This is a genomic window from Bacillus sp. AFS002410, from assembly GCF_002556365.1.
Classification (GTDB): domain Bacteria; phylum Bacillota; class Bacilli; order Bacillales; family Bacillaceae_G; genus Gottfriedia.
This window is the reverse complement of the sequence record NZ_NUEU01000016.1, coordinates 1-57,671: the sequence shown is the minus strand read 5'-3', so window position 1 is coordinate 57,671 and position 57,671 is coordinate 1. Positions and strand designations below refer to the sequence as shown.

Annotated in this window: 46 protein-coding genes (1 of these 46 running past the window's edge); 30 read left to right on the top strand and 16 right to left on the bottom strand. The window is 33.7% G+C overall.

What is annotated here, in order from left to right:
- Together CN692_RS11600 and CN692_RS11595 are read right to left on the bottom strand one after the other, a co-directional pair.
- Nucleotides 1-36, bottom strand: partial view of a DUF2935 domain-containing protein gene (locus CN692_RS11600; protein ID WP_098119321.1) — the 5' portion only. 729 nt of this gene lie to the left of the window's left edge; 36 of the gene's 765 nt are visible here — the first part of the coding sequence; the start codon lies at nt 34-36; its stop codon lies beyond the left edge, outside the window.
- A gap of 112 nt (nt 37-148) precedes the next feature.
- Nucleotides 149-1,342, bottom strand: coding sequence for a M20 metallopeptidase family protein (locus tag CN692_RS11595; RefSeq protein ID WP_257144019.1), 1,194 nt, complete (start codon nt 1,340-1,342; stop codon nt 149-151).
- A 340-nt stretch (nt 1,343-1,682) separates the two neighbouring features.
- Between CN692_RS11595 and anmK the strand changes: the two genes are divergently transcribed.
- The 10 genes from anmK (at nt 1,683) to CN692_RS11545 (ending at nt 10,855) form a co-directional block, all read left to right on the top strand.
- Nucleotides 1,683-2,831, top strand: a complete 1,149-nt coding sequence (gene anmK / locus CN692_RS11590) for an anhydro-N-acetylmuramic acid kinase AnmK (protein WP_098119320.1) — start codon at nt 1,683-1,685, stop codon at nt 2,829-2,831.
- 11 nt (nt 2,832-2,842) lie between these two features.
- The gene (locus CN692_RS11585) at nt 2,843-3,937 is read left to right on the top strand and encodes a DUF871 domain-containing protein (protein ID WP_098119319.1); all 1,095 of its coding nucleotides are present in this window, start codon (nt 2,843-2,845) and stop codon (nt 3,935-3,937) included.
- Nucleotides 3,938-4,115: 178 nt separating this feature from the next.
- Nucleotides 4,116-4,421 carry a PTS sugar transporter subunit IIB gene (locus tag CN692_RS11580; RefSeq protein WP_098119318.1) on the top strand — a complete coding sequence of 102 codons (306 nt, stop codon included), beginning with the start codon at nt 4,116-4,118 and terminating at the stop codon, nt 4,419-4,421.
- A gap of 33 nt (nt 4,422-4,454) precedes the next feature.
- Nucleotides 4,455-5,756 carry a PTS sugar transporter subunit IIC gene (locus CN692_RS11575; RefSeq protein WP_098119317.1) on the top strand — a complete coding sequence of 434 codons (1,302 nt, stop codon included), beginning with the start codon at nt 4,455-4,457 and terminating at the stop codon, nt 5,754-5,756.
- Nucleotides 5,757-5,836: 80 nt separating this feature from the next.
- Nucleotides 5,837-6,124 (top strand): hypothetical protein, encoded by a 288-nt coding sequence (locus tag CN692_RS11570; RefSeq protein ID WP_098119316.1) that lies wholly within the window; start codon nt 5,837-5,839, stop codon nt 6,122-6,124.
- Nucleotides 6,125-6,154: 30 nt separating this feature from the next.
- Complete coding sequence (locus tag CN692_RS11565; protein ID WP_098119315.1) at nt 6,155-7,495, top strand: 6-phospho-beta-glucosidase; 1,341 nt, start codon at nt 6,155-6,157, stop codon at nt 7,493-7,495.
- Nucleotides 7,496-7,532: 37 nt separating this feature from the next.
- Nucleotides 7,533-7,850 carry a PTS lactose/cellobiose transporter subunit IIA gene (locus tag CN692_RS11560; RefSeq protein ID WP_373604962.1) on the top strand — a complete coding sequence of 106 codons (318 nt, stop codon included), beginning with the start codon at nt 7,533-7,535 and terminating at the stop codon, nt 7,848-7,850.
- Nucleotides 7,851-7,897: 47 nt separating this feature from the next.
- Entirely contained in the window at nt 7,898-8,800 is a 903-nt protein-coding gene (locus CN692_RS11555) for an N-acetylglucosamine kinase (protein WP_098119313.1), read from the top strand.
- 109 nt (nt 8,801-8,909) lie between these two features.
- A complete protein-coding gene (gene murQ, locus CN692_RS11550; protein WP_098119312.1) occupies nt 8,910-9,800 on the top strand; it encodes an N-acetylmuramic acid 6-phosphate etherase in 891 nt (296 codons plus the stop codon).
- Nucleotides 9,801-10,000: 200 nt separating this feature from the next.
- Complete coding sequence (locus CN692_RS11545; protein ID WP_179865492.1) at nt 10,001-10,855, top strand: MurR/RpiR family transcriptional regulator; 855 nt, start codon at nt 10,001-10,003, stop codon at nt 10,853-10,855.
- Between the two features lie 335 nt (nt 10,856-11,190).
- Here the strand turns inward: CN692_RS11545 and CN692_RS11540 are convergent, their stop codons facing one another.
- Nucleotides 11,191-11,391, bottom strand: coding sequence for a cold-shock protein (locus tag CN692_RS11540; RefSeq protein ID WP_056476843.1), 201 nt, complete (start codon nt 11,389-11,391; stop codon nt 11,191-11,193).
- Nucleotides 11,392-11,748: 357 nt separating this feature from the next.
- Here CN692_RS11540 and CN692_RS11535 point away from each other — a divergent pair, with 357 nt between their 5' ends.
- Nucleotides 11,749-11,874, top strand: coding sequence for a GapA-binding peptide SR1P (locus tag CN692_RS11535; protein WP_098119311.1), 126 nt, complete (start codon nt 11,749-11,751; stop codon nt 11,872-11,874).
- A gap of 442 nt (nt 11,875-12,316) precedes the next feature.
- On the opposite strand, the gene CN692_RS11530 is transcribed toward CN692_RS11535, so the two are convergent.
- From CN692_RS11530 to CN692_RS11520, 3 genes are all read right to left on the bottom strand, one after another.
- Nucleotides 12,317-13,651: a (Fe-S)-binding protein gene (locus CN692_RS11530; RefSeq protein ID WP_098119310.1), complete on the bottom strand. Its 1,335-nt coding sequence runs from the start codon at nt 13,649-13,651 to the stop codon at nt 12,317-12,319.
- Entirely contained in the window at nt 13,648-15,060 is a 1,413-nt protein-coding gene (gene glcD, locus CN692_RS11525; RefSeq protein WP_098119309.1) for a glycolate oxidase subunit GlcD, read from the bottom strand. The genes CN692_RS11530 and glcD overlap by 4 nt, the downstream gene beginning before the upstream one ends.
- Before the next feature lie 86 nt (nt 15,061-15,146).
- Complete coding sequence (locus CN692_RS11520) at nt 15,147-16,259, bottom strand: PucR family transcriptional regulator (RefSeq protein ID WP_098119308.1); 1,113 nt, start codon at nt 16,257-16,259, stop codon at nt 15,147-15,149.
- 226 nt (nt 16,260-16,485) lie between these two features.
- Between CN692_RS11520 and truA the strand changes: the two genes are divergently transcribed.
- A complete protein-coding gene (gene truA, locus CN692_RS11515; RefSeq protein ID WP_098119307.1) occupies nt 16,486-17,229 on the top strand; it encodes a tRNA pseudouridine(38-40) synthase TruA in 744 nt (247 codons plus the stop codon).
- A 291-nt stretch (nt 17,230-17,520) separates the two neighbouring features.
- On the opposite strand, the gene CN692_RS11510 is transcribed toward truA, so the two are convergent.
- The 4 genes from CN692_RS11510 to CN692_RS11495 form a co-directional block, all read right to left on the bottom strand.
- Nucleotides 17,521-18,732 carry an MFS transporter gene (locus tag CN692_RS11510; RefSeq protein WP_098119306.1) on the bottom strand — a complete coding sequence of 404 codons (1,212 nt, stop codon included), beginning with the start codon at nt 18,730-18,732 and terminating at the stop codon, nt 17,521-17,523.
- Between the two features lie 171 nt (nt 18,733-18,903).
- Nucleotides 18,904-20,094, bottom strand: coding sequence for a MalY/PatB family protein (locus CN692_RS11505; protein WP_098119305.1), 1,191 nt, complete (start codon nt 20,092-20,094; stop codon nt 18,904-18,906).
- Nucleotides 20,095-20,115: 21 nt separating this feature from the next.
- On the bottom strand, nt 20,116-21,678 hold the full coding sequence (gene malX, locus CN692_RS11500) for a maltose/glucose-specific PTS transporter subunit IIBC (protein ID WP_098119304.1): 1,563 nt from the start codon (nt 21,676-21,678) through the stop codon (nt 20,116-20,118).
- Between the two features lie 201 nt (nt 21,679-21,879).
- A complete protein-coding gene (locus tag CN692_RS11495; RefSeq protein ID WP_098119303.1) occupies nt 21,880-22,641 on the bottom strand; it encodes a MurR/RpiR family transcriptional regulator in 762 nt (253 codons plus the stop codon).
- 214 nt (nt 22,642-22,855) lie between these two features.
- Between CN692_RS11495 and CN692_RS11490 the strand changes: the two genes are divergently transcribed.
- Nucleotides 22,856-23,182: a hypothetical protein gene (locus CN692_RS11490; protein ID WP_098119302.1), complete on the top strand. Its 327-nt coding sequence runs from the start codon at nt 22,856-22,858 to the stop codon at nt 23,180-23,182.
- A gap of 24 nt (nt 23,183-23,206) precedes the next feature.
- Nucleotides 23,207-24,355 carry a glycosyl hydrolase 108 family protein gene (locus CN692_RS11485; protein ID WP_179865493.1) on the top strand — a complete coding sequence of 383 codons (1,149 nt, stop codon included), beginning with the start codon at nt 23,207-23,209 and terminating at the stop codon, nt 24,353-24,355.
- Between the two features lie 114 nt (nt 24,356-24,469).
- On the opposite strand, the gene CN692_RS11480 is transcribed toward CN692_RS11485, so the two are convergent.
- A complete protein-coding gene (locus tag CN692_RS11480) occupies nt 24,470-24,892 on the bottom strand; it encodes a VOC family protein (protein WP_098119300.1) in 423 nt (140 codons plus the stop codon).
- A gap of 870 nt (nt 24,893-25,762) precedes the next feature.
- Between CN692_RS11480 and CN692_RS11475 the strand changes: the two genes are divergently transcribed.
- From CN692_RS11475 to CN692_RS11440, 8 genes are all read left to right on the top strand, one after another.
- A complete protein-coding gene (locus CN692_RS11475; RefSeq protein WP_098119299.1) occupies nt 25,763-29,287 on the top strand; it encodes a S8 family serine peptidase in 3,525 nt (1,174 codons plus the stop codon).
- A 185-nt stretch (nt 29,288-29,472) separates the two neighbouring features.
- Entirely contained in the window at nt 29,473-30,327 is an 855-nt protein-coding gene (locus CN692_RS11470) for a MurR/RpiR family transcriptional regulator (RefSeq protein WP_098119298.1), read from the top strand.
- Nucleotides 30,328-30,735: 408 nt separating this feature from the next.
- Nucleotides 30,736-33,117: an immune inhibitor A domain-containing protein gene (locus tag CN692_RS11465; protein WP_098119297.1), complete on the top strand. Its 2,382-nt coding sequence runs from the start codon at nt 30,736-30,738 to the stop codon at nt 33,115-33,117.
- 192 nt (nt 33,118-33,309) lie between these two features.
- The gene (locus CN692_RS11460) at nt 33,310-34,374 is read left to right on the top strand and encodes a DUF871 domain-containing protein (RefSeq protein WP_098119296.1); all 1,065 of its coding nucleotides are present in this window, start codon (nt 33,310-33,312) and stop codon (nt 34,372-34,374) included.
- A gap of 129 nt (nt 34,375-34,503) precedes the next feature.
- Nucleotides 34,504-35,112 carry a methyltransferase gene (locus CN692_RS11455; protein WP_098119295.1) on the top strand — a complete coding sequence of 203 codons (609 nt, stop codon included), beginning with the start codon at nt 34,504-34,506 and terminating at the stop codon, nt 35,110-35,112.
- Between the two features lie 90 nt (nt 35,113-35,202).
- A complete protein-coding gene (locus tag CN692_RS11450) occupies nt 35,203-36,294 on the top strand; it encodes a threonine aldolase family protein (RefSeq protein WP_098119294.1) in 1,092 nt (363 codons plus the stop codon).
- 40 nt (nt 36,295-36,334) lie between these two features.
- Complete coding sequence (locus CN692_RS11445; protein WP_098119293.1) at nt 36,335-36,733, top strand: VOC family protein; 399 nt, start codon at nt 36,335-36,337, stop codon at nt 36,731-36,733.
- A 330-nt stretch (nt 36,734-37,063) separates the two neighbouring features.
- Entirely contained in the window at nt 37,064-39,286 is a 2,223-nt protein-coding gene (locus CN692_RS11440; RefSeq protein ID WP_098119292.1) for a glycosyl hydrolase family 65 protein, read from the top strand.
- Nucleotides 39,287-39,335: 49 nt separating this feature from the next.
- Here CN692_RS11440 and gloA2 read toward each other — a convergent pair whose 3' ends face one another.
- A complete protein-coding gene (gene gloA2 / locus CN692_RS11435) occupies nt 39,336-39,722 on the bottom strand; it encodes an SMU1112c/YaeR family gloxylase I-like metalloprotein (protein ID WP_098119291.1) in 387 nt (128 codons plus the stop codon).
- A 173-nt stretch (nt 39,723-39,895) separates the two neighbouring features.
- Nucleotides 39,896-40,114 carry a hypothetical protein gene (locus CN692_RS11430; protein WP_098119290.1) on the bottom strand — a complete coding sequence of 73 codons (219 nt, stop codon included), beginning with the start codon at nt 40,112-40,114 and terminating at the stop codon, nt 39,896-39,898.
- A 213-nt stretch (nt 40,115-40,327) separates the two neighbouring features.
- On the opposite strand from CN692_RS11430, the gene CN692_RS11425 reads away from it, so the two are divergent.
- The 3 genes from CN692_RS11425 to CN692_RS11415 all read left to right on the top strand — a co-directional run bounded on the left by CN692_RS11425 (nt 40,328) and on the right by CN692_RS11415 (nt 43,674).
- On the top strand, nt 40,328-41,362 hold the full coding sequence (locus CN692_RS11425; protein WP_098119289.1) for a DUF3048 domain-containing protein: 1,035 nt from the start codon (nt 40,328-40,330) through the stop codon (nt 41,360-41,362).
- 611 nt (nt 41,363-41,973) lie between these two features.
- Nucleotides 41,974-42,453: a DUF2975 domain-containing protein gene (locus CN692_RS11420; protein ID WP_098119288.1), complete on the top strand. Its 480-nt coding sequence runs from the start codon at nt 41,974-41,976 to the stop codon at nt 42,451-42,453.
- Nucleotides 42,454-42,798: 345 nt separating this feature from the next.
- Complete coding sequence (locus CN692_RS11415) at nt 42,799-43,674, top strand: pentapeptide repeat-containing protein (RefSeq protein WP_098119398.1); 876 nt, start codon at nt 42,799-42,801, stop codon at nt 43,672-43,674.
- Between the two features lie 18 nt (nt 43,675-43,692).
- On the opposite strand, the gene CN692_RS11410 is transcribed toward CN692_RS11415, so the two are convergent.
- Together CN692_RS11410 and pdxR are read right to left on the bottom strand one after the other, a co-directional pair.
- Nucleotides 43,693-44,547, bottom strand: a complete 855-nt coding sequence (locus CN692_RS11410) for an FtsW/RodA/SpoVE family cell cycle protein (RefSeq protein WP_098119287.1) — start codon at nt 44,545-44,547, stop codon at nt 43,693-43,695.
- A gap of 31 nt (nt 44,548-44,578) precedes the next feature.
- Nucleotides 44,579-46,012, bottom strand: a complete 1,434-nt coding sequence (gene pdxR, locus CN692_RS11405) for a MocR-like pyridoxine biosynthesis transcription factor PdxR (RefSeq protein WP_098119286.1) — start codon at nt 46,010-46,012, stop codon at nt 44,579-44,581.
- Nucleotides 46,013-46,151: 139 nt separating this feature from the next.
- Between pdxR and CN692_RS11400 the strand changes: the two genes are divergently transcribed.
- Nucleotides 46,152-47,081, top strand: a complete 930-nt coding sequence (locus CN692_RS11400) for a DMT family transporter (protein WP_098119285.1) — start codon at nt 46,152-46,154, stop codon at nt 47,079-47,081.
- A 287-nt stretch (nt 47,082-47,368) separates the two neighbouring features.
- Here the strand turns inward: CN692_RS11400 and CN692_RS11395 are convergent, their stop codons facing one another.
- On the bottom strand, nt 47,369-47,734 hold the full coding sequence (locus CN692_RS11395) for a VOC family protein (protein ID WP_098119284.1): 366 nt from the start codon (nt 47,732-47,734) through the stop codon (nt 47,369-47,371).
- A gap of 406 nt (nt 47,735-48,140) precedes the next feature.
- Here CN692_RS11395 and CN692_RS11390 point away from each other — a divergent pair, with 406 nt between their 5' ends.
- The 4 genes from CN692_RS11390 to CN692_RS11375 form a co-directional block, all read left to right on the top strand.
- Entirely contained in the window at nt 48,141-49,574 is a 1,434-nt protein-coding gene (locus tag CN692_RS11390) for an N-acetylmuramoyl-L-alanine amidase (RefSeq protein ID WP_098119283.1), read from the top strand.
- A gap of 203 nt (nt 49,575-49,777) precedes the next feature.
- Entirely contained in the window at nt 49,778-51,058 is a 1,281-nt protein-coding gene (locus CN692_RS11385) for a helix-turn-helix domain-containing protein (protein ID WP_098119282.1), read from the top strand.
- Between the two features lie 164 nt (nt 51,059-51,222).
- Nucleotides 51,223-55,494 (top strand): S8 family serine peptidase, encoded by a 4,272-nt coding sequence (locus CN692_RS11380; RefSeq protein WP_098119281.1) that lies wholly within the window; start codon nt 51,223-51,225, stop codon nt 55,492-55,494.
- 918 nt (nt 55,495-56,412) lie between these two features.
- Nucleotides 56,413-57,671, top strand: a 1,259-nt coding sequence (locus tag CN692_RS11375) for a DEAD/DEAH box helicase (RefSeq protein ID WP_142317523.1), incomplete at its 3' end; no start/stop codon positions are given.

The window sequence follows — 57,671 nt, the reverse complement described above, 5'->3', positions numbered from 1 at the left end:
GTGTTCGTAGGTAGCAGTTTGTACAAAATCTGGCATCTAATCCCCCCTGTTAGTTATACAAGTTAATTATATTAATGATTAAACGAATATAGTATAAAACAAAAAAAGTGAAAACTTTGACCAAACAAAGGTTTTCACTTATTTGTTATTAGTTAGAAATCGTTGAATCCGCTAATAGCTCAAATGCAGCATGGGTCATTAGTTTTACACCAACTTTTATTGCTTCTTCATCAACCATAAATTTTGGGTGATGCCATCCGTAAGTTATACCTTTTTCTTGATTCCCTGAGCCTAGCCATAAAAAGCAGCCGGGTACTTCTTGTTGATAAAATGAAAAATCTTCTCCACCCATTGTTGATTCTGCCGTCACAACATTGTCAGTTCCGACTGTTGTAATTGCTGCTTCACGTACTACTTTTGTTACTTTTGAATGGTTGAAGACGGTAGGGAGTAAGATGTCATAATCCATTTCTACTTCTCCTCCAAGTGAATGAACAAGGTTTTGAACTAATGTTTGAAAGCTTGTTTGAATTTGCTTTCGAACTGATTCATTTGAAGTTCGAACGGTACCTTTTAAAATTGCAAATTCGGGAATTACATTATTCGTATTTCCAGCCTGGAATGCCCCAACTGTAATGACAGCTGATTCTTTTGGTGAAATTGTTCGGCTAACTAGTGTTTGTAGAAGGTTGACAACCGCGCTACCAATTACGATTGGATCAATTGCTTTTTCTGGAAGTGCTGCATGCCCACCTTTACCTTTAATCTTAATTGAAAAATCATCTACACTTGCCATTAGGAAGCCTTCTTTTATACCGATTGTACCAACTGGAAGATCAGGCATATTGTGAAGTCCAACAATTGCTTTTACATCATTAATCAATCCTTCAGCAATCATTTTCTCTGCGCCACCTTCTGCCTCTTCGGCAGGTTGGAAAATTAATCGAACGGTACCTGGAAGCAGATGTTTTAATTCCTGTAAAATGAATCCAACTCCTAGTGCAATTGTAGTGTGAACATCATGGCCACACATATGAGCGACTCCATCAATAATGGAACGAAATGGTAAATTAGATTCCTCTTGAATTGGCAATGCGTCAATATCTGCTCGGAGTGCAACAATCGGTCCTTCAAGACCAGCTATTTCAGCGCATGCTCCAGTTTTACTATTTAAAGATAATTTTTTGATGTTAGCTTTGTCTAACTCTTGACTGATAAATTTCGTTGTTTGGAACTCTTGATTACTTAATTCAGGATACATATGCAAATGTCTACGAATTTCTAATAGTCTTGAAAAATATTTGTCTACTAATGCGTCTATTTGTGCTTCTAATTGATTCATCTTAAGATTCTCCTTTTGAACTGAACTCATAATTTTTTGTTTGTTTATGTAATGAATTGTATAATTATTCTATCGTTCATACAATACCTTTTTACTATTTTGTAATGAGATAAGGTGTTTTTTACTATTTCGATATTGTACTCATTGGGTATTTAGAAGTTATCATCTATAAAAAATTTAAGTATATTTATTATTTGTTAATAAGGTGAAATGAGTAAAAATTCATTTTGCAGAACAATTTTCTCGACGTTCCTGGAAAATAAACTTTCATCCTTTTCTTTTACAAAATTGAAATTCTGTTTTAAGGTATTAGGTATAAAAAAGTAAAGGAGTGAGAGAATTGGTATATGCAGTTGGATTAATGTCAGGTACATCTTTAGATGGAATCGACTCCGCCTTAGTAGAGATCACTAGATATGGATCTGATACAGAGGTTAAATTGATTGATTTTATGACGATTCCACTAGAGGAAGCTTTATTAAAAGAGATTGAAGATGCGATTACACTTGTTTCTTCAAATGCCCAACATCTGTGTAGTTTGAATTTTAAACTTGGCTATGCTTTTGCAGATGCAGTGAAACAAATTTGTAGTAAAAATCAATTTCCACTAAATAAGCTAGATTTTATTGGATCACATGGTCAAACGATTTATCATCAGCCTGAAGTAGAAGCAAATTTTGTACAGTCTACATTGCAGTTAGGTGAATCAGCAGTAATTGCCTATGAAACGAATACAAAGGTTGTTTCTAATTTTCGAGTGATGGATATGGCAGCTGGTGGATATGGAGCACCTTTAGTACCACATTCAGAGTTATTACTTTATAGGAGTAAAACGAAGACACGCTTATTACAAAATATTGGTGGAATCGGTAATGTAACGATCGTCCCAAAGAATGCTACGATTGATGATTTAGTAGCTTTTGATACAGGCCCAGGTAATATGATTATTGATGAAATTTGTAAGCGTTATTTTAACGTGCCATTTGATGCAAGTGGTGAATTGGCTGCTAAAGGTAACGTAAATGAGAGATTACTAGAAAGATGTATGAGTATCCCTTATATATTAGCACCAATACCTAAAACCACAGGCAGAGAGCTATTTGGTACACAGTTTGTTGATGAAATTTTAGTAGAGTTTAGTGATGTTTCACCGATTGATTTCATTACTACAATGACGATGTTTACAGCAAAATCAATTGCTGAAAACTACAAAAAGTTTATTTTGCCGAATCATCCAATTGATGAAGTCATTGTTGGTGGCGGTGGTAGTCATAATAAAACGCTATTACACATGCTTCAAGAATTATTAGGTGAACATTCAAAAGTATTAGTCCAAGAGGATATTGGCTTTTCTTCAGATGCAAAAGAAGCAATTGCCTTTGCTATTTTAGCAAATGAAACATTAAATGGTTTACCAAGTAATGTTCCTGGAGCAACAAAGGCAAATCGATTAGTTATTTTAGGAAATATTACACCTAAACCATATTAGGAGGATGAATCGTGAAAAAATTAGGAATCTCAATCTATCCAGAACACTCAACTGTTGAAAAAGATAAGGCTTATATTAAATTAGCTCATCAATATGGTTTTAAACGAATTTTTACTTGTTTATTATCAGTAAACGGTGACAAGGAACAAATTATAAAAGAGTTCAAAGAAATAATTGATTATGCAAATAGTTTAGAGATGGAAGTGCTTGTTGACATTGCACCTCGAGTATTTGGTACTTTAAATATTTCATACAATGATTTATCATTCTTTGCGGATTTAGGAGCTTATGGTATTAGACTTGATATGGGATTTACTGGGAATGAAGAGTCCATTATGACTTATAATCCTTACGGGTTAAAAATCGAAATTAATATGAGCAATGCTACAAAATATTTAGAGAATATATTAGCTTATAAGCCTAACCAGTCAAATTTAATCGGATCTCACAATTTTTATCCACATCGTTACGCAGGTTTAAGTTATTCACATTTTGTAAAATGTAGTGAAGAATTTAAAAAGCACGGAATTCGCACAGCTGCATTTATTAATTCACAAGCTGCAACATACGGTCCATGGCCAGTATCTGAAGGTCTTTGTTCTTTAGAAATGCATCGTAATTTATCGGTTGTAACCCAAGCAAAGCATTTATTTTACTCAGACTTAATTGATGATGTCATTATTGCAAATGCATATGCGTCTGAAGAAGAATTCAAACAGCTTGCCGAGCTGAACAATTATGGCAAAGATTTATTTACTTTAACGATTGATTTACATGATTCAATTACAGATTTAGAGAAAAAGATTGTTTTAGATGAGTTTCATTTTTATCGAGGGGACGTATCAGATTACCTAATTCGTTCAACTCAATCTCGCGTAAAATACAGAGACGAAGAATTTAAACCAACTTATACACCACATATTCGTAGAGGAGATATTTTAATCGAAAATGAATTATATGGTCAGTATAAAGGTGAATTACAAATAGCACTTCAAGATATGGAAAACTCAGGGAAAACTAATGTGGTTGGACGCATTGTAGAGGAAGAAATTTTCTTACTAGATTTCTTGCATCCATGGAGTAAATTTCAGTTTAAAGAAAACTAAATAATCAGTATTTCAAAAAGATGTGAAATTTTTTTTTACATCTTTTTGAAATTTTATTTCACTTTTTTTCGGAAAATATTGAAATTTATTTTTGGTAGGAATATAATAGCCTCATAGAAAACGATTTCAGTTTTTTGAATCTTTTATTTTATCAAAATTAAATTAGGAGGATATAACTATGAAAGTATTATTTGTATGTGCAGGCGGAATGTCTAGTGCGATTGTTGTAAACGCTTTAAAAAAAGAGGGAGAAAAGAACGGATTAAGCCTGGATGTTTTAGCTGTAGGAACGCAAGAGTTTGCTGAAGAAGTTAAGAATGGTTGGGATGTAGCGATGGTTGCACCACAAGTTAGACATCGATTTGATGGCTTTAAAGCTTCATCTGATGAGGCGAATGTACCTTGTGCTGTCATTCCACCTCAAGCGTATAGTCCACTTGGAGGGGCAACATTATTAAAACTAGTTCAAGAGTTAGTTAAATAGTTTAATAATTTAATAAAAAGAGGAGAAGAACAAATGGATAAGTTTATTGCATTTTTGGAAAACAATCTATCAACACCAATGGCAAAACTATCTGAACAGAAACATTTACGAGCGATTCGTGATGGTGTAGTCTCAGCGTTGCCATTTATCATTTTTGGAAGTTTATTCTTAATTATTGCTTTTCCACCAGTTCCTGCAGATTCTGCAGTTGGGGTATGGGCAGCCAAACATGCGGCGGACATTTTAATTCCGTACCGACTTACAATGTACATGATGACCGTTTATATCACCTTTGGAATCGGGTATAGCTTATCTCAAAGTTATAAACTAGATCCACTTTCTGGTGCATTATTAGCAGGCTCCGCGTTTTTATTTACAACTGGAGTTCAAATGATTGATAAAGTTGGGTTTGTATTACCAATGGCTAACATGGGTGGTCATGGACTTTTCGTTGGTATGATTACATCGATCTTTGCAGTTGAAGTATTACGTTTTTGTAAAACCAAAAATATTACAATTAAAATGCCTGATTCAGTGCCAAGTTCTGTAGCGCGTTCTTTTGAAGCACTTATCCCTGTAACAGTTGTTTTAACAGTAATGACTTTAATTACAGTTGTATTTAAAGTTGATACACATTCTCTTGTAGACAAAGCTGTTGCTCCGCTAATTAGCGCTGGTGATTCACTACCAGGTGTATTAGTACCCGTATTCTTGATTACATTTTTCTGGGCATTTGGTATCCATGGGGTATCAGTAGTAGGTGCAGTTGCACGTCCGGTTTGGGAAGTTTATTTGGCTAATAACTCTGCAGCCGTTGCAGCTGGGAAAGTTGGAAGTCAACTACCACATATTGCTCCAGAGACTTTTTTCCAGTGGTTTATTTGGATTGGAGGTTCAGGTGCAACGTTAGGCTTAGTAATTGCTATGTTAATTGCAGGGAAATCTAGTTACTCAAAAGCTCTTGGAAGAACTACTATTATCCCAAGTCTTTTTAACATTAATGAGCCAGTCATTTTCGGTATGCCAATTGTATTAAATCCTGTACTAATTATTCCATTTATGATCGTTCCAATAATTGGTGCTACGGTTGCTTATCTGGCAACAGCAGCTGGATTAGTTAATCCAACTTACGTAATGGTTCCGTGGACCTTACCTGCTCCAATAGGTGCATATTTATCTACAGGTGGAGATTGGAGAGCAATTATTCTAGTAGTAATTAATTTGACTATAGCTGTAGTAATCTATTTACCATTCTTTAAACTGTACGATAAAAAATTGTTGGCACAAGAGTCAACTACGATCGAAATCGATAAAGATGTAAAAATGTCTGTATAAATTCATAGTAAAGGGAGTTTGGGATCATAGATTCCAGCTTCCTTTATTTATTACTAAATAAGCAAGAAAGGAAGCTTAACATGAACACTACAAAGAATCTTCATTTTTTTAGTTATAAAGGTGCTTTTGTATTTTTTATATTTATTCTTGCGTTTAATCTTATCTTTAATCCAGTTCTACTATTTATTGGAATGAGCAAAGATCTTGCAGTATGTATTACGAATAGCATAGGTCTTAGTGTAGGACTTACAGGCGTGATTGTATTTATTGAAGGTAAGTTTAAGAATAAGAAACAAGCTTCAATCTTATTTTTTACATTATTAATTTTCTGCACAGTGACTTGCTATATTGTTGTTTTCAATTCATAAGAAAAAATATGAAATGAAGGTGTATTCAAAATGAATAACAAAAGCGGAATTAAAATCGTAACAATAGGTGGAGGCTCAAGTTATACTCCTGAATTAGTTGAAGGTTTTATAAAAAGATATAATGAACTACCTGTTAGTGAGCTTTGGTTAGTTGATATAGAAGCAGGTAAAGAAAAGCTAGAAATTGTCGGTAATTTGGCTAAACGAATGGTAAAAGAAGCAGGAGTTCCAATGGAAATTCATTTGACGTTAGATCGAAAGTTAGCTTTAAAAGAAGCTGACTTCGTGACGACTCAAATGCGTGTAGGATTATTAGAAGCAAGGATTAAAGATGAACGTATTCCTCTGCAACTCGGTATGATTGGCCAAGAAACGAATGGTGCAGGTGGGTTATTTAAAGGTTTAAGAACGATTCCTATATTACTTGAGATTGCAGAAGAAATGCAGGAACTATGCCCAGAAGCTTGGTTGATCAACTTTACAAATCCAGCTGGAATGGTAACAGAGGCTTTGCTTCGATATAGCAATCATAAAAAAGTAATCGGTGTTTGTAATGTACCGATTAATATGACGATGACAATTTCTAATTTATTAGAAGTGGACATAAGTCGTGTACATATCGATTTTGCTGGATTAAATCATATGGTTTATGGACTACATGTTTATGTTGATGGAAAAGAAGTGACAAAGCGTGTTTTAGAGCTATTGGCAGATCCAGCTATACAAATGACGATGAAAAATATCGCACCACTTCCATGGCAAAAGGATTTTCTTATGTCATTAGGAGTTCTTCCTTGTCCATACCATCGTTACTATTACAAATCTAAGCATATATTGGATGAAGAATTAGAATCATTCAAAACTGGTACTACTAGAGCAGAAGTTGTTAAGAAATTGGAAGATGACTTATTTGAATTATATAAAGATGAAAACTTAGCAATTAAACCGCCACAGCTTGAAAAACGAGGTGGAGCATATTACAGTGATGCTGCTTGTAGCTTAATTACTTCTATATATAATGACAAAAAGGATATCCAAGTATTAAACGTTCAAAACAATGGTTCAATACAAGGGATTCCAAATGAGTCAGCTGTAGAAGTAAATTGTATTGTTACAAAGCAAGGTCCAATTCCAATTTCAGTCGGTGAATTACCACCTCAAATAAATGGTTTAGTTCAGCAGATTAAATCATTCGAACGAGTTGGGGCAAAAGCAGCCGTTACTGGATCTTATGAGTTGGCTTTACTAGCTTTAACAATTAATCCTTTAGTACCAAGTGATGAAGCTGCAAAGGAAGTTTTAGATGCATTATTAGATGCTCATAAAGAGTACTTACCATTATTCTTTAAAGATGAATTGGTAGTTCAATAACGATTAAAATAAATAAACAACTAAGGGGATCATGAAGATGAATATGAATAACGAACTAGAAATTTTTGAAATTATTTCACATGGTGGAAATGCAAGATCACTAGCTTATGAAGCATTAGAAGCTGCAGAAAAAAATGATTTTGAAACGGCTGATCGTTTAATTGAAGAGTCCCACGAAGAAATCGGTCATGCACATAAAACACAAACGACTTTAATACAAGCTGAATTAAACGGTCAACCATGCGAAAAATCTTTACTGATGATCCATGCACAGGATCATTTAATGACAGCAATGAGCGAGCAAAAGCTAATCGAGCATATCATTCGCTTGCATAAAAAATTAGCTGAAAAATAATCGTTACATATAGTAAGAGTATAGATAGAGATTTGGGGGTTAGCCCGGTGAAATATATCATTAGTCTTGACGGTGGAGGAACTAAGTCAGAGGCAGTTGCTTATGATTTAGAAGGCAATGTCATTAGCCAAGGTTACTCTGGTTTTAGTAATCTACTAATTAATGAAAAAGATGGAATTAATCACATTATAGAAGCGATTGAAAAATGTTTAAGCACTTTATCAAAGGAAAATTGTCTATTTCTATTTATAGGTATTGCTGGAATTGGTGGAGTTAAAGATCGAAGTCCTTTAGAAAAAGCATTAAATGATGCCTTTCAGATTCCTTTTAAAATTGTAAATGACGCGCAAATTGCCCATGCGGCAATGCTTAATGGGCAAAGCGGTGTATTGACAATTGCCGGTACTGGGTCAATTTGTATTGGAATGCATAAAGAACATACAGTTACAGCGGGTGGATGGGGACATCTACTTGGAGATGAAGGAAGCGGTTATTGGATTTGTATGGAAGTTTTTAAAAAAATTACGCAAGAATTTGATGAAGGCATTCCGTTAAGTTATTTATCTTTAAAAATGCTAGAAAGATTACAGCTAAAAGAAGCTGATGGACTCAAAAAATATATTTATCATAATATAAAAGCTGAGATTGCAGCTCATGTTCCATTCATTGTTGAAATGGCGAATTTGGGTGATCTAATGGCCTTAACAGTTCTAGAAAGAGCTGGTCAACATCTTGGAAAAACGACAAGCCAAGCGATAAAAAAATTAAACCTTCGAGAAGAGCCTCGAGTTGCTATTAAAGGAAGTATTCTTCAAAGAATACCAGTTGTTCAGAAAACGTTTATTCAAACAATTCATGAGCAATATCCAACAGTACTATTCTATACAGAAGATGTTTCCTCGACGTTTGGAGGATATCTTCTAGCGATGAAAGAATTAAATAATTATTAAAAGCAGGAATAGATTAAGTGCAGGGAGAACTGGAAATGCATTTAATAGAATATCCTTTCCTTAATCCTTAACCCCTGCCTTTTTATTCCTGAACTTAAGGGGTGGTATTGTGTTAGAGGATTTAACAACTGAAATTAGAAATGAGCGTACAAGTAAACTAGATCAGTTAAGTGTTGATGAATTTTTACAGATAATGAATGAAGAAGATCAAAAAGTAGCATTGGCAGTTAAAGAAGAGATCCCGATGATTTCAAAAGTAGTTCAGCTAGTCGTTGAAGCATTTCGAAATGGAGGCCGTTTAATCTATACAGGTGCTGGTACAAGTGGAAGAATTGGGCTTTTAGATGCAGTCGAATGCCCGCCTACATTTGGAACTGATCCTAGTGAAGTAGTTGGCTTAATTGCAGGGGGAGAAAGAGCATTTATTAAAGCAGTTGAAGGTGCTGAAGATAGCGAAGAGCTTGGCAAAGAGGACCTTCAAAGTATATCACTTACTAAAAATGATATCGTGATCGGTATTGCTGCATCTGGTAGAACGCCTTATGTAATAGGTGCTTTAAAATATGCTAACGAGATTGGAGCAAAAACCGTCGCTGTAGCATGTAATAAAGAATCGAAAATTGGAGAGGTTGCGATACATAAAATTGAAGTAGATAATGGTCCAGAAGTATTAACTGGCTCTACTCGATTAAAAGCGGGAACATCTCAAAAATTAATTTGTAATATGATTTCAACTGCTTCAATGATCGGTATCGGAAAAGTATATAAAAACCTAATGGTAGACTTGCAATTGACGAATATTAAACTAGTTGATCGAGCGAAAAGAATAATTGTAGAAGCAACTGGATGTGATTATGAAACAGCAAGTCATTATTTAGTGAAAGCACATAATCAAACGAAGATAGCAATCGTCATGATTTTAACAGGAATGAATTATGAAGACGCGATTAAGAGTTTGAAAAACGCTAGTGGTTTCATTAGCAAAGTAGTGAAAAATTAAGTAGGGCGGCAACTAGTAAATCGCTTACTAGCTTGTCGCTTTTCTTTTCGCGTTAAAATTGTATTCAATTTTTATACTATATAATTTATAATTTGTTTAGATTGTATTCATGCGAAAAAGAGAGGAATACAATATTTTTTGGTTTAAAATTTTCATAATTCTAAATTTTATATAAATACAAAGAGAGTTGAGTAGATTAAATGAATGCATTAAACGGCGGTTTAATCATGTTAAAAGAAATGCTATATAAACTTCCACCATCTGAAAGAAGAGCAGCCAAATATATTATCGAAAATCCAGAAAAATCAATTCAATATACAGTTTTTGAGCTTGCAGAAAAAAGTCAAACAAGTAATTCAGCCATTATTAGATTATGTCGTTCACTAGGCCTAAAAGGGTTTCAGGAGCTAAAGCTACGCATTGCAGGTGATATCATCACGACAAGTGAGACAGGCTCAAGAGATATTAATTTAGGAGAATCAACTGCATCCATCGTTAAAAAAATGATGAATAATAATATTCAAGCTATTAAAGATACTAGCGATATTATTAATGTTAGTGATTTAGAAGAAGCTGTACAAGCTCTAACAAAAGCTAGAAATATTTACTTCTTTGGTGTCGGAGGATCAATGGTAGTTGCATTAGACGCCCAGCAGAAGTTCTTGCGTATTAAGAAATATACATCTGCATTTACTGATTTACATTCGTTAGCTGTACAAATAGCAAACCACGAAGAAAATGACGTATTAGTTGGAATATCGTTTTCCGGCGAAACATGGGAAGTTCAAAAAGCTCTCCAAATAGCGAAGGAAAATGGTGTAAATACAATTAGTATTACTGGTTTTGGTTCTAATTCAGTTTCGAACCTATCAGATATAAAGTTATTCAATTCTCCACACCGAGAAGCGACATTTCGAAGTGGAGCAACGTCTTCAAGGATGGCTCAACTACATGTAATTGATATTTTATTTATTGCTGTTGCGACACAAGAATACGATCAAACAATTCAGTATATTGACCAAACAAGAACGGCTATTTCATCATTAAAAAAATAATGAGATAAAAGTAATGATAGTTCGATAATGTTGAATGAAATTTTAAAATATTTGTATCCTCAATTTATTTGAGATATAATACGTTAAACCATTTCTTTACCAGGATCCACGTTAGATAGCCCTTATTCTATTTTGGAATAAGGGTTTTTTGCTTTTGCACATTAAGAAAATATAAATTGGAAGGCGGTGAAGATCAGTCGACGTAGATGCCAATTTTAGGTATAAGTATAAGTGCAACTACCCCTCTGTCTTCTCCTAAGGCTCGCCAATCGGCGAGTTTTCTTTATAAACATAAAAAAGTCAGATTCTACTATGTAGAATCTGACTTTTATTAATTATGCTTTTTTAACGTTAGTTGCTTGTGGACCGCGTTGACCTTGTTCTACTTCAAAAGTAACTGCTTGTCCTTCATCTAATGATTTGAAACCATCAGTTTGAATTGCTGAGAAGTGTACGAATACATCATCACCATTTTCACGCTCGATGAATCCAAAACCTTTTTCTGCGTTAAACCATTTTACTTTACCATTTTCCATTGATGTAACCTCCTTGTGCTGCTTACGCACATTGTAATAGTTAAATTTTAACAATTTTATTAAAGATATGCAAATTTCTCTGAAAAATAATTCATTAATTAATTTAAGTGACTTGCTAAAAGTCCATTTTAAAAGAGAAAAATGAGTGAGTTAGATAAAATTTTGAACACGATATCAAACGGTTCTATTTTTCATTTTTTTGATGTCTAAAAAAATTTTTTTTTTGGACATTTATGCTAGGAAACCCTGTCATATCAACGAATTTTAATGGTGGACAAATTTTGTCCATAGGGTGGATAAAGTCCCTGGAGAAATGCTGATTCGAACGTGTTATAGTGTGCTTAGGAGGTGTTTCTAATGCAAATTTTAATCTGTAAAGAATGCGAAGAAACCATTGAGTACACGGAGTATAAAAAAGTTGTCAAAATCTATTCTACTTGCGAAACTTGCAAAAACGAAGCTACTAATTCAACTGCAGAATAATATATATATATTAATTAATGGAAACCCAGCAAACTTAAGTTCATTCTTTCGGTTTTCTATAATTTTATCCTAAATATTAAACGGAAAGAGGCACCTCCAAGCTAGGATGGTGCCTCTTATGCTGTTTTGAATCGGATTATCTTATTAATTTGGGCCACTTTGAGCATTTAGCATGTGAAATTCATAACGTCTGCACGTCTTACCAGCGCTGGACGCCGCTTTACTAACGAAGAACACCGTTTTATCAACGAAGAATATCTTTTTATCAACAAAAACATCGCTTTATCAACGAAGAACACCGTTTTATCAACGAAGTTCACAACTTTANNTTTATCAATAAAGTTCACAAAGTGTTCGTATGCTTTGAGAGATAGATTGCGTTATATTTCAACACACGAAAAAACACAAGGAAAAACAAATTCCTTGTGCGTTCTCATCATGTTTATTTTACTTCGTATTCAGCTGCTTTTAAAAGTATATCAACGATATGAACGACTTCCACACGATCTGATTGTTTTTCTCGGTCGACACCTAGTTTCATTTGAAGTAAGCATCCAGGATTTGCAGTTACTATTGTCGTAGCTTGCGTTTTTGTTGCTTGCTTCATCTTGTAATCTAGTATTTGCATCGACATTTCTGATTCGACAATATTATAAATACCGGCAGAACCGCAGCAACGGTCTGCGTCATTCATTTCGTGATAGTAAACATTTTGAATGGACTTCAATAATGTTCTAGGAGCGGAAGCAGTTCTCATGACATTTCTTAAGTGACATGAATCCTGATACGTAATAATTTGTTCTGGTAAACTTAATTTCACTTTTTTATGGAATTCAACTTCTACTAGAATTTCCGATATATCTTTTAGTTTATTTTTAAATGAAATCGCTCGATCTTTCCAAATCGGATCATCTTTAAGAAGGTGATCGTAGTCAATTAGGAAACCTCCACAGCCACCTGCATTTGTAATGATATAATCTACTCCAAGATTCTCGAAAGCTTCGATATTTTTCCTAGCCATATCTTTTGCAATCGATTTTTCACCGCTATGTCCATGTAATGCGCCACAGCACGCTTGGTCCTTAGGAATGACAATTTCACAGCCAGCTAATTGTAAAAGCTTCATTGTCGCATTGTTTGTGTCTAGGAACATCGTATCCATTAAACATCCAGAGAAAAATGCTACCTTTTTAACTTTTTCTTTTAGTGGAGGTAGATAATCAGGGCGTGATTTCATTTGTTTCATAGTTGGAACTTTTGGTAAAACTTTTTCCATAGCAGATAAGTTGTTTGGTATTAACTTCATGATTCCAGCTTTTCTTGCAACGACTTGTAGGCCTGTTCGTTGATATAATCCTAATAAGCCTACAGCTAGTCTCATACGCTTTTGGTGTGGAAAAAGTTCTTTAAATACGACTTTACGTACTGCGCGTGCAGGAAGTGAATGCTTTTTGTGTTGCGCAATAATATCTCTTGCTTCTTCTAGTAAATGGCCGTATTTTACACCAGAAGGACAAACAGGCTCACATGCACGACAACCAAGGCAAAGCTCAAGTGTACGTTCCACATCTTCATCTGGTTCAATTAAACCATCCGTTACTGCTTTCATTAAAGCAATACGGCCACGTGGTGAGTGCGATTCTTTTTGTCCAGATTCAATATATGTTGGACAGCTTGGTAAACAAAAACCGCATCGCATGCAGTTTAAAAGCTCATCTTCGTTCATACGTTCTTTAAATTGTTGACCGATTGCTTGTTGTTCTTGAAGTGTTGTCATTTTGACACCACCATTCTTTTGCGACTATCTTTTGCAAAGACTTTACCAGGGTTCATAATATGATTTGGATCTAAAGCTGATTTGACAGCAAGCATTGCGTTAATGCCTTCTTTGCCAAGCTTTAATTCAAGGTAAGGAGCTTTTACGATTCCAACTCCGTGTTCACCTGTAATTGTGCCACCTAGTTCAATTGCTTTTTCAAATATCTCTGCAAATGCTTCTTCTACTCGTTCCATTTCTTCATGATTACGAGCATCAGTTGGACAAGTAGGGTGTAGATTACCATCGCCCGCATGGCCGAACGTACAAATTTTTACATTATATTTTTCAGCAATCTCATTAATTGCATTAACCATTTCAGCAATTTTTGAACGAGGTACAGTCGCATCCTCTAAAATTGTTGTCGGTCTTAATTGTGCAAGAGCTGAAAGAGCAGAGCGTCTAGCCGTACGTAATGCTACTGCTTCTTCTTCGGATTTAGCTACACTCACTGAAACGCATTTTTCTTGCTGACAGATTGATTTAATTAATTCGATGTCTCTGTTTACAACTTCTTCCGGACCATCTTGTTCAATTAGTAATACAGCTTTTACATCGGTCGGTAAGCCAATTTGCGCAAAGTTTTCAACTACTTTTAGAGTAGGTTGATCCATAAATTCAAGTGAAGTAGGAATAATTTTATTAGCGATAATTTTAGAAACAGTTTTGGCTGCATCTTCTAAGCTATCATATAATGCAAGCATTGTTTTTTTCGTTTCTGGCATTGGGATCAGCTTCAATGTAGCTTCAGTAATAATTCCTAATGTTCCTTCAGAGCCAACAAATAAACGAGTGAAATCATATCCTGCAACATCTTTTGCTAGTTTCCCACCAGTTCGAATGATGTCTCCGTTTGCTAATACGATTTCAAGAGCGATTACATAATCACGTGTTACGCCATATTTTAACCCACGCAGGCCACCTGAATTTTCATTAATATTTCCACCTATTGTAGAAATTTTCATTGAGCTTGGATCTGGCGGATAAAATAAACCTCTTTCTTCGATTTTATTGATCATATCAAGTGTCACTACACCTGGTTGAACTGTAATCGTTAAGTTTTCTTCATCAATCTCAAGGATATTGTTTAAGTGTTTAAATAAAACAACGATTCCGCCCTCAGTTGGACAAGTACCACCGCATAAATTCGTTCCCGAACCTCTAGGTACAATTGGAATGATGTGTTCGTTACAAATTTTCACAATTTCGGATACTTCTTTAGTAGAGCGAGGACTAATGACTGCATCCGGAAGTGATTGCAAATTTGGTGTAGCATCGTAAGAATAGACGAGTCTCTCAACTTTTGAATCATCATAATTTTCATTTCCAACGATTGCTATTAAACGTTGAGCAATGTCTTTTGTAATCATAAATAAATTCCCCCCATTATCTTAATTCAAGTATAAAGAGTTAGTAGACGAATTTACTATAGAGAAAAATACAGAAAAAACACCAATTATCGGTGTTTTTTTGTAGAATCATCTAAAAGGTATGTTCCTATATATAGTTTGAATAAATCTTGGATATTTTTAGGATTCAAATTCGTTAATTCAGAAATTTTATTGAGGCGATATAGTAGTGTGTTTATATGAATATGTAATGTTTGTGCAGTATTTTTAAGCGATAGATTTTGGTTTAAATATTCTTTGATCGTACTATATAAATCTTCTTCACTTAAAATCGGTGAAATTGTACGTTGTATAAATGTTTTCTTAATTTCTGGTGAAAGTTCCTGCAAGATTAAATCAATTGTTAAGTCTACATCAAAAATAATTGAACTTGTTTTTAATGCGACCTTCAATGCTCGAACTGCTTGATGGTATGATTTATGTAATTGATTTGGAAGGATTTGTTGCCCAACACCAGCAGCGATCGGGAAGTTTAGTCGATTTTTAATTATTTCATAAAGATCATTTACTCGTTGTAGAGTATCTTTATTCAAATCGTCTACTTTCATCAAAACTACAATACGATTATTGCCCCAACGAACAAGTACGTCCTCTGAAGATCGATTAGTTAAATCCAGCAATAGTTGGCGAGTATCGATTGGTAACATATTTGAATTTTCCCACTCAAAAATAACAATCTGTCTTGCATAATTTAAATCAATATTTAACATAGTCGAACGTTCATAAAAAGGATCATCCCACTCGATATCTTGAATCCAATCAAATACAAATGCTTCAAGTGCTCTTTGGTGTAAATCAATTTGGTCTGTATAATAATTTTCTCTAATTAATAATTCGGTCATTCTACGAAGCATTTCTCCAAAAGGTGAAATTTGTTCGGGATTTCCTGTAATGCCAATCACTCCAACTATTTCATTTTGAAAATAAATAGGAAGATTAATACCAGCCTTTACACCAGTCAATCGGTTTTCATCTTCGGAAGTTATCGTAAAAGTTATCCCCTCATTAATTGCAATTAAGGAACCTTCGTGAAACGTACCAGTTCGCGTTGGATCTGTACTTGCTATAATGATTCCATCTATATTAATAATAATGATATCCTCTTGTATTAGTTTCCTAACTTCATTTATGATTTTTAAAGCTAACTCATCAAGTACCATGGTTTTCTCCGATCACAATAGTTAATACTAGTATAATGAAAAATTTCGTTATTTCTACTATATGTTATACAATTTAGTTTGTGAAAATAGTAAGAGCAAGAAAAATAGGATTCATTTAACCCTGTCTTTTCTTAGTCTTGCCCGTAATATCCTAGTTTTAACGTGTAGGGTTACTAAATGGAAAGGGTATAATAATACATATATAAGTAATAAAAAGGAGTAAGTGATGAACAATTATAAATTAATCATTCAGTACGATGGAGGCCGTTATAAAGGTTGGCAAAGGCTTGGTAATGGCGAGAACACAATTCAAGGCAAAATTGAACATGTAATTTCAGAAATGGTAGGAAGAGAAATTGAAATTATTGGTAGCAGTCGAACAGATGCAGGTGTACATGCCTTTGAACAGGTTGCTAATTTTAAAATAAAAGAAAACATACCTGAATTAGAAATTAGAAGTTATTTAAATCGTTATCTACCAAATGATATTAGTATAAAAGAAGTTTCGATGGAATCTGACCGTTTTCATTCAAGATATAATACGAGTGCTAAAACGTATGTATATAAAATTTGGAATGAAGAATATACGAATCCTTTTATGCGCAAATATAGTATGCATGTAGAAGAGAACTTAGATCTTAAAAAAATGAAAATGGCAGCAAAGTACTTTTTAGGTGAGCATGACTTTACAGCATTTTCAAATGCCAAGTCTAAGAAGAAATCGATGGTTCGTGAAATCTACTCAATTGATTTCGAAAAGAAAGATGGATTTCTTCAAATAAGAATTAGCGGTAATGGGTTCTTATACAATATGGTTAGAAAAATAGTAGGAACATTAATTGAAGTTGGTACTGGTAAATTAAATGCAGACAATATACCAAAAATAATTGAATTAAAGGATCGTGCACAAGTGAGTAATCTTGCAGATCCTGGTGGGTTATATTTGGAAAAAATAGAGTTTAAGTCATAACTTGAGTCACACTAGAATATTACGAACACAATGTGAACTTTATTGATAAAGCTGTGAACTTCGTTGATATAATGGTGTTTCTCGTTGATATCTTACAGAACTCCGTTGATATAATGGTATTTCTCGTTGATATCTTACAGAACTTCGTTGATATCTTACAGAACTTCGTTGATATATTGCTGATTCACGTTGATATATATCTGGCACTGGTTAAAATCATCATTTTGCCAGCAAATCATACCTTTTTAACATCAAAAAAGAGCATGGAAATAATATTCCAGTGCTCTTTTTTTAGTTCTTAAGTTTATTTTCTCTGGCATCATATGCTTTTTCTTTAAATAGAAGCATAAGGAAAAATCCGATTAGTAATAAAATTAGCATGAAAAAAACGGAATGATTCCATGTAGATTGTTCGCCTTTAATGAACTGCATCGCATCGATTACAATTACCGCACCTAAATTACCTGCCATTAGAAGTAGCCCAGTTGCTTCTCCTGATACTGTTTCACCAACTAGCTCTTCAGTAGATGATAATAGTAAGGCAAAGGCCGGTAAAAAAATGAAGCCAAGGACACTACCTAATACAAGTAGAAATGTAAAATTTCCTGAAGTGCAAACAGGATAAATTAAAAGGAGGGACCCGATTATCGTAAAGAGTAAAAATGGTTTTCGTTTTCCAATTTTGTCTGAAAAAAACGGAATTATAATGGAGCCAATTATGCCCCCAATGATTAAAGAGCCTCCGACAATTCCAGCTTGTTCCGAGGAAATTCCGAACGGTTTTAATATTTGTTCAAGCCAGGATGTTAGTCCATTAAAGACGCCTAATCCTAAAAAGGAAACAATGTTTAATAGTAAAAGGTTTTTGTTTTTGAGTAATTTAAATGTAGTACTAAAACTACTAGATGCCGTTCGTTTGAAATCTGTATTATGATGCCCGATGAAGTAGAAGATGAGAGTAGCAAGTATTGTTAGGATTGCCATGATGACTAAAGTTAATTGAAATCCAAAAAGATCGACCAAAAGGGGAGTCACTGCTAATGCTATTGCCATGCCGATGAACATCCCTACGGTGCCAATGCCTGTTGCGGTAGCTTGCTTATTTTTAGGAAACCAGTCAACGATTAAACTTGATATGGCATTTAAAATATAAGGTTGGCCAATCGCAATCCCTATTTGACCAATTAAGAGGAATGAGAAGCTTGAATCAAATATTCTGATACAAGAAAAAACTGACATGAATAATCCGCCTATTAATATGCTAACACGATATCCACGTCGATCAATTACTTTGCCAGCGTGTATTGAAAGGAGTATATAAATTAGTGGGAATACAATTAATAACCAATTAATGTCTGACTCTGTTACTTCATAATGCGATTTTAAATAAGAGATAAGAGGTGCAAAATTTAGCCAAAGCATTTGACTAATACCAGCAAGTACAGCAAATGACACTAAGACATACCAGTTTGTGAATGGCTTATAAACTTTAGTAGACGTCATTCGATCACTTCCCTAACATATTTTCTATAAATAAATCGATTTAATAGAATATATGTTACGAAGTCTACTAATAACAACTCGTTTAAATAAACAAATATAAACATTTTCTTCAAATTTAAACACCACTAAAAGTAGCCTAACTAATCTGCTACTTTTAGTGGTGTATTTAAACTATTGATTCCTTTCTAAGTAATCAATCGCGTTTTTTAGTCTGTTTAATCCTTCAATAATCTTAGATTTTGGGCATCCAATATTCATACGGATAAAATCCTTTCCGGCCAAACCATATGTTTCTCCGGGCATGATCGCTACTTTTGCATGATGAACAAGTGCATGCTGTAACTGCTCGGTAGAAAAAGGTAGCCCGGAAATATCAATCCATGCCAGGTATGTTGATTCAGGCATAGTAAATTTAAGTTTTGGAAGGTTTTTATTAATGAAATCTTCTACCGTTTTTATATTATCATGTATATATTCGACCAATTCATCAACCCAGTCGCCACATGTATTGTACGCTTTAATTGTCGCCAGTGTCCCAAAAATACTTGCTGATGAAAGTCCGTCTCGATTTTTTATTGATAAGAGAAATTCATTATTCATTTTTTCATTAGGTAAAATCATATATGAGCCACCTAATCCAGGCGTATTAAATGTTTTACTAGCAGAAGTACAAATACATACTTTCTCCAAATTGATGCTAGTGTTTATGATTGGAATATGGGAATTAGGCTCATGCACAATATCCATATGAATTTCATCAGAAATAATGAAAACATTATGTTTATTACACAAGTCAATAATTGTTTCCAATTCATGTTTTGTCCAAACGCGTCCTGTAGGATTATGCGGACTACATAATAGCATGACTTTAGCACGCTTGTGAGATAGTTTTTGTTCTAAATCATCAAAGTCGATTCGATATTTACCATTTTCGTAGAGTAATTGATTGTCAGAAATGAGTCGATTGTTATCTTGAATGACTTTAAAGAAAGCATCATAAGCTGGAGTTTGTATCACGATATGATCGCCCTCATTCGTCAAGTATTCAATTACTTTCGAGATTGAATAAATGACACTTGGACTGTAAACAATCCAATCTTCTTTTATTTCACATGAGAAACGCTTACGAAACCAGCCGATAATTGAATCTTTAAATTCAGCATGATTCCAACGCGTATAGCCAAATATGCCATGCTTCATTCGTTTTTCTAATGTCTGTATTATTTCATCTGGACACTGAAAGTCGGTATCTGAAATCGAGAAGGGGAGCAAATCTGGTTCTCCAAAACGATCTTCAATATAGTCCCACTGTGTACAATAAGTGCCAGTTCGATCAATCATTTGATCAAATTTGTATTTCATTTCGTACATCCCCAATTTTATTTATGATGATAATTTTTCTAATTGTGATTTAAGAATACCTACTTGTGGACCAATAACAACTTGTAAATTATGCTCATCTAATTTCACAACGCCGAGTGCACCACAATCTTTTAAAACTTTTTCATTAATCATCTGCATATTATCGACAACAAGTCTTAATCTAGTAATACAGTTATCTAGTGATTGAATATTCTCTTTCCCACCTAAAGCAGTAAGGATTTTTAAGGCTTGTGCATTTGTACCTTTCACTACTTGGTCTTTACTTTGATCTTCTTCTTCTGCTATTTCTCTACCAGGAGTTTTTAAGTTGAATTTTAATATTGCGTATCTGAAAACTGAGTAATAAACGGCAAACCAAATTGCACCTATAACGGGTACGAGATACCATTTTGTTTTAACGCCCTGTAAAACACCGAAGATAATAAAATCAAGTATGCCACCATCAGTATTACCGATTGTTAAGTGAAGTAGTGCCATTACCATAAAGCCTAATCCTGTTAAAATAACATGAATGAAATATAACGGTGGAGAAACGAATAAGAATAAGAATTCGATTGGTTCTGTGATACCGGTTACAAAAGTTGCAATCACACCTGAAATTAAAAGTCCTTTAATTTTCTTACGATTTTCTGGACGAGCAGTGTGATAAATTGCCAGTGCTACTGCTGGTAAACCAAACATAAATGTTGGCATTTTACCTTGTGATAAGAAAGCTGTCGCAGAAGGACTAAATGGTACACCAGCTTTTAATTGTGCGTAAAATATATTTAGAGCCCCAGATACTGACTGACCATTAACAACCTCAGTACCACCAGCATCAGTAAATCGAATCATTGCAACTAAAATATGATGAAGACCAAACGGTAATAGTAAACGCTCACCAGCACCAAATAAAAATGGTCCGAACACACCAGATTTTTGAATTAAAGTTCCAATACCTGTGATTGCGATTGCAAAAATTGGCCAAATCATTGGAATGATAATCCCAACGATTGATAAAGTAAGTGTTGTTATAATTGGAACGAAGCGAGCACCACCAAAAAAGGCGAATGCATCTGGAAGTTTTATACTATAGAAACGATTATGTAATAAATAAACGATTATACCGGCAATGATCCCACCTAACACACCCATTTCGATTGTTTGGATTCCCATTACCATACCTTGACCAGCTTGACGCATTTTATCTGCTGCTACTAATTGATTTGTTTCTGTTAAATAAAAATTAATTGATAAGTGCATGATGACATAACCAACAAAACCAGAGAAAGCAGCTACGCCTTTTTCATAACGTACAAGACCAAACGGAATAGCCATCGCAAATAAAACTGGTAAGTACGAAAATGCAAAACCACCTATCGTAGACATAAAGCTAAAAATAACTTGCAGTACATGATTTCCTAAAAATGGGAATGTCTCAATTGTTGTTGGACTAGTAAATGAACTTCCAATACCTAACATAAGACCCATAAAGGCCAATAAGGCTACAGGTACCATAAAAGTCTTACCTAAACCTTGGAAAAATTCCCACAGCTGTGATTTAACGGACTTCTTCTTTACCATGTTATTAGCTCCTTCGTTTTTTATTATGTCTTAAGAATACTCACACCCAAAAAGATTAACAACCGTTTGAGATGTTTATGTAAGCGTGTACAATTTTTGTATATTGGAAAGAAATTAAGAGTAGAAAAAGAAGTGAAAGCAGGAAGAGAAAAAAGCAGGGATAATAGGAAAAGTTAAAAAATTTTACCTAGTTCCTGCTCATTATTTTTCATTTAGATAGGCAATGATTATGAAGTCTAGTACCATACTTAAGGGGAAGCGTGATGTCATATCGAGTTCTCCGAAGTAAGTATTTGTAATGAAGGCTTGGAGTGATAAATTTACTTCTTTTTGTAGGCGGTTACTGTGATTTCCGGTGATGGCAATCGTTCTAACATTTCTGTTTTTTAAAATATGAGCGAACTCCAACATGTGCAAAGTTTCTCCACTATATGAAACTAATATAGCTAAATCATTTTCTGTTAAACTATTTGCCGCACTTCGTAGCTCGTCCCAATCAGTTCGGGCATTACATAGTTTTCCGGCAAACATAAGTTTTCTAGAAGCATCGACACAAGCAGGAAGCGAATTACCAACTCCAAAAATCTCTACATGTGTGCTTTCTTTTAGTAATTTAGCAGCTAGCTTTATTTTTTCCTCATCAATATACTCTAATGTTCGCTCCATTTCTTCCTTCATTCTTTCAATATGCGTATTCAGTAGATAGGAGGTAGAAGACACTGGACTTTGAGCTTTATTCGTTTCCATTGAGAGGGTATACTTTAAGTCCTGAAACCCACGAAATCCTAATTGTTGGCATGTTCTACTGATCGTAGCTGTAGATACATAAAGTTCCTTAGATACCTCATCAAGATTAAGCTTCGTAATATAATCAGTATTTTGCAAAATATAATCCAAAACTTGTTTTTCAAGCTGGCTTAGTTTTTCTCTATTTTGTGATAATCGTTTTAATAGTATTTGCATAAAATCTCACCTGCTTTTAGTGAACTAGAATAATATCTTATTATATAGCAATTATTCAGAATTAAGTGAAAGAAATGTGGATAATTTGCAACAGGATTAAAGAGGAGGAAAATATTTTAATTTTAATTTAATCTATTCAAAAGAATAATAGGATGATAATTTAATATAGAGATTAAATTTATTAATTAAATCTAAATAAAGGGGAAATCATTAGTTGAATAATTTGCAGGATATTTTTATTCAGAATGGATTTAAAGTAACAAATGAGGGAAGTAAGTCAATTGAATTTGAACATAGTTTAATGAATGAAGTAATTTATTTACTCCCTAATATTGAAATTACTATTGTGAGGAGTCCAGAGAAGATTGAAGAGAAACCAGAATTAATTAATGATAACATACGCAAAAATCACAATACATCGTTTAAAAAGTTCCCTAAAAAAAGAAATAAAGGGAAAAGTCCAATTCACTATGGCTATGCCTTTAAATTTCAATCACCTCAAGAATTATCTACGTTTCTTTACACTTTAAATAAAAATTAACTTAAACGAAAAGGGGAAAAAATGTTGAAAAAGTATTTTACATTTTTAATTGTTATTAGTTTTATTCTATTAAGTTTTAAAAAACCAGTAGAAGCAAGTACAATTACATATCCTATTAATCAACCAACATATGTTTATAAAGATAAAAAATTTACCTCAAATATTAAGGATATAATACCAAAAAAGAAGGTAGCAGTCGTTAAATCTAGCAGAGATTGGTATTATGTAAAATACACAGATCTAAATGGTAAACAGCAATATGGATGGATTAACACTAAGGGCACGAAGGTACAAATAACGAAACCCAAGACATTCTATTCATTACCTATGAAGACGAATGCTGATTTAGTAAAAAAGAAGGTATTAAAAGGTTATTACATAATAAAAGGTGCAACGAAGACAGGGTGGTACAAGGTCTTATATAATAATCAAGATTATTTTATTCCGATTTCACCTTTTAATGTTACTCTAAATGTAAATACACTAGCATATAAAAATCCAATGGAGCAGACCAATCATATAACTGTAAAAAGTGGAACATATACAATATTAGATGAACAGGCGGAAAATTGGTATAAAATCTCTTATAATAAACAGCAAGTATGGTTACAAAAAATAAAAAAAGTAAGATCCGACGAAAAAGCTGTTTTTAAGAGTGGCTTAACTATTGTTAAAGAGTTGGAAGGAAGCGCATGTACTAATCACGTTAAAGATCATGGAGGTTTGACTAAGTATGGAATTACCCAAAATGTGTATGATGAATATCGAGATGGTCATAATTTAGGGAGGAATTCTGTATGTAAAATCTCAAGTAAAGAAATTGAAGACATAATATACAAAACATATTATGTACCAACTAACGGAACGAAAATGAGCTCAAAATTAGCAATTGTCATGTTAGATACAGCTGTTAATTTTGGTAAAGGGACCGCGTACGCGATTTTTCAAAGAGCAATGGGCATTGATAAAGGGAAGACAAATTGGGGTCCATTAACTAATTATAGTTTTAACCATTTAGCGACGAATCAGGAAAATGATGTTGCGTTAAGAATGATATTTGAAAGAATGCGTTCGCGTTATAATATTGTAGCCAAAGACCCAAGTCAAGGGGATTTTCTTAAAGGCTGGCTAGCTAGAGATCAGAAGTTACTCACGAAATTGGCATTGAAATAGTATAGTTTAGAGAGTGGGTGTCCCAAAAGTAATTTTTAGGGACACCTTTTTTTGCTTAAAAGTAAAAAGGATATGAATCAATGATTCATACCCTTAAGGTAGTCAAATTTTAAATTAAAACTCACCAGTTCCGTGATTAAACATCCAATGAATGCCGAACTTGTCCGTTAAGCTACCGTAAGCTTTGCTCCAAAAAGTTTCTTGAAGCTCCATCTCAACTTTACCGCCATCACTTAACTTAGTAAAGACAGATCTAAGTTCTTCTAAGTCTTCACTTAAAAATGATAAATGAATATTATTGCCTTCCACAAAAGGGAAACCAGGGAATGTATCTGAGAACATTACATTGCTACCGCTAATGTTAAGTCTTGTATGCATAACTAAATTTTTTGCTTCTTCAGGTAGTGGATACTCTGGATTTGGAGGTGCTTCTCCAAAAGTCATGATTTTTGGTGTTTCCGTGTTAAATACAGCTGCATAGAACTCAACTGCTTGACGAGTATTTCCATTAAAATTTAAATAAACATCGATTGGCATTTAATTCACTCCTATTTCTTATGTATTTAAAAGCCTACAAATCCATTCTATCCAAAAAAAGGTAAATTAACAAACTAAGATTTGTAAATTGTATGAAATATTCTGATTTTATTTTTGATTGGAAATAAAAAAAGTGGAATCGCAAATAAAAGTAGGGAATCGCAAATAAAAAAGCGGAATCGCAATTAAAATTGGGAAATCGCAAATAAAACAGGAGAATCGCAAATAAAAAAGCAGAATCGCAATTAAATTAAAAAAATATCAAATAAATAACTCAAAATGAACTAAATTAAGTCGTTTCTATAAAATTATTTCTTAAAAAACAATTAATCTGCTGTACATCACTTCATGAGTAGGTTAAAAAGCTTCTATTCAAATAAAAAATTGCTCTGTTTTAACCCGGACCGTTGATCTCCATAAAAGTAATTACTAAAAGTTCGTAGAAAATTGTCGTAAATATAGTAAAGACTGATTACCCTGTTTGATTTACACACCACATATTTTCCTATTTTATAGATGGTATTCAACTAATTAAAATGTAAAATTGCAGCTTTATTCTAGTTAAACTCGCAATTACCTCAACATTTATTCTAGCTTTTCCCGGAAAAATAAATTTTTTTCGAACTTCATCGACTGAATATGTCAAAAATTTCTTTTTTTCTACTCGGTATTATGAAAAAATTTCCTGTTCGTGCATGCCAAAAGTCCAATTGAATAACCCAATATGATTATAGGGGTTACGTAATTAAAATTAAGTTAGTATCAACTTTCTTAGCAAAGCATTAGCAATTAATTGGATCTGTTTGGGGTGAATCTATTTTTATTTTAATAGATTGAGAACATTAAAGTTTACTGTAGAGGAGATTAGAAATGAAGAAGAGAAAAAGCTTTCCTTACCAAGTCCTTGCGACGACAACTTTAGCTTCAATGTTATTTGCATCAACTGGATTTGCTGAAGAAACAAACGAAAATCAAGTACCAGCTCCAAGTTTGGATGAAATTGTAAAACAGGGTCAAAAGATTTTTGCTGAGGAACAAAAGCAAGCAGCGGGAGAGGTTGTAGATCCATTAGGATATAAAGATTTAAAAAATGCCCAAGCTTATAAACCAACTGATAAAGTACGTGTAATTGTTGAAGTTGAGGAACCAACAACTACTGATACTTCTACTCAAACTAAAAAAACACGTTTTAAACAAAAGCAGGATCAAGTAATCTCACAAATTTCAAAGGAAAGATCGACTCCTAAAATTAAGCAACGTTTTTATGAAGGCTTTAATGGATTTAGTATGGAAACTGAATATCGTAATTTAAAGGATATTCAAGCAACTCCAGGTGTAACAAATGTACATATCGCAAGACAATACCAACCATCAATGGGAGCAAGTAAAGAATTAGTACAAGCTCAAAAAGTATGGCAAAGTTACGGATATCAAGGTGAAGGATTGTTAGTAGGGATTGTCGATACAGGAATCGATTACACACATAAAGATATGACGATCACTGAAAAAGGTAAAGCGAAAGAAAAGTGGACGAAAGATAATATTCAAAGCAAGCTTGATCAAACAAGTGTCGGTGATATTTGGTATAGCGACAAAGTTCCAACCGGTTATGACTGGGCAGATCATGATACAGATGTAATCCCGCATGGTGCAGGGAATGAACACGGTATGCACGTAGCTGGTACTGTTGGTGCAAATGGTGATGAATCGAATGATGGTGTTCAAGGTATTGCTCCAGGCGTACAGTTATTAGCAGAAAAAGTATTCTCTGATAAAGGAAACGGTGGTGCTTATGAAGATGATATCATAGCTGGTATTGAGCACGCTGTAACAATGGGTGCAGATGTTATTAATATGAGTTTAGGAACTGATTCTGGTTTTGTTAGTGAAGTAGATGATCCTATTCAAAAAGCGATTCGTGAAGCGACTGAGCAAGGTACACTTGTAATTGTCGCGGGAGGAAACTCTGCGTATAGTACACAAAATAATTTGTTACAATCTTCTGCAAAACCTTATGCCGAAAATCCTGATATTGGTACTGTTGGGGAACCAGGAGTAAGCCCTTATGCTATTTCAGTTGCATCATATGAGAATACAAGTATACATATGAGTACATTACAAGAAGAAAATGGAACGCAGCTTCCATACCGAGATCAATCACAATATAACTTTAATCTGTCTAAAGTTTTATCACCATTAGAATCTTATGAAATGGTCTATGTAGGAGAAGGTAAAACAGCAGATTTTAAAAATCTTCCTGATTTAACAGGCAAGATTGTCGTTGCAAAACCAAAGGTTAAGTATGGTACTTACTCTTATATTCAATCTGAAGCCCAGAAGAAGCATGCAAAAGCGGTTATCCTTGTTCCTCCAAATGAGGAGATTGATTATCCATACGTTTATTGGAGTCCTTACTCATTATACCCGCAAGCAGCTACGACAAGTAAAGCAATCGGTGATGCATTAATTTCGAAGTTAACTAGCGGTTATGTTGTAAAAATGAAACCGTCTAAAGGGGTATATGTTGATAATCCAGATAAGAATACGATGTCATATTTCTCATCTTATGGGGCTCCACATACACTAGACTTTAAGCCAGAAATATCAGCACCAGGTGGTAATATCTACTCTACAGTACCAGATAACGGGTATGAAGTTATGAGCGGTACGTCAATGGCATCACCACATGTTGCTGGTGGTTCAGCATTAGTATTGCAATCACTTTATGAAAAAGGATTAAAGCATTCAGAAGAAACGGCATTAAAAGCTAAGATTGCTTTAATGAATACTGCGAAATTAGTACAGGATCCTCGTACGAATAATGAAGTGCCGTATTCTCCACGCGTTCAAGGTTCTGGTTTAATGCAAATTCAAAATGCAATTAAAACACCGGTTATTGTTACGAGAAAAAATACACCACTTGAGCAGGCGGGAGCAGTCGCGTTAAAAGAAATTAAAAATGATCGTGCGGTCTTTAATTTAAATGTCGAATCGCTTCAAACAGAGAAAACGAAAGATGAATATGAGTACACTGTAAATGTTGACTTATTAACTGACGGAATTGAAACAAAACAATTTGACTTAGATTACGATGGTGCATTAGATACAAAAGACTATTTAACTTTAAAAAGTGAACATATTGAAGGTGCTTCTGTATACGTGAACGGCGAAAAATTATCTGGATCAGAAGGTGCAACATTAAAAATTAAATCTGGTCAGAAGAAAAACCTAAATGTTGAAATTCGTTTGCCTAGAACGATGAAGAAAAATGAATTTGTTGAAGGATTTGTGCATCTTGTACCAACAGGACAAAATAGTGATTCTGCAGTACCTTTAACAGTACCTTACATGGGCTTTAATGGAGATTGGGATGAGCCTAAAAATATTGATCCGGCAGCATATGAAAAAGATGCATTCCTAGGCTATACGACGCTTTGGAATGATGAAATAGGAGCGGAAGGGGTATGGCCATTAGGTTATGATCCAAGAACAGGAAGATTTAATATGGATCGAATTGTCATGTCTCCTAATACTCCATTGAACGAAGTGTACGCATCATTTACAGTACTTCGTAATTTAGAGAAGGCAGAAATGTATATTGAAGACCAAAACGGTAAATTGATTCAATATTTAGGTGATTTTAGTGAATACACTGGGACTGGTCAACCTTGGAAATTCCGTAAAAATATTATGTCTTACAGAGACTATATGAACACTGGCTATTTCTGGGATTTAAAGGATAAAAATGGACGGTTAGTAAAGGATGGCACTTATAACTATGTCATTAAAACAACGCTTGATTATAATGGTGCGAAGCCACAAATCGTTAAACTTCCATTGCATATTGACTCAGTTGCGCCAGTAGTATCGGATATTAAGGTAACACCTAAAGATGGTCAATATGAAATATCCTTCAAAGCAACTGATAGTGGAAGTGGCTATAATGGAGCAATTGTTTGGTACAATGGTAAATATACTCCACTGCAACAAGGTGCAACATCAATTCTTGTAAAAGAAGAGCCAAAAAGCGTAGTCGTTTTAGGAGCAGATTATGCCCTAAACCATAGTTATACAGTTTGGGGAGATCCTTCTTATATTAATGAAGGAATGCTTGTTAGTTACTTCAATGTCTCTCCAAACAAAAACATAAATGCTAAAACTCCAGCAGGAATCAATGCATTTGCAAATAACGCTATAAATTGGAAAGTGTATGTTAAAGATGTAAATGGTAATGTAATTGATACTTTAAACGTGGAAAATCAAAATGAAATTCACTTGAAATGGACTCCAGAAGCTGATGTTCCAAACGGTACGTATTCAGTTTATGCTGATGCAACTAGTAAAGATGGATTTAAAGTAACAACTAAGCCACAAACAGTTACAGTACAGCAATAAGAATGCAAATAATAAAAGTGTAGGAAGAATTTTTCCTACACTTTTTCATTTTTAACAGGATTATTAATGTAGAAAGTACTAAAAAAACAACTTTAATCGGGTTATTAATATGATTTTCTGAACATTTGGTCCATAATAGAGAATAGTAGTAGCTTGTATGTTTTTTGCAGAAAGGTGTTTAGTAAATGAGGCATTTAACAATCTTATCAAAAATTGAAAATTACATGGATCGATTTACGCAAGCGGAAAAAAAAATCGCTGTATATATAATGGAGCATGCTGAAATAGTACCGAACTTAACGACTAAAGATATTTCTAATAATACTGGAGCTAGTGAAGCGAGTGTTGTTAGATTTTGTAAAACAATTGGAATCGGAAGTTTTAAAGCTTTTAAAATAGCTTTAGTTCGTGATTTGACTGTTGCTGAAATGAATATTAATGATTTTTCTGTAATGGATAAAACGGACACACCGTATGATTTATTTAATAAAGTAACATATGTAAATAAAGCTGCGATTGAAGCGACAGTATCAACTTTAGATAAAAGAGAATTAGAAAAAGCAACCGAAGAAATTGTAAAAGCAAAAAAGATCATATTTTACGGAGTGGGCGGGTCAGCTGTATCAGCAATGGACGGAGCATATAAATTTGGAAAAATTGGCTACCACGCTATTATGTCTCCGGATTTTCATATGGTGATCACTTTAGTAGGACATATGGAAGAGGGAGATATTTTTGTTGCTGTTTCTAATTCAGGTAAAACGAAAGATGTTTTAGAGCTGGCGCGCTTTGCTAAGAAAAGAGGAGCGACAATCATTGCAATCACTAAGTTAGGTAAATCTCCTTTATTTAAGGAAGCAGATATCAAACTTTGTACTCCAGATATGGAACAGGACAATCGAATTGGTAGTATAGCTTCTAAAATGGCACAGCAAAATATAATCGATTCATTATATGTAATTTGCTTTAACCGAATTGGAAACAAGGTATCAACTAAGCTACATGAGTATAGTGAAGAAGCAGGCAAATTAAGAAGATAAAAGTGAATATGGATGATGAAAGAAGATGAGCAAAAGTAAATTTTGACTTGTCTTCTTTTTTTCGACTAATAGAAGTAAATTGTCAAAATTTGAAGTGGGAATGTTATCCAAAATATTAATATTACATATTTTACAGCATCGAATGTATATTTTTAATATTTGTAATAATACTAAAGTGCTAAACTTCATAACTAGCATACTTTGAAAAAATGAGTCTAAAGACAGGGAAATTAAAGTATCAAGTCATAATAACTGACGAATTTCGTCATTATTCTATATAAAAAAGTTAGAAAAATGTTAGAAAATAATGAAAATTGTTAGTATTTGATGAAAAATACCCTCTATAATTTAAAGAATTTTTAGAATATTATTAAAATGTACTTATGAAATTATTAAGGGGGACTTATTTTGAACAAATTTGTTTTATCAAGTTTCGCATCTGTGATGGTTGCAGGTACATTATTTTCTGGAATTCCATTAAAAACAGCATCATCTGAAAGCTTAAGTAAGGTGCATAGTCAAATGGCTAAGCATTCAAAAAGTACTTTAGATTTATCGTTAGTAAATGATGAAAAACTTTTAGCTGCATTAGTTAAACGTGGAGTTATTTCTGGAAATGCTTCTCAAGATCAGAAGCAGGCTGCATTACAGAATTATTTAGAGGTTAAAGGACAAGCTGATTTAGTAACAGAAAAAGATCCAATTGCTAGTAAAGCTAAAAAAGCAGAAGCTGCTAAACATAAAGAGTTTAAAGATTTTAATAACGGATTATTACATGGGAATGGTAAGAAAAATGGTCAATTAAAGGGTAATCCTGATCCAGTTAAAGAGTCAGCATCACCAGGTATTCAGAAGAAGGGTAAACTTTTAACATTAATGGTAGAGTTTTCTGATCTTCCTCACAATAATATAAAGCCGTCAGAAACAGATAATTACTATAAAGATTACACTCCAGAACATTATGAAGATATGATTTTTGGTAAAGATGGTGTGAAAGGTCCAAATGGAGAAACATTCCTTTCACAAAAACAATATTATGAACAACAATCTGGTGGAACTTACACAGTTGATGGTAAAGCATATGGTTGGTTAAAGGTACCAGGTACAGCTAAGTTTTATGGTGCAGATTCAAAATCAGGACATGATAATGTTGCGCCAGGAGGATCAAAACAATTAGTAGTTGATACTTATAAGGCTGCATTAGCTGCAGGAATTCCTTTACAAGATTATGATTTAGAAGATCCACATGATTTAGATGGAGATGGAAACTACTGGGAGCCAGATGGTTTAGTTGATCATCTTCAAATTATTCACTCAGGTATGGGACAAGAAGCTGGTGGTGGAGCACAAGGAGACAATGCAATTTGGTCACACCGTTCTGCTAAATACGTTGACGATACAGATGTTCGTGGAGAAGGTAAACCAGGTTTCTACGACTACACAATGATGCCTGAAGACGGAGCAACAGGTGTATTCGCACACGAATATGGCCATGATTTAGGTTTACCAGATGAATACGATACTGTTTACTCAGGTGCTGGTGAGGCAGTTGAATATTGGTCAATCATGTCAGCTGGTTCTTGGGCAGGAAAAATTCCTGGAACAGAGCCAACTGGTTTCTCTCCTTGGGCTAAGTCATATTTCCAATCAACATTAGGTGGAAAATGGACAAACCCAACTGTTGTAAATTGGGAAGATGTATCGACAAAAGGTACTCAATTCTTATTAGACCAAGCAAATTCACCACTTGGACAAAACAACCAAGCAGTTCAAGTGAATTTACCGAAAAAAACTACACCAGTTAATAAACCAGCTGCTGGCACTTATGAATATTGGGGTGGACAAGCAGACGAAATGGATAATAGTTTAGTAACAAATGTAGATTTAACAGGTAAATCATCAGCAACATTAACTTTTGATGCTTGGTACGATATGGAAGAACAATGGGATTTCGCATTTGTTCAAGTTTCAACTGACAATGGTGCTACTTGGAAGTCATTAGGTAACGACCATACTAGAAATGATGTCGTTTCAAATGGCTATCCAACAATCATAAGCTCAATGCCTGGTTTTTCTGGCAAATCAAATGGATGGGAAGCACAAAGCTTTGATTTATCAGCATATAAAGGCCAAAAAATTCAACTTCGTTTACGTTCAGCAACTGACTGGGGAACTTCAAATGTTGGATTCTTTGCAGATAATATCAAAGTAGTAGCAGATGGAGCTACAATTATTGATGATGGAGCTGAAAATGCAACTTCTCCATTTACATTAAAAGGATTCTCAAAATTCGATGGTAACAAATATTCAAATCATTACTATTTATTAGAATGGCGTAACCAAAAAGGTGCTGACGAAGGTTTAGCTCATATTAAACGAGGAAACTCTCTATTAAGCTATGATGGTGGTTTAGTAGTATGGTATGTTGATGATAGCTTTACAGAAAACTGGACAGGTGAGCACCCAGGTGATGGTTTCTTAGGTGTTGTTGATGCACATGATGATACGAATTTATTATGGAACTACGGTGATCAAGCAGTTTCACGCTACGCTGTTGCGGATGCAGCATTCGGATTAAATTCAACATCGGGTTATAACATTGGATATACAACAGGTGAAAAATTGACTTCTCCAAGTCAAGTAGGTATCTCATTATTTGATGATAGCAAGGACTATAATAACGAGTTCTTACCAGATGCTGGTCGTAACATTGGACACTTTGGTTTAAAAGTTCGAGTTAATGGTCAGTCTACTGATAAATCAGTTGGATCAATCGTAGTATATAAATAATATGAACTGAGAAAGGCAACTTATTGTTGCCTTTCTTTTTTTATGAATCTATTATAATTAAATTATTCCATTATCTGGATTTATTTGAAATTAAATTTCATTAATATAACGTATAATATTGACAAATAATTTCGAAAGATTAAAATGTAACCGAATAGTATTATTCTAATAGTAGGAAGAAGGAATGAGATTATGCTAGGGATATCAATCTATTTATCTGAAAAAAATATTGAAAAGAATAAAAAATATATCGAAATAGCAAAGGAAAATGGATTTACTTCAATTTTTACCTCATTACACATACCGGAAGATGACCCTTCAACTTATAAAAATCTACTTCAAAACCTTGGTGCAGTGGCGATGAAAAATGAAGTCGAGCTTATGGCAGATATTTCAGCAAAATCACTTACCCATTTAGGGCTAGATTACTCAAACGTTAGTGAATTACTAAATTGGGGTGTTACTGGATTACGAGTTGATTACGGACTGGACGAAAAACAAATAGCAGACCTTTCAAAAACAATGAAGATTGCACTAAATGCAAGTACATTAACACCTGCATTTTTAAATGAATTGCTTAAGTTTGGATTACAAACTGAAAATGTAGAAGCTTGGCATAATTTTTATCCGCGCCCCGAAACGGGATTATCAACAAATTATTTAATTGAAAAAAATAAATGGTTAAAAAGCTGTGGAATTTCAACAATGGCATTTATTCAAGGCGATGATGAAATGAGAGGGCCTTTGTTTAAAGGATTACCAACTTTGGAAAAGCATCGTGGAATGAATCCTCTACTTGCTTATTTAGAGTTAACTCAAAACTGCTATGTTGATAAAGTTTTAGTTGGCGATATTAGTATTAAAGAAGAAACGATGACTGCTCTTTCAAAAATGAATTGTTTGATCGAGTTAAGATATAGGCCATTTTCACATGAAGAGGACATTCTTTCAATCGTTGAAAAGATTCATACAAATCGTGAAGATCCTGCGCGTGATGTTATTCGATCAATGGAATCTAGATTATACGGTAGCTTTGGTGAGACTAGTTTAAAACCAGTAAATACGATTACACGAGAGATTGGCTCAGTTACAATTGACAATGAACGATATGGTAGATACGGAGGGGAGTTACAAATTATGCTTACTAATCTACCAAGCGATGAAAAGGTAAATGTAATAGGGAAGATTATTGAAGATGATCTATCATTATTGCAATTTATTGGAGCAGGTAAGAAATTTAAATTAAAAAGAGTATAAAATAGACATTGAATTGTCTACAAGAAAAGCGTGTTTAAAGTTAACACGCTTTTTGTGTAAAAATAGACTGAACAGATTTAAAAGCGATATTATGTATATATAAAACTAATATTGAATGGTCGTGGATTAGTGATTGATAAGTATTATGATGATTTGTTGAATATAAAAACAGAGGGAGAGCAAAAAGGTTTTAATGCCTCATTTCATTATCATCGATATGAGGCAACACCTTATAGCGCTTTAGAGCAATTGTTTCAGCAATATTTGATTTCATGCGATGATCGTGTAGTTGACTTTGGATGTGGTAAAGGAAGATTAAATTTCTATCTTAATAATAAATTTGATGCTACTGTTGTTGGAATTGAAATGAATGAAAAGTATTATAGTGAGGCCGTTGAGAATAAAGAAAATTACTTAAAGAAAAAAAGAATTAGCGAAGATAAAATTTTATTTTATTGCTGCTTGGCAGAAGATTATTCAATTGCCCCATCTGATAATCGTTTCTATTTTTTTAATCCTTTTTCAATCCAAATTTTTAGGAGCATCATTAATAATATTTTAATTTCAGTTGAACAATCAAAGAGAGAAATTGAAATTATTTTATATTATAGTTCTGACGATTATATTTACTTTTTAGAAAATCAAACTGCTTTTGAATTAAAACAGGAAATTATATTACCAGATATTTATAAACAAAATCCATATGAACGGTTTTTAATTTATCGATTGGATTATTAAATTTTTAAGTTTCAAGGATATATTGGACCTAATGGAGAATTTTTACTGAAGTGGTTATTCAAAATAAAGAGTTGGAAGGAAGAGTTTAATTTGTATAAGATTAATCCTTTTTCAGAGTCATTTAAAAATACAAATCAACAATTAGTTGGTCACGGAGTTAGAAATATTCAAATACTAAAAGACGCATTAAATGAACTAGATGGAAATGAAGAAAGTGATGTGTATGGAGCAGGGAATTTTATTGAAGACTTCCAAAACAAAATGGCGGAGTTTTTAGGGAAAGAATCAGCGGTTTTTTTTCCTAGCGGTACAATGGCTCAGCAAATCGCCTTAAGAATTTGGTGTGATCAAAAAGGAATCAATAAAGTTGCTTATCACCCTCTATCTCATTTAGAAATTCATGAAGAAGATGGATTGAAAAAGTTACATAATATAGAGCCTATTTTACTGGCGGATAAAAGCCGCGTAATCGAATTAGAGGATGTTTTAGCAATGAATGAAGAAATCTCTTGTTTATTACTAGAACTGCCACAACGTGAAATCGGTGGACAATTACCATCATATGAAACACTTGAATCAATCTCATCATACTGCCGTGAAAAAGGAATTAAATTGCAGTTAGATGGTGCTAGATTAATGGAAATTCTACCATACTATAAAAAGACAGCTGCTGAAGTTTGTAGTTTATTTGATAGTGTTTATATGTCATTTTATAAAGGAATCGGAGGAGTTGCAGGAGCAATTCTTGCGGGGGATACTGACTTTATTAATGAATCAAAAGTTTGGAAAAGAAGACATGGTGGAGATTTAATTAGTCTTTATCCGTACATAATCAGTGCAAATGTTTATTTTGATCAAAGAGCAAATAAAATGGAGCAATATTATCATAATGCAGTTGAACTAGCTGAATTGTTTAATAGCTGTCACGGAATTAATACAATACCACAAATACCAGTCTCAAATATGTTTCATGTTCACTATAACGCTCCACTTGAAAAAATTAAACAAATTATAATAGCTCTTCAGGAAGAAACAAAAATTGGGATTACTAGTAATTTAAGACCAGTTAATGAAGATGTGTGTTATAGCGAAATTAGTATTGGTGACCAGTACTCAGCGATTTCTAAAGAAGATCTCCAAAATGTATTTAAGAAATTAAATGAGGAAATGAAATCAATTTAAAGACGAGTTTTCATTAAACCTATAAAAGGAGCTTGATTACATGCAAAAAATTACAACGTTTTTAATGTTTGAAGGAAAAGCAGAAGAGGCAATGAATTATTATATGTCAGTATTTAAAAATTCGGAAGTTGTAAACATCAAGCGCTATGGTGCAGACATGGGTGAGTTTGAAGGGAAAGTGATCCATGCTACCTTCACATTAAATGGCCAGGAATTTATGTGTATCGATAGTTCGGTAAAACACAAGTTTACGTTTACTCCATCCGTTTCATTATATGTGACGTGTGAAACGAATGACGAAATTGAGAATGCATACGAAAAATTAAGTAAAGATGGAGAAATTTTAATGCCATTACAAGCTTATCCATTCAGCGAAAAATTCGTGTGGGTAAATGATCAATTCGGTGTATCATGGCAATTAACGCTCGCTAAAAACTAAATAGTATTAAAAAATCGTGTCAGTAACAATGGCACGATTTTTTTTTTATTTTCCTAATCGCATTACCTTATTTTATAAAATACAAACCAACCTGGTTAAGTGTAGTGGCAAGCATAACAGTAGAATATCATTTCACTAAGTTTACCAATGTCCCACATGTAAACGACAACGATCTAAATATAACTGGAAAAGAGCTTAACAGTATAAAAATTGAGTTTATGATAACACTTGAGAAATACTAATATTTTTTGAAATATCCAGTTTAAAAAGAGCAGTATTATTGCAAACTTTTATTATATGAAATTTTATAAAAGGTGAGAAATTATCGATATGAATGAAGTTAATAAGATTATTGAAAAGGAATTTGATCAACAATTAATCAATAAATATGCGAGTTTAATGGCATTAGGTAATGGCTGCATAGGTTTACGATCTACTCATGAGGAAGAGTATGAAGGACAAATCAGGGGGATGTATGTAGCGGGCGTCTACAATCAGTTATCTCCAAGTCAAACGACTAAGTTAGTGAATCTTCCTGATTTAGTTGGGATGGAAATTGAAATAAATGGTGATGTATTTTCGAATGCAACTGGCCAATTTTTATTTTATGACCGTAAATTAGATATGCTGACGGGCGAATTGATTAGAGAAGTAATATGGAAAAATAAAGATGGTAATCGTTTCCACTTTTTGTTTCAGCGTTTCGTTTCAAAAGATGATTTACACTTACTTGCTTCAAAGCTTACCGTTACTGCTTTAGATTGCAATGCGATAATAAAAATAAAAACGGGTATTAATGCACAGTGTGTAAATCAAGAGAAAAATGAGCTGACAGAGGAATTAGTAAAAGTTTTTGATAAAAGAATTATGCAAGGTGTTTACCAGACAACGGAAAGTAAGAATAAAATTGCGATAGCAACCACTTTTGTTTCTCCAGATGAGAGTGAAGTATCATTTTTTACATTAAATAATCAACTTTTAGAGGCAGTTACACAAGAGCTAGTTGTAGATCATTCAGTTTGGTTTGAAAAAATTAGTTCAATTTATACTTCTAATGAGATGTTACGCGAAGATCCAGCCGCGGCCAGTGTAAATACAGTGCAGAAATATTTATCAGAGGGTTACGATAATTTGAGAAATAGTACGACAATCAAATGGCAGGACTTTTGGAAGCAAAAAAGAGTTGAAATTACGTCAAAGGACAAAGAGGATCAGTATGCACTAGATTTTTCCTTATATCATATTGAAGCAATGACACCAGCTCATGATGATCGGTTAAGTATAGGTTCTAGGGGATTAACAGGCGAAGGGAATAAAGGTCTCGTATATTGGGGGACAGAAATGTTTATCGCACCATTTCACTTATTTACTGAACCAGAGATTATGAAAAGATTACTACGATATCGCTATCACCATATTAAAGAAGCAAAGGTAAATGCAGCCCTCGCTGGTTATCAAGGTACTTTATTTCCTTGGGCAAGTGCTTTTTCAGGCAAAGAAGAAACACTTAAGGGTTCAGAGAATAATAAAGTCTCGGAAGATATTCAAGACCCTAAGCTGGCAAAAGGAAGTGTACATATTGTGGCAGATATTGCATTTGCTGTCGTGCAATATTATGAAAATACTCTAAATGAAGGCTTTATGGCTAAAGAAGGACTTGAACTACTTAAAGAAACGGCACGCTTTTGGGTGAGTAGGACAACAGATGTAAATGGTGATTTATTGATTAATAACGTAATTGGACCTGGTGGATTTACCGAGCTAGTCGATAATAATGCTTATACAAATTATATGGCTTTTTTTAATGTCCAGAATGCATTGAATTTTATGGGGAAATACAATGACCCTGATGCTGAATTACTACAAAATTGTACTGACTTTTTAAAGCGATTGTATTTGCCAAAACCTAATGATGAAAATATTATTCCACAGGACGATACATTTTTAGATCAACCTGAAATTGACTTAACGGAATATAAGCAGTCCATTGCTAGTCGTGAAATTCTATTAGATTATTCTCAAAAAGAACTAAATGAATTACAAGTTTTAAAGCAAGCTGATGTAGTGATGTTGCTTTATCTTTTTCCAGATTTATTTTCAACCGATATCGTTAAAAAGAATTTGGAATACTACGAGGAGCGTACTGTTCACGAGACTTCAATAAGTAATTTAGTTCATGCAATCGTTGCTGCGAGATGCGATTATATAGATGAAGCTTATCAATTATTTCAAGAAGGCAGTTTAATTGATTTAGGACCAAATCCAAATTCTTCGGATGAAGGAATTCACGCAGCATCACTAGGTGCAAATTGGTTAGCGGCCATTTTTGGCTTTGCAAATATCACAATGGATATAAACCGATTAAAGATTGAACCAAAATTACCTTCTAACTGGGATAAAATTAATTTCCAATTTTTATGGCAAGGAGCAAAACTCGAAATTATCATTGCTAAACGAACGATGACAATTACAAAACAATATGGTCCACCAGTATCATTAGAAATAAATGGAGAAACATTTGATTTAACCGATAAGTTAAAGGTAGGGTTATAAGAAGCATGAAAGCAGGAAGCTTTTAATAAATCCTGCTTTTTATCGTTTTCTACTCTTCGTATAGTTCTAATGGTAATCCATCTGGATCTTGGAAAAACGTGAATTTTTTATTTGTTAGTTCGTCAATGCGAATTGGTTCTACATATACATCATTTTGTTGTAAGTATTGAATACTTTCTTCAATATTGCGAACAGAAAAGGCTAAGTGGCGTAACCCAGCTGCTTCTGGATTTGTTGGTCTTTTTGGAGGATTAGGGAATGAGAATAACTCAATTTGTCCATTATTTCCAATCTTTAAGTCTAATTTATAAGAGTTTCGTTCCTCGCGATACGTCTCTTTAATCAGCTTACAACCGAGTAAATTCATGTAAAAATGCTTTGATAATTCATAATTAGAGCAAATTATAGCGATATGGTGGATGCTCTTGATTTCCATATTAAATCTCCTTTTTGATTCAATTATTTAAACTTTTCCTAGTTTATCATGATAATTGAAAAAGGAATACATATTTACGAGGATGCTAAAGAGAATTAATAGGAAGGGAAATCATAAAGTCTTGTAGAACTAAAAAAAATAATGGGAGCAATCTCCCATTAAGCGTTTGAAAATTATCTTCTTCTCTTTTTATCATCTTTTGCTAAAATTTGTACTTTCTTAATAACTTCTAGTTCTACAATAACATTTACGTGCTTATCGTTTACCGGATTGACATTTAATACAGTGCCTTTCCGACCTTTAATATGGATCACGTCACCTTCGTTGGGGACATTTTTGAGCAGTTGGTTTAATAGTTCAACGTTTTTCTCAATATAATGAACTACAATCATATCGCTTCAACTCCTCTAATCATTCTATCTTTATACAATATTTATATTTAATTAAAATAAGAACATTTTTTAGCTGATTATTTATCAATAAAAGGTCATATATTAAGTGCAGACAGTTAGTTCTGAATATCGATAGAAACTACTTGTAACTCATTTTAATTTTAGGCATTTATTTTGATAATTTAAGAAAATAAACAGATTGAGAGGGAGCCAATGCGTAAAAAATTTATATCTATAATCGTAATCAGTATGCTTTTAGTAGGATGCAAGCATGGCGAAAAGTCTGTAAAAACGGTTAAAAATGAAGATAAAAGTCCACAGAATGAACATGTAATTGATAAAGGTGAAGTTGATACGGTTTATGCTCCATTAAACGGATTACCTATTAGTCAAGTGAGTGAACAAAGACCAGTTGCAGTAATGGTCAATAATTACTACTTGGCTAGACCTCAAAGTGGATTAAGCAATGCAGATGTTGTTTATGAACTTTTAGCAGAAGGGGATATTACAAGATTTCTAGCCATTTTCCAAAGTGATATACCTGAGAAAATTGGGCCAGTCAGAAGTGCTAGAGATTATTACATTAATTTAGCAAATGGATATCATGCATTATTTATTTGTCACGGGAATAGCCCAAAAGCAAAACAAATGATGGATGCTGGAATGATTGATGCATTAAACGGACTGATTTATGATGGTACTTTATTTAAAAGAGATAAAACACGAAAAGCACCTCATAATTCTTATATTTTAAAAGAAGGTATTGAAAAAGGAGTTGCCCAAAGACATTACTCATACACAGAAAAAGTAACTCCATTAGACTTTACGCAAACAGACTTGGTTTTTGATAATTCATGGAAAAATACATCAGAGGTTTTTATAAGATACTCTCATGACGCTAGAAATAATGTAACTTACAAGTACTCGAGTTCAACAAAACAATTTCAGCGAATTCAAAACGGAATTGTAGCAAAGGATGCCTTGAATGGGAAAGAGCTACAAATTAAAAATATACTTGTCGTTGAAGCAAACCATAAAATAATAGATAGCTACGGTCGTCGTGCAATTGATATTGAAGACGGTGGAAAAGGTTATTATATTGTAGACGGAGAGTATATGAATATCGAATGGAAAAATGTAGATGGGCGAATCCTTCCATATACACTAGACGGAACGGAAATAAAGTTAGCGCCTGGTCAAACTTGGATTAACTTTGTACCAGCTTTAAAGGATGTAACAATAAAATAGAGCGATTTTAAGCAGATAATTTTTAAAGTAACGGGTTCGGTTTAAGAGTACAAAATTGAATTAGAGTATTAAAAAGAGGTTCAAATCGCATCTGATTTGAACCTCTTATTTTTGTTGATATATAAAGGTTGGTGTTCAAAAAATGTATAAATTGGCACCGTAATAAACTTACTAATTAACAGGATGACAATGAACATTGTCAATGTTTTAAATTAGATGCTAAAATGGTTGCTGTTTTTGTTTGAAATAGATTGCTGAAATTGTTGAGGTGAGTTAAAAGAAGTTGATCAAACCAAAGAGCCATAATGCTGACAAAGTAGTTTGAGTACTTTCAGAACGAATAAGAGCCATAGTAAAACACTATGCTGTATATTGCGATGACAAGCAAACAATTTACTTTGAATGATATTAACTACTTACACTAAAAAGGCTCGTATATGCTAACTTTAAACTTTTAATTCTATGTAATGAGAAGTGCTTTTTCTTTTTGATTAATATCAAAGGATACTCCAATAACAATAATAATATAATAAAATACGATATTAATTTATTGTAAAACAATAAATAATATGTTAAAGTCATTATGTCATTAAACAAGTGAGGTTTTTTAAATGAATGTTAAACGAGGTTCTGCCACTTTCTTAAAGGTCATTGTTTTTCTGGTTGGAATTGCAGTGCTTACTTTGTGCATTTATTGGATGCCTGTGTTAACAATTAAAGACTTAAAAGCGCATCCAGGTGGAGATTATTCGATATATCCCCTTTTAGTATGTGCGTATGGAGTCTGTATTACATTTTCTTTTGCGCTGTATCATGTATATAAACTATTAACCTTTATCGAAAGGAACAACGCTTTTTCTGAGTTATCTCTTAAATCTATGAAGATTATAAAAAAATGTGCTTTTACAGCCATTATCTTCATTGTGCTAATGATAATAAGCTTAAAAGTGATTTCTAAAATAACAGGAGATGATGCAGCAGGTCCTATATCACTTAGTCTGATGGGTATTTTAGCAACAAGTATCATCATAGCCATTGTGGACGTGCTTCAAAAGCCATTAAAACATTTCCTAGATAAAAAAGAGGTATAACTTTATTATTAATTTCTCTATCATTGAGCACAAAAATGATAATGAAGCTCATTCATAATCAAAAAAGAAGTCAAAATATAAAAAAGCTGTTGGATTACGAAATCCACAGCTTTTTTTATTACCAATTTATATGATATTAATGTTAATACATTAACGAATTAGGTTGCTAATTTCGATTTTGCACTTCAAAACCGAACCCGTTATTTTTAAAGTTATCTGCTTTTAAATTTTTAAAAGGGTTTAGGTTTAGTGGCTCAATTAATAGTAAATGTCGCTAACAATACTAAGTTTGACCAAAAAAATCTACGATGTTACGATAAAAATTATTATTCGTTTATTTATAGCATGAAGGGGGGAGCGAGTGTGGCTGAAAAATTTGAAAACATTGGCTTAGTAGACGAGCGATATAAAAGTCTAAAAGCCGACTGTGAGAGCTGCTTTGGCTTATGCTGTGTTGCATTACCATTTGCTGCTTCGGCTGACTTTGCTAAAGATAAAATTGCTGGAAAACCATGTCATAATTTACAATCTGATTACCGATGTGGAGTTCATCATAATTTAAGAGAATTAGGTTACAAAGGATGTACTGTTTTTGATTGCTTTGGTGCGGGACAAAAAGTATCACAAGTAACCTACAATGGAGACGATTGGCGACAAAATCCTGAATTAGCTAATGAGATGTATGAAGTTTTTCCGATTATGAAGCAGCTTCATGAAATGCTTTGGTATTTAAATGAAAGTCTGATGCTTACTGCTGCAAGTGAGATCCATAATGACATAAAAACAATATTAGAAGAAACTGAAAAATTAACACATATGGACGCTAAGTTAATATTAAACTTAGATATTATACATCACCGTGCAGAAGTTAACGCTGTACTTTTACGTGCGAGTGAACTATCTAGGGCAGAGGCTTTAAGTAAATTTAAAAACAATAAGAAGCGACAAAAAACTGGAAGAGGCTTAGACCTTATGGGTGCTAAATTAAAGAATGCAAATTTTATAGGTGCAAACTTAAGAGGATCCTATCTTATAGCTGCTGATTTAAGTAGTGCGGATTTAAGGGGAGCCGATTTAATTGGAGCAGACTTGCGAGATGCTAATTTGAGTGGTGCGGATCTTACGGGCAGTATTTTTCTAACCCAGGCTCAAATTAACTCTGCAAAAGGAGATTATCATACAAAATTACCAGTGACACTTAAAAGACCGTCTCATTGGTGAAACAAAAAAATGAACCTTTTAATGGTTCATTTTTTTGTTGTTCACATACCAGGTCAAAGCAATGAAGTAGCCGATAAAAGGAGAAGTTCCATAACCGATAATCGGCACTGGGAAGTTTCCAAAAAAGCTTGAAAGAATGCAAATTGCTAAATAAGTCCCTAGACTAAACGATAATAATTTTGCATTGTTTGGTGGAATAAAGAAAAATGGCATTAGTAAAATTATAAGTGAGATAATCGCACTGATTAGCCATCCAATTCCCATATCCTTTACTAAACTTAAAATGTCCTCGACGTATGACACTGGCGCAAGTTTATCTAAATGAGACCAGTTATAGACTATTAAAAGTATAAAGATAATGAATAATAGTACTTGAGTCTTTTTATGTTTTTTCACACTTAATAATGAAATCGAGATCGCAATTGTAAAAGCAGTTAGTTGAGATGCATCTGGTTGAAAATATAGTAATAGTGTAAAAAATAGTATAAAACTAAAAGTGATCCAAATTGCTTTAGACTTCATTAAATTTGATAGGTGTATGATTAATAATGGAACGAATACGAAGGCGATATTAAGCCTTAAAGGGCCAATTGCCAACCAACGGTGTACACCATGTAATCCTTCATCAAAGAAGGTTAATAAAAGTAAAATGAATATGCATGTAATTACAATGATATTTGTCTTATTCTTTAAAGTTTTCGGACCTCGTAACAGAACTAAAAAAGAGATGATTCCTCCAACAATTGAAATAACAATATTTTGTCCGTATATGGATGCCGATACGTGATTATGGATCATAGCAATTACACCAATGATCATAGCGGGTATTGTTAAGACGAGCGGTAATAAGTTTATTTTTTTTGAATTTAGCATCTTGTTCTAAATGGCCTTCCTTTACGAAAAATTATCTTGTTCTGATGATTGTACATAGCTTCTCTAATCCATCGGATAAGTCATTTTCGCTAACAAGCGAATAACTAATACGAAGTGAAGCAACATCTGTTTTATTGTTATAACAAGCTACACCTGGCAAAAATGAAATATTTTCTTTAGTAGCTTTTCTTAATAACTCAAAAATATCTAGATTCGATTCATGAAATGTCAGCCACAAATTAAAGCCACCATCAGGTATCCGGCAATCTAGTTGATCACTAAGTGAAGATAGTATGTTAACACTTGTATCACGTCGGATTTGTAGAGCAATTCGTAGTTTTTCAACGTGACTTCGCATTCGATCCGTTCGTAAAAATGGTAAAATCGCCTTTTGAGTTAGTAAAGGGCTTCCTACATCCATTGAAGCCTTTATTGCGAGTAGCCATTCTAAGACTGGTCCATTTGCCAGCAATGCAGCAATTCTAATACCGGGTGCTAACGTTTTACTGAACCCTTTAATGTAGATGACATGATCTGATTGATCGTAATACTTAAGCGGAAAATATTGAATTGATCGCTCAAAATAAATATCACTAAATGAATCGTCTTCAAGAATAAAGAAATTAAAGCGTTGTGCTAGTTCAATTAATTCTTTTCTTCGATCATTACTCATTGAAATTCCTGTTGGGTTTTGAAAGGCAGGGTTAACATAAATTAATTTTGGCATGAATTTAATGCACAAGTCTTCTACTAAATCTGATCGAATGCCCTCCTCATCCATCTCGACTGGTATTATATGAATCCCTTTATTTATAAAAATATCAAGTGCACCACCGTAGCATGGACTTTCTACGATAATTGAATCACCAGGTTTTAATAATGCTTGAGCGACTAAATCAATTCCTTGCTGCACTCCGCTTGTAATGATTAGATGATTAGCGCTACAGCGTATTTTTTGAAATTCAAATAAGTGATTAACGATTTCCGTTCTTAGTTCGAAATCTCCTTGAACAGGTCCGTAAGTTGTTAAAATAGAGGCATCTTCTCTTAATAGCTTTTGCATTTCATCTGCTAAAAATTTATTAGGAAGTAGACGTGGGTAGACAACTGCTTTTGAAAAATCATATTTTAGCTGTTCTCTATTTATTAAATATTGTGACCTGACAATATTGATTCCTAAAGTCTGTTGCCAGTTAGAGCTTGAGTCTACTTGCAACGTTTTATTCACTTTCTTTCTTATAAATACTCCTTTACCTTGCTCCACCGTGACATAGCCGTTTGTCTCTAACCATTTATAAGCCTTTCTAACTGTTAAAACACTTATTGAAAGTTCATCGGCCAAAATCCGTAAAGATGGTAATTTCTCGTTAGGCATGAGTAGACCACTTTGAATGCTACCTGCAATCTGTGTACTTACTTGGAGATAAATCGGAACTGTTGATTTTTTATGGACTTGAATTTTCATCATTTCACCACTAGTTTTTAAATAATAAGTTATTAAAAAAAAGATCAATCGTCAATGGGAAAATAGCTAACTGTTATATGCTCTATTATACTGTTATACTCCCACTTTAATATAATACCTTTATCAAAGGGGTGATGAAATGATCATTATTAATTATTTGTTTATTTGTATTATTTTCGGTACAACTTTTCTTGCAATAAAATTTGGAATTGAGTCAGGGGTTTCACCTTTATTTTCAGCGGGCGTACGATTTACCTTAGCGGGATTGATCGTCATAACCTATTTTCTTCTTAAAGGACAAAATGTGAAAAAATTTATATTATCAAAGCGACTAATGTATATTGGATTTTGCTTAACCTTTATGACATTTTCAACACTATATTGGGCTGAGCAGTATATAACATCAGGGTTAGCTGCAGTTTTGTCTGCAACTGGTCCTATGATGATTTTACTTTTTCAATTAAAACGTAATAATAAGAGAATTGAACGTAAACAGTTAATAGCGTTAATAATGGCTTTTACTGGTGTGATCTTCGTTTGTTTACCAGGGATTAGTCAACATATCTCTTACTTATGGGTGGCTGCTTGTGTGGCAGTATTAATAGGGGAAGCATTTTACGGATTAGGTTCTATTACTTCAAAAGAAGTCTTAACGGATTTTAATAGTGTATCGCCGTTTTTAATCAATGCTTTTCAAATGCTATATGGTGGAATATTTCTTCTGCTATTTTCATTTGTAATAGAAAAACCGAATATTTCAATTTTAAGTTCTTGGGATGCACAGTGGCCAATATTGTACCTTATTTTTATAGGTTCAATTGGAGGTCATGGTTTGTACAGCTGGTTATTAGCGAAAACGAACCCAGTCTTTCCATCAACATGGCTTTATGTATCCCCGCTAATTGCAAGTGTATTAGGATATTTCGTAATGGACGAACCAATTAAACCAATCATGGCTGTTGGTGGAATATTAATCTTATCCGGTGTATTCATTGCAAATTGGTCAACTTTTTCTATGTATAGAAAGCAAGGGAAGCTTTTTAAAAAAGAAGTGGATGTTTCAGAGTAATGTAAGACCTTATGATCATTTCATAAGGTTTTTTGTGTGGTGCAAGATATAACAACAAAATAAGCTGGGGCCAATATTGAAAAATGCGAACATATTTTGAACAATATTGATAAAGTTGTGAACGGCGTTGATATAATGCTAAAGCCCGTTGATATATCGCTAATACCGGTTGATATAATACTAAATCTCGTTGATATAATGCGAAGTGGATCAAAATGTAAGCAAAATATAATAAAAAACTGCAGAAAATCCACAAGGAATTAAATATCTCGTGGATTTTCTGCAGTTTAATTTGATTTTTGTACAAATGCCCAAATATAACCGTCTGGATCTCGTAAGCAAAATTCCTTATAGCCCCATGGTTGAACAGTAGGTTCTGTGATGACCTTTTCTCCATTTGAGAAATCTAGCGGAGTCAATTCTTTTTCTACTATGTTTTCAAATAGTGGATCGACTTCTTTTACTACAAATTGAAAGACAGCATCTGTATTTGATTGTGTTTCTGTCGGATGAAGCATCACCTCACCATCACCTACTTTAAACCAGTGCATATCTTCATGGCCTCTTAAATATTCAAATCCAACTTTTTCATACCAATTTTTAGAAGAGTTTGTGTCCTTACAAAAAATAACAATATCTAAAACTCCATTCATTTAAACAGCTCCTTAACTAGTATTATGTTCACTGTATTAACTATTCTTTATGTAATGTATTCTTACCTTTTTATTAATGGATTAATAAATGTGGATTAGCTTACTTTTCTAAAAAACGTCAAAATTTCTAAAGAAATATACCCCCTTTACCGATATATAAATATAGAACAGTTTTTTAGCCGACTTTGGCAAAAAGGGTTGCTTTCGCCATAAGTCTTCTTCTTAGGCTGAGAAACTTCGAATATCGTCTTTAGTATAAATTTGGAAAGTAAGAGGGGGATCGAAAAAAGAACATTAAATTTTTTGAATTAGGAAGGAGGACGTTGCCTAATTGTTTGAAAAAATCATTACATCAAATAGGAAGTATGTATAGATTTCAATAAATTTATGGCAACGGGATTGTAAGATGCTTTTAAAACTATGGAATAATGTATTAAAAATAAGTATGATTTTATCTATTCTATCTAGTAGTCTATTTTTTGGAGCAAATAGTAGTAAAGCTGCTACTACACAAACCGGCGTAGTTACTGCGGCTTCTTTAAATATGAGAACTGGACCAAGCACTGCCTATAGTAAAATCATGATCTTGAAAAAAGGAAATAAACTAACGATAACTGAAAGAAAAAATGGTTGGTATAAGTTTAAGTTTAGTAAAAAAACAGGCTGGGCATCAGCAAAGTATATTAAATTAGTTAAAAAAACTCCAACTGCTCCAAAAGTTTTATTCTCTGGTGAAATAACTGCATCTTCACTAAACGTAAGAACAAGTCCTAGTGTTACGGGTAAGGTAATTACAACTCTAAAAAAAGGTACTAAAGTTTCAATCGTAGAAAAAAAATCTACTTGGTACAGAATAAATACAACCAAAGGATATGGATGGGTAAGTTCGGCGTATGTGATACAAATTGTTAACGAAGTAAAACCGCCTTCAACGAAACCACCAGAAGAGAGTAAACCGAATCCCCCAACAACAAAGCCACCAAGTGGAGACACTTCAGCAATCGATCAACAAGATAAAAGTGGACGAGTTACTACCTCATCTTTAAATGTAAGAACTGGCCCGGGAACTACGTATGAGTCAATAACAAGCATTAAAGTCGGTACTGTAGTTAAAATTAAAGCAGAAAAAGATGGATGGTATGAAATTGAAGCTGGTACGATTGTTGGGTGGGTTAGTGCGAAATATATCCAGCAAATAAGCGATGACGATATGAATTTAGAAAATTTTATTCTAGTTATTGATCCAGGGCATGGTGGAAGTGATCCTGGTGCAACATTTAAAACAAGTAGCGGGGAAATCTATAAAGAAAGTATGATTGTCTTATATGTCTCTCAATTTTTAAACGATTATTTAGTGGAGCTACCGATCCAAACATATTTTACTCGTGAGTCTGACACATATCCAACATTAAATCAGCGTGTCGAATTTGCTAAATCCAAAAAGGCGAACGCATTTATTAGTATCCATATTAATGCATCTTCTTCGCATAATGGAAATGGAACAGAAACATATTATTATGGTGAATCAAAGACTTCTCCTACTAATTCGCCGACGAAATTAGAAGATAGTATGACACTTGCTGAAACTATTCAAAATAGACTAGTTGAAAAATTAGAGTTAAAGGATCGTGGTACTAAAAGCGGAAACTTTCAAGTAATTCGCGAATCAACGATGGCATCAATTTTAACTGAATTAGGCTATATAGATCATCCAACGGATAATGTAAAGCTAAGTAATGAGATTTGGCAGCAAGAAGCAGCTGAAGGGATTTATTTAGGAATACTAGATTACTTAAGTATTCAAGGATATAACGTAGATTCATATTATATAAACGATTAATAGGGCTCTCCAAAAGTCATTATATGACTAATGGAGAGTCCTTTTTTAAAAAAATTTTCATAGAATTTCTTAGAATTTGATGGGAATTGACAAAATTTTTCGGAAATGAAATCAAGTCAACTATCGTTATAATGAAATTGTAATCTTTGCTTAAAAGTTTAAGAAGTTAAAAAACAATAGAAAATAATTGGTAGGTGAGGAGAATGAACGCAGCATTATATAAAGAAATTGAATTGATATGTCGGAAGAAAGGCTGGACAAAAACGGATTTAGCTCAAAGGTCAGGTATACATATAAGTGAAATAAGTCGTCTTTTAAATCACAAACGTTCGGTTACACTTAAATATTTGGATGCTATTACAGAGGCTATTGAGTTAGAGGAAGGTGCACTTTATTCACATTTTGCTGAGGAATGTTTCAATGAAGAACAACTATTGGATAAGCGTAAAAGTGTACAGTTTTTGTTTAAGTGCTTTTTGAAAGGTTACGAGGAACATTGTCAAAGGTTGCTACAAATTATGACGACAGAGAAATCGGACACTGATCGGGCCAATTATTTGAATTACATTTTCTTCGTTGCTGAAGAGCTTTTTAAAGCAGGAGAAGAAGAAAAATCATTGCTATTGTATGAAATCATTATTGAAAATGATTCGAAAAATATTATGGAACTGTTGGCAATTAGTTATTTTCGGCGGTTTTACATTTTAAGGATGACTGATGACGCCCAGCATGCATTGACTGATGTGGTGGAATATCTATTTTGTATGCCAAAAAAAGTTATAAAAGAAGCCTACTTATGGATTGTCGCATTTTACTATTGGCGTGAGCGATGGGAAGAAGTACTTTATTATGCTGAGAGGTTAAGGAAGCTTGTTAAAGACGGTGAATATTATGGAAGAGCTCTCATGTATAAGAGCTTTGCATTAGCACGTCTTGGAGGAACGCTTGAAGAAATAATTGAACTAACCGACAGTTATGCTCAAGTAAATGATTATTTTGCAGATTTAGCGATTGGAAATCGACTTGCATCTTATTTGGATTATGGTTATTTAGAGTATGTAGATCAGTATCTTACATGGTTAGAAGATAGAGAGGATGTACATATTGGTTTACCAAAGGTGCTTGAGGCATATATTCATTTGAACCGTTTAGAGGATGCTAAAATAATATTAGATTTATATGAGCACAAGATTGATGAGTTGGACGAAAGAGTGGAATCTTGGTTAAAACAAAAAGTATATTTGGAGTTTCGATATGCAGATGCTTTGTTTCAGTGTGAAAGCTTACAATTTCCAAATGCGCTAGATGAAATATTGGATGTCGCTTATACAGCAAATCAAATAGGAAATTTGGAAAGATTTAATAAGTGCTTACTAGTTTACTGGAGATATAAACATCATGCGACTTCGGACCAAATAAATAAGTATATACAATTATTAAGTATTAATGGGATTAAAGAGAGTTCTTCACATAACTTTGCTTAGTCTATGTAGTTTAAAGAAATTGAAGCTGTGGAATATAGATTAGAAGAATTAAAGTTTAGATAAAAAAATTAAAAAAAATACAATTTGACGTAATTTTCAGAAAATAAAATTATATCAAATCTCAATATAATGAACTTATTAAGAAAAGAAAGTAGGGATAGTAGTTGAAAAAGAAAATGTTTAGAAATGTTACAACATTAGCATTAACAACAGGACTTATTAGTACTACGATTACACCAATCTCCTTTTCACATCAAGTTCATGCACAAGCAACTTCGAAGATTGAACAAGTATTAGCAAAACTTACGCCTCAGCAACGTGAGGCAATTAAGCAATTAAAGCTAAATGATAAAGAGGGAGTTAATTTGTCACCTGAAGTAGATCAAACAAGTGATAAGCCTACTTCTGTCATTGTCGAGTTTAAGGACAAGCCACAGCAGACTGCCGTTTTAGAAGCAGAAGCTGATGGAGTAAATCTAACAGCGGAGGATGCGAAAGAAAAAGTAGATGCATCACATGAAACTTTCCAAAAAGACTTAAAAACTATTTTTAGCAGTGAATTAAAATCAAAGAAAAATCCGTATTCGATTAAACGATCATATAAAAAAGCATTTAATGGGGTCTCTATGACTCTACCAGCAAACAAAGTAAAGGCTTTACTTAAATCTAATTCAGTAAAAGCCGTCTGGAGTGATATGCAGGTCCAAGTAGAGCCACCTTCTATTAAGGAGACGCAGGCGAAGCAAACTGCAACTCATACGATGGTTACATTCCCAGGTGTTGAAAAACTACATCAAGAAGGTTTTACAGGAAAAGGTGTAAAAGTCGGAATTCTTGATACTGGGATTGATTACAATCATCCAGATTTAAAAGGTGCTTTCAAAGGCGGTTATGATTTCGTAGATAACGACAATGACCCAATGGAAACAACATATGCCGATTGGAAGAAGTCTGGTCAGCCTGAATTGGGATCCAGCGGTGAAGCTTACTATACCGAGCATGGGACACACGTAGCCGGAATTATTGCTGGACAAGCGAAGAATAATGCAGATTTTGCAGTTGAGGGTGTTGCACCAGATGCGGATATTTATTCTTACCGCGTTTTAGGACCATATGGATCTGGCTCTACTTCTGCAATTTTGGCTGGTATTGATAAAGCAGTTTCAGATGGAATGGATATCATTAATATGTCTCTTGGAGCAAATTATAATGATCCACTATATCCTACGAGTATTGCAGTAAACAATGCCGTTCTTGCTGGAGTAACTGCGATTGTTGCAGCAGGAAACTCAGGAGATAGAATGTATTCACTTGGCGCACCTGGTAATGCACCTTTAGCAATTACAGTTGGAGCGAGCGATACATCTGTTTCAATTCCAAGTTTTTCAGGTGCATTACACCCTACAACAGGTGATATACCTGTTGATCTAAAATTAGCTGCTCAAGGTTTAACAGATAACGTAGCAGATTTTGAAGGGCAAACTTTACAAATGGTGAATGTGTCTTTTGGTGGTGAACCTAGTTACTGGATGGGTTCTGCTGGAAATTCAGATCCAATCGATGTAAAGGGAAAAGTGGTTTTAGCACAGCGCGGTAGCTATGGGATCACTCAAATTATTGCGACTGCTAAAGCACATGGTGCAAAAGCTGTTGTTTTATATGATGCAGATGTTCCTTTAGGTGATGTGTATCTTGGAGATGGTTACGGCTTACTGCCTACATTCTTATTGAATAATGCACAAGGAAAAGCTTTGGCAGCTAAATTACCTGTAGCTGGCGCATCAAAAGGCACATCTCTAGGCTTTACATTTAATAACATGAAACAGATGGTAACTGTGGGTGATAAATTAGCGCCATTTAGTTCACGTGGTCCATCTCGTGTGTTATACGATATTAAGCCTGAAGTAACGGCTCCTGGAGTATCTGTTTTCTCAACTGTTCCTTCCTATATGCACGGGGCAGATCAAATTGGAAATTATCAATACGCATATGAGCGTTTATCTGGAACTTCAATGGCAACGCCAAACGTTGTTGGGGTAGCAGCATTATTAAAGCAAGCTCATCCAGATATGTCTCCTTCAGATATTAAATCAACACTTATGAACACAGCAGATCCATTATCTGATAAATACAGTGTATATGAAGTTGGAGCAGGGCGAGTGAACCCATATGATGCAGTTCATGCGAGTACAGAAATTCAAGTAAAAGACAAAACTTCAACAGTAAAAGATAATGCAAGTAATAATGGAGTAACCACTTTGGCAAGTAAAGGAATTAAACAAATTAAAAACATTACTGGTGCATTAAGCTTTGGTGAACAAGCTGTTACTGGTAAAGACCTGTCAGATCAACGTTCAATCACACTATTTAATAAAGGTTCAGTAGATAAAACATATGATGTTAAAGTTCAATTTCAAACATTGGATGCACGATACACAAATGATTCTAGAGCAGACCAAGATGCTGCTGCAAATGGCGTTACATTAGACTTAAAATCATCAGTAAAAGTAAAACGATACAGTAGTAGCAATATGGATGCTACAATCAAAGTTCCTAAAACTGCAAAACTTGGAACTTATGAAGGCTATGTAGTGTATACAAACCAAAAGGACCCTAACGAGACATATAAAATTCCATTTGCTATTCATACAGTTAAAGAAGGAATTGACTATTTAACAGGTAATCCGTCAGCTTTTACAGTACCATATGAAGCAGCAAGCAATGCGACAAGATGGTCAATTGGTGTTAACTTTAAATTAAATTCTCATATGCGTTATTTTGATTTCTTCATTGTGGATCCAAAAACAGATAAAGAAATCGGATTCCTCGGCTCAGCTGACGGAATGGGAGCAGACGAGAATATCGAGTATTACTTCCGTGGAGTTTTAAATAATGGTCAATACTATCCTTTAACTGGTGATACAAATAATCCAATTGCATATGACCTTAAAGAGATTGATCCAGGATTATGGAAAATTAGAATGGTCGGAACAAATGATAAAGGTGAAACTTTCACTGCAGATGCACCAGTTTACAACGGTGTCAAAGAAGCAAAAGTAACAATGAACAATATGAAAGCTGGAGGCATTTACGAAACTGCAAATCCAACTGACACTAAAGTGACTGTATCAGGTAATGTATTTGATAAAGAAATAGATGAGATGAAAGCAGCAGGCATCAATGCTTCACAGGCAGATAATAACTTTACTTACTATAACCCTAATAATTCGCAAGAAAAAAGCATTCCACTAGACTCACAAGGTAATTTCAATGCGGAGATACCATTAAGTACATCTGGTCCAATAGTAAATGCAATTACTGAGTATGATTTCTCAGATTATACTAAATCATCTGTTAGAAACTATGGTAGCTTTGTTGATGCATACTTTGTTCGAAAAGGAACTGCTTATACAACTGCAATCTCAGATAAACAACATATTGATATGGGGGAATCAACAACTGTTACATTCTCCACAAAAAATGTGAAAACAAATGTTAAGAAAGCTGAATTCACTTTCCTTTACCCAAGTCAGTACCTTGATTTAATCAACGTACAACCGAATGCAGCATTTAAAGGCAAACTAGATGTTCAATATACGACTGCTCCATTTAATGGTTCACTAACTAAAATGACAGTTACTGCAACAGCGACTGGAGATTTAGCGAATACAGGAATTGCTGGAGATGTATCGTTGGTAGACTTAACATTAAAAGCGAAAGACCAGTACTATAAAGGGGCAATGAACTTCTACAATGGAACTGGTTCAAGTCGATTCTTTAACGCTGTTTATACAAATGTAGATAACACGACTGTAACGACACAAGGAATTCAGCCATATTTCTATATTACACCGACATATTCATTCATGAGAGCAAGTGTAGAAGCTGAAGGATTGATGATGTTCGGTGGTTTAGAACCTGAAATGAAACAAGTTGATTATAATAAAGCAGGTACAAAAATTAGCGTGAAAGATGAAAATGGTAAAGAATATGGCGTATCTGATCAACTAGGATACTCTCAATCATTCCCATTTGCATTTAGAACAAAATTACCTATCACGGATGATGACTTTACACTAAAAATCGATGTACCAGGTCACTTTACATTCTCTAAAGATTTCCATATCGGAGTAAAAGAAGATGGAAAAACTACAGCAGGATCTAAACCAGTCAATTATGACTATATTCCTGGTGGAGATGTAAACAAAGATAATGTCATTGACGTAAAAGATGCGATTTACATCCAAACATATTGGGGTACAAATAAGCGTGACGCTGACATTAACTACGATGGCGTTGTTGATGCAAAAGATATGCAATACGTAATCAATAACTACCTAATGCAAAATCCGTGGAACGACAATTCACCTAAAGCAGCTACAAAATATAAGAGCAATACATTGGATGATGTATTAGAAGCACTTGGATTAGAGTAATTTCTAAAGAGGATGTCCCAGAAGAGAAACATTTTTGGGCATTCTCTTTTTTATACTTATAGGTTAGAAGAAGAGTAGTTGAAATATCGGTCGAATTGTAGGAAAGAGATTTCGAATGAAGTGCAAATAAAAATAGAGAAACTGCAATTAAAAAAGGGGAGCCTGCAAATAAAAATAATAGAACTGCAAATAAGAGACGAAGTGCAAATAAAAATAGAGAAACTGCAAATAAAATAGGAGGATCTGCAAATAAAATTAACAGAACTGCAAATAAAATAAGTAAAACTGCAATTAAATTCCTTAGAACCTCAAAATAGATACATTATTACCTATACCGGTATGGGGATTATAGCTCTGTATTTGTTCAAAAGAAGATGAACAATCATAAAAAATTAATAAATTTGCTCTAATTCAGTGTGAACTGACTAAAAAAGTAAAGTAATCTACTAAATATTTATAAATGGAGATCATCAATTCAACTTTAATTGAAAAACATCACCAAAATACCCCCCATTAGCTTTTATAGACAGGCTTAAATCAACAATATTTCTAGAATCTAAATAGAGGTCGTCAATATGTCAGTTACGCTGACTTTTTGGACGGCCTCTTTTCGTCGTTTTTTAAATTGATAAATTACTTAAATTACAAATTGTAATTTTTTAGGAATGTCGTATACCTCGTTTCTTATTTATCTTTATTTTAATTTTTCTTTCAATACTTGATTATTTCATCGAAAGAATGAGAAAAATAATTTGATGCAGATGTAATCGAAATCCGAACGATTTTACGAATAAATTTATATTGGATTAATTTAAAAGATTAATAAACGTTGTGATACAATGGATAAGTCGTTTTTGAACAAATATATAAATCAACCATTATTATTAATGATAGAAAATAGAAAGTAAGGTATATATAATGAATAAATTTTCTAGTTTAGGTTTAAGTGAAGAATTAACGGAGTATTTAACTGAATTAGGTATTACAGAGCCCACTCCAATTCAAGAGAAGGCAATTCCAATTGTATTTGAAGGGAAGGATTTAATAGGCCAAGCACAAACAGGAACGGGTAAAACATTTGCATTCCTATTTCCAATCCTCGAACGAATTAATTTAGAACTACCACATACTCAAGCATTAGTAGTTGCTCCAACAAGAGAGCTGGCTCTTCAAATAACAGCTGAGGCTAAAAGAATTGTTAGCGAAGATTTCGGAGTACTTGCTGTATATGGTGGCCAAGACGTTGAGCAGCAAGCACGTAAACTAAAAAGTGGTGCACATTTAATCATTGCAACGCCAGGTAGACTTTTAGACCATTTAAGACGAGGAACTATAAAATTAGATAAAGTTGATTTCCTAGTACTCGATGAAGCAGATCAAATGTTGCATATTGGATTTTTACATGAAGTTGAAGATATTATCAAACAAACGCCAGCATCGAGACAAACGTTATTATTTTCTGCTACGATGCCGGACCAAATTCAATCTCTTGCAAAACGTTACATGAAAAAACCAGAAGTTATTAAAGTAAAGGCAAAGAAAATTACACTAGATGAAATTGAACAACTAATTATTGAAACTACAGATCGTGGAAAATATAATGCATTATTGAGTCAAATAAAAGAGACGGAACCATTTCTAGCGATCATTTTCTGTAGAACAAAAAGAAGAGCTAACAAATTAAATGAACAGTTAAAAGGAAAAGGACTATTATCCGAAGAACTTCACGGAGATTTAACTCAAGGAAAACGCGAAAAAGTCATGAAATTGTTCCGTGAAGCTAAAATACAATATCTTGTAGCAACGGATGTAGCAGCCAGAGGAATCGATGTTGATGGTGTAACTCATGTATTCAACTATGATTTACCAATGGACACAGAAAGCTATGTACACCGAATTGGAAGAACTGGTCGCGCAGGAGATACTGGTACAGCAATTACATTTGTTACTCCTAAAGATTTTCAAGATATGAAAATGATTGAAAAAGAACTTAAACTTTCAATTAATAGAATAGAAATGGAAAGAGTAGAAAGAACAGAGAACGAAGGAAGTACAGGCAGACCGGACAGATCAAGAGGTGCAGGTAGATCGGAAAGATCAGGAAATGCAGGAAGAGCTGAAAGATCAGGAAATACAGGAAGAGCTGAAAGATCAGGGTATGCGGACAGAGCTGAAAG

Coding starts and splice junctions, on each gene's coding strand:
- CN692_RS11385 (WP_098119282.1), top strand. CDS start 49,778: ATGAACGCAGCATTATATAAAGAAATTGAATTGATATGTCGGAAGAAA.
- CN692_RS11580 (WP_098119318.1), top strand. CDS start 4,116: ATGAAAGTATTATTTGTATGTGCAGGCGGAATGTCTAGTGCGATTGTT.
- CN692_RS11530 (WP_098119310.1), bottom strand. CDS start 13,651: ATGACAACACTTCAAGAACAACAAGCAATCGGTCAACAATTTAAAGAA.
- CN692_RS11520 (WP_098119308.1), bottom strand. CDS start 16,259: ATGGTACTTGATGAGTTAGCTTTAAAAATCATAAATGAAGTTAGGAAA.
- CN692_RS11395 (WP_098119284.1), bottom strand. CDS start 47,734: ATGAATGGAGTTTTAGATATTGTTATTTTTTGTAAGGACACAAACTCT.
- CN692_RS11460 (WP_098119296.1), top strand. CDS start 33,310: ATGCTAGGGATATCAATCTATTTATCTGAAAAAAATATTGAAAAGAAT.
- CN692_RS11545 (WP_179865492.1), top strand. CDS start 10,001: ATGAATGCATTAAACGGCGGTTTAATCATGTTAAAAGAAATGCTATAT.
- CN692_RS11570 (WP_098119316.1), top strand. CDS start 5,837: ATGAACACTACAAAGAATCTTCATTTTTTTAGTTATAAAGGTGCTTTT.
- CN692_RS11445 (WP_098119293.1), top strand. CDS start 36,335: ATGCAAAAAATTACAACGTTTTTAATGTTTGAAGGAAAAGCAGAAGAG.
- CN692_RS11470 (WP_098119298.1), top strand. CDS start 29,473: ATGAGGCATTTAACAATCTTATCAAAAATTGAAAATTACATGGATCGA.
- CN692_RS11505 (WP_098119305.1), bottom strand. CDS start 20,094: ATGAAATACAAATTTGATCAAATGATTGATCGAACTGGCACTTATTGT.
- CN692_RS11420 (WP_098119288.1), top strand. CDS start 41,974: ATGAATGTTAAACGAGGTTCTGCCACTTTCTTAAAGGTCATTGTTTTT.
- CN692_RS11535 (WP_098119311.1), top strand. CDS start 11,749: ATGCAAATTTTAATCTGTAAAGAATGCGAAGAAACCATTGAGTACACG.
- CN692_RS11475 (WP_098119299.1), top strand. CDS start 25,763: ATGAAGAAGAGAAAAAGCTTTCCTTACCAAGTCCTTGCGACGACAACT.
- CN692_RS11495 (WP_098119303.1), bottom strand. CDS start 22,641: ATGCAAATACTATTAAAACGATTATCACAAAATAGAGAAAAACTAAGC.
- CN692_RS11415 (WP_098119398.1), top strand. CDS start 42,799: ATGAAGGGGGGAGCGAGTGTGGCTGAAAAATTTGAAAACATTGGCTTA.
- CN692_RS11410 (WP_098119287.1), bottom strand. CDS start 44,547: ATGCTAAATTCAAAAAAAATAAACTTATTACCGCTCGTCTTAACAATA.
- CN692_RS11565 (WP_098119315.1), top strand. CDS start 6,155: ATGAATAACAAAAGCGGAATTAAAATCGTAACAATAGGTGGAGGCTCA.
- CN692_RS11425 (WP_098119289.1), top strand. CDS start 40,328: ATGCGTAAAAAATTTATATCTATAATCGTAATCAGTATGCTTTTAGTA.
- truA (WP_098119307.1), top strand. CDS start 16,486: ATGAACAATTATAAATTAATCATTCAGTACGATGGAGGCCGTTATAAA.
- CN692_RS11400 (WP_098119285.1), top strand. CDS start 46,152: ATGATCATTATTAATTATTTGTTTATTTGTATTATTTTCGGTACAACT.
- CN692_RS11480 (WP_098119300.1), bottom strand. CDS start 24,892: ATGCCAATCGATGTTTATTTAAATTTTAATGGAAATACTCGTCAAGCA.
- CN692_RS11510 (WP_098119306.1), bottom strand. CDS start 18,732: ATGACGTCTACTAAAGTTTATAAGCCATTCACAAACTGGTATGTCTTA.
- CN692_RS11575 (WP_098119317.1), top strand. CDS start 4,455: ATGGATAAGTTTATTGCATTTTTGGAAAACAATCTATCAACACCAATG.
- glcD (WP_098119309.1), bottom strand. CDS start 15,060: ATGATTACAAAAGACATTGCTCAACGTTTAATAGCAATCGTTGGAAAT.
- CN692_RS11440 (WP_098119292.1), top strand. CDS start 37,064: ATGAATGAAGTTAATAAGATTATTGAAAAGGAATTTGATCAACAATTA.
- CN692_RS11390 (WP_098119283.1), top strand. CDS start 48,141: ATGCTTTTAAAACTATGGAATAATGTATTAAAAATAAGTATGATTTTA.
- malX (WP_098119304.1), bottom strand. CDS start 21,678: ATGGTAAAGAAGAAGTCCGTTAAATCACAGCTGTGGGAATTTTTCCAA.
- CN692_RS11540 (WP_056476843.1), bottom strand. CDS start 11,391: ATGGAAAATGGTAAAGTAAAATGGTTTAACGCAGAAAAAGGTTTTGGA.
- CN692_RS11560 (WP_373604962.1), top strand. CDS start 7,533: ATGAATATGAATAACGAACTAGAAATTTTTGAAATTATTTCACATGGT.
- CN692_RS11595 (WP_257144019.1), bottom strand. CDS start 1,342: ATGAATCAATTAGAAGCACAAATAGACGCATTAGTAGACAAATATTTT.
- gloA2 (WP_098119291.1), bottom strand. CDS start 39,722: ATGGAAATCAAGAGCATCCACCATATCGCTATAATTTGCTCTAATTAT.
- pdxR (WP_098119286.1), bottom strand. CDS start 46,012: ATGAAAATTCAAGTCCATAAAAAATCAACAGTTCCGATTTATCTCCAA.
- CN692_RS11430 (WP_098119290.1), bottom strand. CDS start 40,114: ATGATTGTAGTTCATTATATTGAGAAAAACGTTGAACTATTAAACCAA.